The 55,523-nt window shown below is 60.1% G+C and carries 58 protein-coding genes and 1 tRNA gene (2 of these 59 only partly in view); 35 read left to right on the top strand and 24 right to left on the bottom strand.

Features of this window, described 5'->3' with window-relative positions; all coding sequences use genetic code 11:
- Positions 1-136: the 5' portion of a DUF1579 domain-containing protein gene (locus tag PH605_RS03635; protein ID WP_020813114.1), read on the bottom strand. It extends 359 nt beyond the left edge of the window; the window shows 136 of its 495 coding nt (coding positions 1-136); its start codon is at positions 134-136; the stop codon falls past the left edge of the window.
- A 26-nt stretch (positions 137-162) separates the two neighbouring features.
- Positions 163-891 carry a DUF899 domain-containing protein gene (locus tag PH605_RS03630; protein WP_065654261.1) on the bottom strand — a complete coding sequence of 243 codons (729 nt, stop codon included), beginning with the start codon at positions 889-891 and terminating at the stop codon, positions 163-165.
- Positions 892-1,041: 150 nt separating this feature from the next.
- Here PH605_RS03630 and PH605_RS03625 point away from each other — a divergent pair, with 150 nt between their 5' ends.
- The 4 genes from PH605_RS03625 to PH605_RS03610 all read left to right on the top strand — a co-directional run bounded on the left by PH605_RS03625 (position 1,042) and on the right by PH605_RS03610 (position 3,910).
- Positions 1,042-1,488, top strand: coding sequence for a MarR family winged helix-turn-helix transcriptional regulator (locus PH605_RS03625; protein ID WP_003522235.1), 447 nt, complete (start codon positions 1,042-1,044; stop codon positions 1,486-1,488).
- 102 nt (positions 1,489-1,590) lie between these two features.
- Positions 1,591-2,013, top strand: coding sequence for a YciI family protein (locus PH605_RS03620; RefSeq protein ID WP_003522234.1), 423 nt, complete (start codon positions 1,591-1,593; stop codon positions 2,011-2,013).
- Positions 1,976-2,239, top strand: a complete 264-nt coding sequence (locus PH605_RS03615) for a hypothetical protein (protein ID WP_142843905.1) — start codon at positions 1,976-1,978, stop codon at positions 2,237-2,239. Before PH605_RS03620 ends, PH605_RS03615 begins: the two co-directional genes overlap by 38 nt.
- A 159-nt stretch (positions 2,240-2,398) precedes the next feature.
- A complete protein-coding gene (locus tag PH605_RS03610; protein WP_142843906.1) occupies positions 2,399-3,910 on the top strand; it encodes an ABC-F family ATP-binding cassette domain-containing protein in 1,512 nt (503 codons plus the stop codon).
- A gap of 23 nt (positions 3,911-3,933) precedes the next feature.
- Here PH605_RS03610 and PH605_RS03605 read toward each other — a convergent pair whose 3' ends face one another.
- The 3 genes from PH605_RS03605 to PH605_RS03595 form a co-directional block, all read right to left on the bottom strand.
- Positions 3,934-4,695, bottom strand: coding sequence for an RES family NAD+ phosphorylase (locus tag PH605_RS03605; protein ID WP_161987638.1), 762 nt, complete (start codon positions 4,693-4,695; stop codon positions 3,934-3,936).
- A complete protein-coding gene (locus PH605_RS03600; RefSeq protein ID WP_142843907.1) occupies positions 4,655-5,038 on the bottom strand; it encodes an MbcA/ParS/Xre antitoxin family protein in 384 nt (127 codons plus the stop codon). The genes PH605_RS03605 and PH605_RS03600 overlap by 41 nt, the downstream gene beginning before the upstream one ends.
- A 107-nt stretch (positions 5,039-5,145) precedes the next feature.
- Positions 5,146-5,568 carry an organic hydroperoxide resistance protein gene (locus tag PH605_RS03595; protein WP_003509379.1) on the bottom strand — a complete coding sequence of 141 codons (423 nt, stop codon included), beginning with the start codon at positions 5,566-5,568 and terminating at the stop codon, positions 5,146-5,148.
- A 192-nt stretch (positions 5,569-5,760) separates the two neighbouring features.
- Between PH605_RS03595 and PH605_RS03590 the strand changes: the two genes are divergently transcribed.
- A complete protein-coding gene (locus tag PH605_RS03590) occupies positions 5,761-6,219 on the top strand; it encodes a MarR family winged helix-turn-helix transcriptional regulator (RefSeq protein WP_078051112.1) in 459 nt (152 codons plus the stop codon).
- A gap of 235 nt (positions 6,220-6,454) precedes the next feature.
- On the opposite strand, the gene PH605_RS03585 is transcribed toward PH605_RS03590, so the two are convergent.
- Positions 6,455-7,180, bottom strand: a complete 726-nt coding sequence (locus tag PH605_RS03585) for a L,D-transpeptidase (RefSeq protein WP_065654265.1) — start codon at positions 7,178-7,180, stop codon at positions 6,455-6,457.
- A gap of 155 nt (positions 7,181-7,335) precedes the next feature.
- Entirely contained in the window at positions 7,336-8,244 is a 909-nt protein-coding gene (locus PH605_RS03580) for a L,D-transpeptidase (protein ID WP_078051114.1), read from the bottom strand.
- A 167-nt stretch (positions 8,245-8,411) separates the two neighbouring features.
- Between PH605_RS03580 and PH605_RS03575 the strand changes: the two genes are divergently transcribed.
- The gene (locus PH605_RS03575) at positions 8,412-11,153 is read left to right on the top strand and encodes a heavy metal translocating P-type ATPase (protein ID WP_142843908.1); all 2,742 of its coding nucleotides are present in this window, start codon (positions 8,412-8,414) and stop codon (positions 11,151-11,153) included.
- 153 nt (positions 11,154-11,306) lie between these two features.
- The gene (locus PH605_RS03570; protein WP_161987640.1) at positions 11,307-12,089 is read left to right on the top strand and encodes a glycosyltransferase family 32 protein; all 783 of its coding nucleotides are present in this window, start codon (positions 11,307-11,309) and stop codon (positions 12,087-12,089) included.
- Between the two features lie 85 nt (positions 12,090-12,174).
- Here the strand turns inward: PH605_RS03570 and PH605_RS03565 are convergent, their stop codons facing one another.
- The 4 genes from PH605_RS03565 to PH605_RS03550 form a co-directional block, all read right to left on the bottom strand.
- Complete coding sequence (locus tag PH605_RS03565) at positions 12,175-13,140, bottom strand: alpha/beta hydrolase family protein (protein WP_142843910.1); 966 nt, start codon at positions 13,138-13,140, stop codon at positions 12,175-12,177.
- Between the two features lie 171 nt (positions 13,141-13,311).
- Positions 13,312-14,937: a cisplatin damage response ATP-dependent DNA ligase gene (locus PH605_RS03560; protein WP_142843911.1), complete on the bottom strand. Its 1,626-nt coding sequence runs from the start codon at positions 14,935-14,937 to the stop codon at positions 13,312-13,314.
- 1 nt (position 14,938) lies between these two features.
- Positions 14,939-15,955 (bottom strand): ligase-associated DNA damage response exonuclease, encoded by a 1,017-nt coding sequence (locus PH605_RS03555; protein WP_161987642.1) that lies wholly within the window; start codon positions 15,953-15,955, stop codon positions 14,939-14,941.
- Between the two features lie 258 nt (positions 15,956-16,213).
- Entirely contained in the window at positions 16,214-17,743 is a 1,530-nt protein-coding gene (locus PH605_RS03550; protein ID WP_161987644.1) for an MDR family MFS transporter, read from the bottom strand.
- Between the two features lie 141 nt (positions 17,744-17,884).
- Here PH605_RS03550 and PH605_RS03545 point away from each other — a divergent pair, with 141 nt between their 5' ends.
- Entirely contained in the window at positions 17,885-18,400 is a 516-nt protein-coding gene (locus PH605_RS03545) for a MarR family winged helix-turn-helix transcriptional regulator (RefSeq protein ID WP_142843912.1), read from the top strand.
- 82 nt (positions 18,401-18,482) lie between these two features.
- Positions 18,483-19,142 carry a glutathione S-transferase family protein gene (locus tag PH605_RS03540; RefSeq protein ID WP_020812500.1) on the top strand — a complete coding sequence of 220 codons (660 nt, stop codon included), beginning with the start codon at positions 18,483-18,485 and terminating at the stop codon, positions 19,140-19,142.
- A gap of 149 nt (positions 19,143-19,291) precedes the next feature.
- Here PH605_RS03540 and PH605_RS03535 read toward each other — a convergent pair whose 3' ends face one another.
- Positions 19,292-19,912, bottom strand: a complete 621-nt coding sequence (locus tag PH605_RS03535; protein ID WP_078051121.1) for a glutathione S-transferase family protein — start codon at positions 19,910-19,912, stop codon at positions 19,292-19,294.
- A gap of 134 nt (positions 19,913-20,046) precedes the next feature.
- Positions 20,047-21,045 (bottom strand): asparaginase, encoded by a 999-nt coding sequence (locus PH605_RS03530; protein ID WP_142843913.1) that lies wholly within the window; start codon positions 21,043-21,045, stop codon positions 20,047-20,049.
- A gap of 73 nt (positions 21,046-21,118) precedes the next feature.
- On the opposite strand from PH605_RS03530, the gene PH605_RS03525 reads away from it, so the two are divergent.
- Positions 21,119-21,871 carry a DUF3750 domain-containing protein gene (locus PH605_RS03525; RefSeq protein ID WP_161987645.1) on the top strand — a complete coding sequence of 251 codons (753 nt, stop codon included), beginning with the start codon at positions 21,119-21,121 and terminating at the stop codon, positions 21,869-21,871.
- Between the two features lie 4 nt (positions 21,872-21,875).
- Here PH605_RS03525 and PH605_RS03520 read toward each other — a convergent pair whose 3' ends face one another.
- Positions 21,876-23,219, bottom strand: a complete 1,344-nt coding sequence (locus tag PH605_RS03520; RefSeq protein WP_161987647.1) for a chloride channel protein — start codon at positions 23,217-23,219, stop codon at positions 21,876-21,878.
- 150 nt (positions 23,220-23,369) lie between these two features.
- On the opposite strand from PH605_RS03520, the gene PH605_RS03515 reads away from it, so the two are divergent.
- Positions 23,370-23,642 (top strand): YlcI/YnfO family protein, encoded by a 273-nt coding sequence (locus PH605_RS03515; RefSeq protein ID WP_142843915.1) that lies wholly within the window; start codon positions 23,370-23,372, stop codon positions 23,640-23,642.
- A complete protein-coding gene (locus tag PH605_RS03510; RefSeq protein WP_142843916.1) occupies positions 23,639-23,938 on the top strand; it encodes a type II toxin-antitoxin system RelE/ParE family toxin in 300 nt (99 codons plus the stop codon). The genes PH605_RS03515 and PH605_RS03510 overlap by 4 nt, the downstream gene beginning before the upstream one ends.
- A gap of 3 nt (positions 23,939-23,941) precedes the next feature.
- Here the strand turns inward: PH605_RS03510 and betA are convergent, their stop codons facing one another.
- The 3 genes from betA to betI form a co-directional block, all read right to left on the bottom strand.
- Complete coding sequence (betA, locus tag PH605_RS03505) at positions 23,942-25,591, bottom strand: choline dehydrogenase (RefSeq protein ID WP_078051125.1); 1,650 nt, start codon at positions 25,589-25,591, stop codon at positions 23,942-23,944.
- 231 nt (positions 25,592-25,822) lie between these two features.
- Positions 25,823-27,286 carry a betaine-aldehyde dehydrogenase gene (betB, locus tag PH605_RS03500; RefSeq protein ID WP_161987741.1) on the bottom strand — a complete coding sequence of 488 codons (1,464 nt, stop codon included), beginning with the start codon at positions 27,284-27,286 and terminating at the stop codon, positions 25,823-25,825.
- 30 nt (positions 27,287-27,316) lie between these two features.
- Positions 27,317-27,937 (bottom strand): transcriptional regulator BetI, encoded by a 621-nt coding sequence (betI, locus tag PH605_RS03495; protein WP_065654279.1) that lies wholly within the window; start codon positions 27,935-27,937, stop codon positions 27,317-27,319.
- Between the two features lie 368 nt (positions 27,938-28,305).
- On the opposite strand from betI, the gene PH605_RS03490 reads away from it, so the two are divergent.
- The 5 genes from PH605_RS03490 (at position 28,306) to PH605_RS03470 (ending at position 32,313) form a co-directional block, all read left to right on the top strand.
- Positions 28,306-28,536 carry a ribbon-helix-helix domain-containing protein gene (locus PH605_RS03490; RefSeq protein ID WP_142843918.1) on the top strand — a complete coding sequence of 77 codons (231 nt, stop codon included), beginning with the start codon at positions 28,306-28,308 and terminating at the stop codon, positions 28,534-28,536.
- Positions 28,537-28,702: 166 nt separating this feature from the next.
- Positions 28,703-30,505, top strand: a complete 1,803-nt coding sequence (locus PH605_RS03485; protein WP_065654280.1) for a GGDEF domain-containing protein — start codon at positions 28,703-28,705, stop codon at positions 30,503-30,505.
- Between the two features lie 88 nt (positions 30,506-30,593).
- Complete coding sequence (locus PH605_RS03480; RefSeq protein ID WP_161987650.1) at positions 30,594-31,607, top strand: NAD(P)H-quinone oxidoreductase; 1,014 nt, start codon at positions 30,594-30,596, stop codon at positions 31,605-31,607.
- 62 nt (positions 31,608-31,669) lie between these two features.
- Positions 31,670-31,951, top strand: a complete 282-nt coding sequence (locus tag PH605_RS03475; protein ID WP_003520460.1) for a toxin-antitoxin system TumE family protein — start codon at positions 31,670-31,672, stop codon at positions 31,949-31,951.
- Positions 31,948-32,313 carry an HVO_A0114 family putative DNA-binding protein gene (locus PH605_RS03470; protein ID WP_142843919.1) on the top strand — a complete coding sequence of 122 codons (366 nt, stop codon included), beginning with the start codon at positions 31,948-31,950 and terminating at the stop codon, positions 32,311-32,313. The genes PH605_RS03475 and PH605_RS03470 overlap by 4 nt, the downstream gene beginning before the upstream one ends.
- Positions 32,314-32,834: 521 nt before the next feature.
- Here the strand turns inward: PH605_RS03470 and PH605_RS03465 are convergent.
- The 5 genes from PH605_RS03465 to PH605_RS03445 all read right to left on the bottom strand — a co-directional run bounded on the left by PH605_RS03465 (position 32,835) and on the right by PH605_RS03445 (position 37,684).
- Positions 32,835-33,875 carry a sulfate/molybdate ABC transporter ATP-binding protein gene (locus tag PH605_RS03465; RefSeq protein ID WP_142843920.1) on the bottom strand — a complete coding sequence of 347 codons (1,041 nt, stop codon included), beginning with the start codon at positions 33,873-33,875 and terminating at the stop codon, positions 32,835-32,837.
- An 11-nt stretch (positions 33,876-33,886) separates the two neighbouring features.
- A complete protein-coding gene (cysW, locus tag PH605_RS03460) occupies positions 33,887-34,759 on the bottom strand; it encodes a sulfate ABC transporter permease subunit CysW (RefSeq protein WP_142843921.1) in 873 nt (290 codons plus the stop codon).
- On the bottom strand, positions 34,752-35,609 hold the full coding sequence (gene cysT, locus PH605_RS03455; RefSeq protein WP_003494311.1) for a sulfate ABC transporter permease subunit CysT: 858 nt from the start codon (positions 35,607-35,609) through the stop codon (positions 34,752-34,754). Before cysT ends, cysW begins: the two co-directional genes overlap by 8 nt.
- Positions 35,610-35,805: 196 nt before the next feature.
- Positions 35,806-36,831 carry a sulfate ABC transporter substrate-binding protein gene (locus PH605_RS03450; RefSeq protein WP_065654285.1) on the bottom strand — a complete coding sequence of 342 codons (1,026 nt, stop codon included), beginning with the start codon at positions 36,829-36,831 and terminating at the stop codon, positions 35,806-35,808.
- Positions 36,832-37,243: 412 nt separating this feature from the next.
- Entirely contained in the window at positions 37,244-37,684 is a 441-nt protein-coding gene (locus tag PH605_RS03445) for an RrF2 family transcriptional regulator (RefSeq protein WP_142843922.1), read from the bottom strand.
- A 204-nt stretch (positions 37,685-37,888) separates the two neighbouring features.
- Between PH605_RS03445 and PH605_RS03440 the strand changes: the two genes are divergently transcribed.
- The 3 genes from PH605_RS03440 to cysN are packed head-to-tail and all read left to right on the top strand — an operon-like array spanning position 37,889 to position 41,136.
- Positions 37,889-38,671, top strand: coding sequence for a phosphoadenylyl-sulfate reductase (locus PH605_RS03440; protein ID WP_161987652.1), 783 nt, complete (start codon positions 37,889-37,891; stop codon positions 38,669-38,671).
- A 27-nt stretch (positions 38,672-38,698) separates the two neighbouring features.
- Positions 38,699-39,652, top strand: coding sequence for a sulfate adenylyltransferase subunit CysD (cysD, locus tag PH605_RS03435; RefSeq protein ID WP_003520470.1), 954 nt, complete (start codon positions 38,699-38,701; stop codon positions 39,650-39,652).
- Complete coding sequence (cysN, locus tag PH605_RS03430) at positions 39,652-41,136, top strand: sulfate adenylyltransferase subunit CysN (protein WP_080856054.1); 1,485 nt, start codon at positions 39,652-39,654, stop codon at positions 41,134-41,136. Before cysD ends, cysN begins: the two co-directional genes overlap by 1 nt.
- Before the next feature lie 850 nt (positions 41,137-41,986).
- On the opposite strand, the gene PH605_RS03425 is transcribed toward cysN, so the two are convergent.
- A tRNA-Pro gene (locus tag PH605_RS03425) sits at positions 41,987-42,063 on the bottom strand.
- Between the two features lie 264 nt (positions 42,064-42,327).
- On the opposite strand from PH605_RS03425, the gene PH605_RS03420 reads away from it, so the two are divergent.
- Positions 42,328-42,750 (top strand): hypothetical protein, encoded by a 423-nt coding sequence (locus tag PH605_RS03420; RefSeq protein ID WP_003520473.1) that lies wholly within the window; start codon positions 42,328-42,330, stop codon positions 42,748-42,750.
- Between the two features lie 388 nt (positions 42,751-43,138).
- On the top strand, positions 43,139-44,872 hold the full coding sequence (gene mqo, locus PH605_RS03415) for a malate dehydrogenase (quinone) (RefSeq protein WP_161987655.1): 1,734 nt from the start codon (positions 43,139-43,141) through the stop codon (positions 44,870-44,872).
- Positions 44,873-45,220: 348 nt separating this feature from the next.
- Here the strand turns inward: mqo and PH605_RS03410 are convergent, their stop codons facing one another.
- A complete protein-coding gene (locus tag PH605_RS03410) occupies positions 45,221-45,598 on the bottom strand; it encodes a hypothetical protein (RefSeq protein WP_142843923.1) in 378 nt (125 codons plus the stop codon).
- Between the two features lie 478 nt (positions 45,599-46,076).
- Between PH605_RS03410 and PH605_RS03405 the strand changes: the two genes are divergently transcribed.
- The 13 genes from PH605_RS03405 to PH605_RS03345 form a co-directional block, all read left to right on the top strand.
- A complete protein-coding gene (locus PH605_RS03405) occupies positions 46,077-47,882 on the top strand; it encodes a site-specific integrase (RefSeq protein ID WP_142843924.1) in 1,806 nt (601 codons plus the stop codon).
- 208 nt (positions 47,883-48,090) lie between these two features.
- Positions 48,091-49,221: a phage portal protein gene (locus PH605_RS03400; RefSeq protein WP_237680900.1), complete on the top strand. Its 1,131-nt coding sequence runs from the start codon at positions 48,091-48,093 to the stop codon at positions 49,219-49,221.
- Positions 49,218-49,556, top strand: a complete 339-nt coding sequence (locus tag PH605_RS03395) for a gene transfer agent family protein (RefSeq protein WP_142843926.1) — start codon at positions 49,218-49,220, stop codon at positions 49,554-49,556. The genes PH605_RS03400 and PH605_RS03395 overlap by 4 nt, the downstream gene beginning before the upstream one ends.
- Positions 49,553-51,124 carry a phage major capsid protein gene (locus PH605_RS03390; RefSeq protein ID WP_142843927.1) on the top strand — a complete coding sequence of 524 codons (1,572 nt, stop codon included), beginning with the start codon at positions 49,553-49,555 and terminating at the stop codon, positions 51,122-51,124. Before PH605_RS03395 ends, PH605_RS03390 begins: the two co-directional genes overlap by 4 nt.
- Before the next feature lie 3 nt (positions 51,125-51,127).
- Complete coding sequence (locus PH605_RS03385) at positions 51,128-51,745, top strand: hypothetical protein (RefSeq protein ID WP_142843928.1); 618 nt, start codon at positions 51,128-51,130, stop codon at positions 51,743-51,745.
- Positions 51,742-52,083, top strand: coding sequence for an HNH endonuclease (locus tag PH605_RS03380; RefSeq protein ID WP_142843929.1), 342 nt, complete (start codon positions 51,742-51,744; stop codon positions 52,081-52,083). Before PH605_RS03385 ends, PH605_RS03380 begins: the two co-directional genes overlap by 4 nt.
- Positions 52,080-52,850, top strand: a complete 771-nt coding sequence (locus PH605_RS03375) for a hypothetical protein (RefSeq protein WP_142843930.1) — start codon at positions 52,080-52,082, stop codon at positions 52,848-52,850. The genes PH605_RS03380 and PH605_RS03375 overlap by 4 nt, the downstream gene beginning before the upstream one ends.
- Positions 52,847-53,149, top strand: coding sequence for a head-tail connector protein (locus PH605_RS03370; protein ID WP_142843931.1), 303 nt, complete (start codon positions 52,847-52,849; stop codon positions 53,147-53,149). The genes PH605_RS03375 and PH605_RS03370 overlap by 4 nt, the downstream gene beginning before the upstream one ends.
- Complete coding sequence (locus PH605_RS03365) at positions 53,139-53,564, top strand: HK97-gp10 family putative phage morphogenesis protein (protein ID WP_142843932.1); 426 nt, start codon at positions 53,139-53,141, stop codon at positions 53,562-53,564. The genes PH605_RS03370 and PH605_RS03365 overlap by 11 nt, the downstream gene beginning before the upstream one ends.
- Entirely contained in the window at positions 53,561-53,992 is a 432-nt protein-coding gene (locus PH605_RS03360) for a DUF3168 domain-containing protein (RefSeq protein ID WP_237680902.1), read from the top strand. Before PH605_RS03365 ends, PH605_RS03360 begins: the two co-directional genes overlap by 4 nt.
- Complete coding sequence (locus PH605_RS03355) at positions 53,989-54,306, top strand: phage head closure protein (protein ID WP_142843934.1); 318 nt, start codon at positions 53,989-53,991, stop codon at positions 54,304-54,306. The genes PH605_RS03360 and PH605_RS03355 overlap by 4 nt, the downstream gene beginning before the upstream one ends.
- Positions 54,303-54,695 carry a P27 family phage terminase small subunit gene (locus PH605_RS03350; RefSeq protein ID WP_142843935.1) on the top strand — a complete coding sequence of 131 codons (393 nt, stop codon included), beginning with the start codon at positions 54,303-54,305 and terminating at the stop codon, positions 54,693-54,695. The genes PH605_RS03355 and PH605_RS03350 overlap by 4 nt, the downstream gene beginning before the upstream one ends.
- Positions 54,695-55,523: the 5' portion of a terminase large subunit gene (locus PH605_RS03345; RefSeq protein WP_142843936.1), read on the top strand. 806 nt of this gene lie beyond the right edge of the window; the window shows 829 of its 1,635 coding nt (coding positions 1-829); the start codon lies at positions 54,695-54,697; its stop codon lies off the right edge, out of view. Before PH605_RS03350 ends, PH605_RS03345 begins: the two co-directional genes overlap by 1 nt.

Here is a 55,523-nt window from a genome sequence, read left to right as displayed (position 1 = left end):
CGGTCTCGGTGAATTGCTGCGACGGGTCGTCGGCATCGTAGCCCTCATGGCCGGAACTGGACGTCATGACCCAGTCTCCGACGATCCTCTTGAGGAACTCATGTTCCTTCTGCGGCTTGGCGATTTCCATTTCCATTGTTGTTTCCTCCTCGTCGTCCGTTTTCAGTGGCAGCAGGCTGCCGCCTTCGGCGCGTCCTCATACTGGTCGTGGCGGCGCACCCAATCCATTACCTCCTCTTCGTTACGGCCTTTTGGCACCAGATCGAGCAGCATCAGCGTGCCGAGCGTCTGTTCCGCGCCGCGGGCGTAAGTGGAGTAGGTGTGGTAGATCTTGCCGTCGTCGCCCTTGGCGAAAACGCTGATACCGTGCAGGTCCTTCAGGTCGCCATAGGGCGCCATGTCACGGTAATTATAGGTGATTTCACCTTTGGCCATGTCCTCGTCGCGGAACGAGGCCTGATAATCGTAGTTGAAATCGCTGCCTTCGGCCGAAACCCAGGGGAATTTCCAGCCCATGCGGTTCCTGTAGCTTTCGATCTTCTCAAGCGGCGCGCGCGACACCGCAACGAAACCCGCATCGCCGTGCTTGAGGTGGATCAGCGCGCCATCGACATGATCGGCAAAGAAGGAGCAACCGACGCAGCCCTCCTCCCAGTCCGGCGCCAGCATGAAGTGATAAACGATGAGCTGGCTGCAGGTGCCGAACAGTTCCTTCAGCGATTTGGGGCCGGAAGGGGCATCGAAGATATAATCCTTCGTCACTTCCTCCCACGGCAGCGCACGCCGGGCCTCGTTCAGCCTGTCACGGGCGCGGGTCAGTTCCTTTTCCTTCACCAGCAGATCGCGGCGGGCCGCAAGCCACTCCTCTTTCGAAACGACGGGATGAGACATGATCTTTCCTCCTTGGATCCGTCTTTCACCACGGCACCGCCCCGCTTTGACGGTGGGCGCCGGCTATTTCTGTGCTGAAAGTCAATAAACAGTCTGCGGGGACATCAAGTTCCGCTTGACTAATTAGGTTGATATCAACATATTTATCCCATGTCAAACGCCAGCGTGATTCCTTTTTCGACAACTCTTTTCGTGCGGGATGCCTGTCTGTGCCTGCATGCGCAGCGCGCCGCACGGGCATTGGCGCGGTTGTTCGACAATGCGCTGAAGCCGGTTGGGATCACCAATGGACAATTTTCGCTGCTGATGTCGCTCAACCGGCCGGAGCCGCCGCCGATGGGACCGGTCGCCAATCTTCTGGCCATGGACCGCACGACGCTGACGGCGGCGCTGAAGCCGCTGGAGCGGCGCGGGCTGGTCAGCATCGAACAGGACCCGAAGGACAAGCGCGGCAAGCGGCTGCGGCTGACGGCGGACGGCATGGCCGTGCTCGCCGCCGCCTTTCCCATCTGGGAACAGACCCATGCCGAAATCGAAGCCCGCATCGGCAGCGGCGACCCCGACCGGCTGCGCCGTGACCTTATCGACCTCGGCTGACAGGATTGACGGCATGGCGCCACTTTTGTCGGCGACAATGTCATCCGGCCGTCGTGCCGGGGAGCGACACTACGAAGAAAGCGCAATCAAGGAGGAATGATCATGCGTGCAATCGTTTTTGTAAAAGCCACCAAAAGCAGCGAAGACGGCGTCATGCCCACGACCGAGCTGATCGAGGCGATGGGAAAATTCAACGAGGAACTGGTCAATGCCGGCATCATGCAATCCGGCGACGGCCTGCATCCCTCCTCCAAGGGCAAGAGGGTTGTGTTCGACGGCGACAGCCGCACGGTGATCGACGGCCCCTTCCCGCACACCAACGAGCTGGTCGCCGGCTTCTGGATCTGGACTGTGAAGGACATGGACGAGGCCGTGGCCTGGGTGAAACGCTGCCCGAACCCGATGCTGGAGCGCAGCGAAATCGAAATCCGCCCGATGTTCGAAATGGAAGACTTCGGCGACGCCGTAACGCCGGAAATCGCCGCGCATGTCGAAGAACTGCGCGCGCGTGTCGCGAAGCAATAAAGGCCGCTCAGCCGAGCGCCGGATTAAAACAGGAGAGTGCGGGCTTGCCGCATTCTCCCCCACCGCCTGCCATTGCAAAAGCCGTTGCCTCGAACAACCGCCGCTGTTAATGGTGAAGCGGTTCAACCCGTTTCAAGAAAGGAGGCTTCGCATGGATATTTCCTGCTTCTGGCGCAATCGTCAGCTCTGCCACCTTTTTGCCCTGCGGACACGTTTGCAGGGCTGACCGGAACACCAACACTCTGGTTTGCCCAAAAGGCCGCGCAGAATGCAGCTTGTCTGCCGTTGCGCATGTTTTCACGACGGATCACCCCAAACCGAAACCCCGTACTGCCTGCGGCAGACCAAGGTTCGTCAACGGGTCCGTCTTGCCAGAGACGACTTCATGACCATCATCACGCTTCGAAACCTCGGAATCATTCTGGGCAAGCCGCTTTTTTCCAGTCTCAGCCTCACGGTGAATGCGGGAGACCGCATCGGCATCGTTGCCGCCAATGGCTGCGGCAAATCCACCCTTCTCCATTGCCTTTCCGGTGACATGGAGCCAACCAGCGGCGATATCACCCGGCTGCGCGGACTGACGCAGTCCATCGTCCACCAGCATCTGCCCGCCCCGTTGATGGAACGGACGATGCGGGACGCCGTGCTTTCCGCCTTGCCGGCGGATACGGTCGACAGCGAGAGCTGGCGCGCCGACATTATTTTCGACGCCATGCTGGTGCCGGAGCCGTTCCGGGAGCGCCGCCTGAAAGAATTGAGCGGCGGCTGGCAGAGGCTTGCCATGCTGGCGCGGGCGTGGATCACCGAGCCGGATGTGCTGCTGCTCGACGAGCCGACCAACCATCTCGACCTCGAAAAGATCAATGTGCTGGAAAACTGGCTCGGTGAATTGCCGCGCGATACGGCTGTCATCATCGTCAGCCATGATCGCGCCTTTCTCGACAATGTCACCAGGAGCACGCTGTTCCTGCGGCCGGAAAATTCGGCGCTGTTCCGGTTGCCCTATGGCCACGCACGGGCGGTGCTGGAAGAAGAGGATGCCGCCGATGAGCGGCGTTTCCAGCGCGACATGAAAACCGCCCAGCAATTGCGCCGTCAGGCCGCCAAGCTGAACAATATCGGCATCAATTCCGGCAGCGATCTTCTGACCGTCAAGACCAAGCAATTGCGTGAGCGGGCGGAAAAGATCGAGGAAAAGGCCCGGCCCGCCCATATCGAGCGATCCGCCGGCAAAATCCAGCTCGCCAATCGCGGCACCCATGCCAGGGTTCTGGTCACTCTGGAAGATGTGCCGGTCTCGACGCCAGACGCGACAGTGCTGTTTCGCACCGGCCGGCAATTTGTCCGTCAGGGGGACCGCATCGTCATTCTCGGCCGCAACGGCGTCGGCAAGACACGGCTGATGTCGCTTCTGCAGGCGGCCGTATCGGGCGCAGGCCAGATAGACGGCATCAAGGCCACGCCCTCGCTGGTGGCCGGATATGTCGACCAGTCGCTCGCCGAGATCGATGACGACAGCACGCCCGTTTCGCTGCTATCCCGCCGCTTCGATATTGGCGACCAGCGCATCCATGGCCTGCTTGCGGGCGCGGGCATCAACATGGAAATGCAGAAACGCCGCATCGCCGCGCTTTCCGGCGGGCAGAAGGCGCGGCTTGCCATGCTGGCGCTGCGGTTGGCGGAGCCGAATTTCTACCTGCTGGACGAGCCCACCAACCACCTGGATATTGAGGGGCAGGAAGCGCTGGAGGCGGAAATCATCAGCCGTGAGGCCAGCTGCGTGCTTGTCTCGCACGACAGGAGTTTCGTGCGGACGGTCGGAACCCGCTTCTGGCTGATCGAAAAGCGCAGGCTGGTGGAAGTCGATGATCCGGAAGGGTTTTTCGCCTCGGCCTGATGGTCTTGAAAAGCAAACGCCCGTCAGCCCAAAAGGCTGGCGAGGCGTGGATCGCTGGCGAAATCCAAAACCGCAAAACCCGTTCTGCGCATCGGAAATTCGCAGAGCGCCTGCACCCCCGTTTTCGACAGGTGGATACGCCAGCTCATCCGCTCCACCGGCGTCTTCGCGGCAAAAGCCTTCGGCGACAGAACAGCGATGTTGAGGCCGCCGGCGGGGTCGCGTACCGAGCGATAGAGGATAGCCTCGATCTTCGCCAGACGCGCCTGATCGGCCAGCGCCTGGCATGGCTCGTAATTCTGCAGATCGGTCCACAGGTGAGCATCCCGGCTCAGTTCCGGTTTCGTCAGGTTGAGCGCCGCATCGGTGGCGATACGGGCGGCGAAGGCGGAATAGTCGGCGGGATTGGCGGGCAGCGGCGTGCCCGGCGATTCGGCATAAAACAGCAGCCGGTAAAAGGCCATTTCGGCGAGCGCCGTCTCCACCTTCTGGGCGGCGTAATAAACGCCTTCGGTATAGCCCGCGCGGCGGAAGCGCGAACCATGCGGATAGGCGGCTCCATACCGGAAGGGCGTGGCGAGAAGATAATCGAAACCGGCGCATTCCGGCGGAAACGGCCGCTTGCTCGTCTCCAGAATATCTTCCAGCAGCGATTGCTCCTCCACCGTATCCACCAGTTTCATGGTGGAGACCTGATGCTGCGCTTCCACCAGCCGCCAGTATTTTCCCGATACGGCGCGTTTTTCAGACAGGAGCGCGTCGGGCGTCCAGATAGGAGAGGACATCGATCAATCCGGTAATGGTGGTCAGTTTGTCGGCAGGCACGGCGTTCAGCGCAACATTGTGATTGCGCAGCCAGTTTTTCGCCACGGCCTCATCGCCGCCGGCAATCGCATCCAGCGAGCGGAAAACCCGGATCAGCAGCACCGCCAACTCGAAGGATTTGGCGCCCGGCTCCAGCAGGAAATCGAGCCGTTTCATGCGCGACACGGTGGGGGCGGAAACGCCGAGAATATCAGCCGTGCGCGCGGCATTCAGGCCCAGCCGCTCGGCGGCGGCGATAACGGCCTTGGTGACGACCCTGCCCTGCGAGGCGGTATCCATGGCGCTCTTGGCGTGAATATTCATGGCGCATATCCTTTCCTTGGAAAGAATATAGCATTTTTCTTTCTGAAAACAAGAAGGCCGGGATGAACCCGGCCCCATTGTTCAGATAGATAATTACACGAATTCGATCAGGCCACTGAGACCGGCACTTCCGTGGAGGTGCGCATGGCGTGGCTGTACGGGCAAACGATGTGAGCGGCGGCAACCAGCTTTTCGGCGACTTCGCGCTCAACGCCCGGAATATTGGCCTTCAGCGACACTTCGATGCCGAAGCCGCCGCCGTCTTCGCGTGGGCCGATGCCGACGGTTGCCGTCACAGTCGTGTCTTCAGGAATCTTTACCTTTTCCTTGCCGGCAACGAATTTCAGCGCGCCCAGGAAGCAGGCGGAATAACCGGCTGCGAAAAGCTGTTCCGGATTGGTGCCACGGGCGCCATCGCCGCCCAGCTCCTTCGGAACGGTCAGCGTCACGTCGAGAACGCCGTCTTCCGACTTGGCGTTGCCGGCGCGGCCACCGGTGGCGGATGCTTTGGTCGTGTAGAGAATGGGCATGACATTTACTCCTTCGGGTTGGTGTTGGGCATCTTATAACGCAAAATTAAATTGTGCGCAATATAGTTTTGCGCATTGAATGAAATTTTGTTTTTTGCGATAATTTTCACGAAATTTCGCCGCGCATCCATGCGGCAGGAACCGAAAGCGGGGGCTGATTGTTCCCTTCCCGGTTGATTTTGGAGCAGGAAAATGGACGCAGAGGGCGACGAGAAGAAGATGGAAAGCCTGTTGAGGCTGGACCAGCAGATATGTTTTGCCCTTTATGGCGCGGCACACGCCTTCACGCGCGCCTATAAGCCGCTGCTCGACCCCATCGGGCTGACCTATCCGCAATATCTCGTCATGATGGCGCTATGGGAAAAAGAGACATCCACCGTCAAGGCGCTCGGCGAAATGCTGGGCCTCGATTCGGGCACGCTGTCGCCGCTGCTGAAAAGGCTAGAACATGCGGGGCTGATCACCCGCAAGCGCGGCACGGTGGATGAGCGGCAGGTGCTGGTGGCTCTGACGCCGAAGGGCGCGAACCTCAAAAAAGAGGGCGTGAAGATCATGGCGGCAATCGGCAGCGCCACCGGCTGCGGGCTGGAAGAGCTGGTGCAGATTCGTGACCGGGTGAATGCGCTGAAGGACAATCTCAGCCGTCAGTGATCTCGAAAAAACAGGGCGCAACATTTCCACGTCATGCCGGACTGGATCCGGCATCCAGCCACGGCGCGTCTGCGCCGTGAAAGAGTCTTTTGCGATCAAGGACTTGATCGCGCTGGACCCCGGATCAGGTCCGGGGTGACGGTGTGCGGATGAGACATTTTCGCCCATCGTTTCGCCACCGGGAGCAATACCAGGCGGCCCCAGAGGCCGCCTTCTTATGCAAGGGAAGTCCGGCTTACTGCCAGACCACCACACGCGCCTTCTGCGGCACGCGGTCGTAAAGATCGATGACGTCCTGGTTCATCAGGCGCACGCAGCCGGAGGAGACGGCCTTGCCGATGGAGTTCCATTCCGGCGAACCGTGCAGGCGGTAGAGCGTGTCCTTGCCGTTCTGGAAGATATAAAGGGCGCGGGCGCCGAGCGGGTTCTTCAGGCCCGGCGGCATGCCGCCGTTCTTGGAGGAATATTTGACCAGCTCCGGCTGGCGGGCGACCATTTCGTCCGGCGGGGTCCATTTCGGCCACTTCTGACGCCACTGGATGACGCCCTCGCCCGACCAGGCGAAACCTTCGCGGCCGATGCCGACGCCATAACGCATGGCGCTGCCGCCCTGCTCCACCACATAAAGGAAGCGCGAGCGCGTATCCACAACCACGGTGCCGGGACGTTCGCCGGTCGGGTCGACAACCCGCTGGCGGTAATAACGGCGGTCGATTTTCTGATAGGGGACGGCGGGAATGACGTAACCGCCATCCTCAACCGAGCCGTACATGACGGCCAGTTCCGCATCGCTGACGCCCGGCGAGAACATCTGCCGGAAATCGCTGCCGATGGCGCTCGCCTGCTGGCGAATGGCGTCTCCCGTGCCCGACGAGGCGCAGCCTGCGAGAAGCGAAGCGGAGGAGATGCCGAGAAGGGAAAGGAAGGTGCGTCTGGAAAGATCTGTGTCGGTGCTTGTCATAAGGCCGGTTTGTCCCACATTTCGAACGGCTATATCGCCGTTGTACGTCATTTGTTCCGTTTCATGCGTATTGCGAAAATAGTTAACCGACCGCTAAAAGCCAGTCACAAGGCGCTGGCGGAATGGGTCCAATATCTCTTTCTTTTAGAACGTGTTCAGATAACCACAATCTGCGCCCCCTGCGGCACACGCTCGTAGAGATCGATCACATCCTGATTGAGCATGCGCACGCAGCCGGAGGACGTCGCCTTGCCGACGGATTGCCAGTCCGGCGTGCCATGCACGCGGTAAAGCGTGTCCTTGCCATCCTTGAAGATATAAAGGGCACGCGCCCCGAGCGGGTTGTTGAGACCGGGCGTCATGCCGCCATTGGCGGCGGAGATGGAGGCGAGCTCCGGCTGGCGCTTGACCATTTCATCGGGCGGCGTCCAGCGCGGCCATTTCGCCTTCCACTGGATCTTGCCGCGGCCCGACCAGGCATAACCGTCGCGCCCCAGCCCAACGCCGTAACGGATCGCCTTGCCGCCGGATTGCACGAGATAGAGAAAATGCTGTCTGGTATCGACGATAATCGTGCCGGGGGCTTCCGCCGTCTGGTAGCTGACTTCCTGCCTGAGATAACGCGGATCGATGCGGCCATAGGGAATGGCCGGCAGCGAGCGGTCCTCATCGCGGATCGGGCCATACATGACCCGGTGCAGCGGATTGGAGACAGGCAGGCCATAGGCCATCGTCTGGCCCTGCGGCTGCTGCGCGTTAGAACCCTGCACCTGCGGGGCTTGCAGCCCCTGCCCGCGCACCGGCGGACCGTATTCCTGATGGAAGCGGGTTCTGAACAGATCCGGCGGGCGCGTCGAAAGCTGGCCCGGCTGCGGCGGCAGTTCCGGCTGGCGATTGGAGCTGACGGAGTTGAAATTGAATACCGGCGCCGTTTCCCTGACGAAAACATCCGGGTCCATCCGGGTCGTATCCGTCACGAAAAGGCAGCCGCTCATGAGAGGCAGCAGGGCAAGCCCCGCCAGAGAGGCCGCCCGGCGACCGTTTTTCAAAAGGAGTGCTATCATCTGAACCGCTTCATGGAATCCAATCTGCCGGCATGATGGACCGCGCGGCTGGCGCGAGGCTGGCGTCAGTTTTTCAAAAAAAATCGAAAAACCGCATTTTTGCTCTTGAAGCTCTAGTTGCTAGAGGTGCCAGATTGGCTGTCGACTGGAATTCAGGAGCGGAAACCATGAATATTTCGACAGGCATAAACATCAAGGGCAAAGACGGGGAGCCACTGACCTTCTCCGTTGGCGGCATGGATTGCGGCAGCTGCGCGGCGAAAATCGAAACCGCGCTTTCCCGCCTGCCGGGCGTTGCCGACGTCAAGGTTTCCGTTGCACGCGAAAGGCTGAACCTTTCGCTGGCCGAAAGCAAAACCTCGGTCGAAAAAATCGAAGACACGCTGCGCAAGCTCGGATTCAAACCCGCTTTGCTGCCACAGGAGAAAGTCTCCCGCGTAAAAGTCGAAGCGGATCATCACGGCCACGGCCATGATGACCACGATCATTCGTCCTGCGGCGGCCACCATGCCGATACCGGAGCGAGCGCCGACAGCAGCAATGCGCTGACCTTTTCGGTCGGCGGCATGGATTGCGGCAGCTGCGCGGCCAAGATCGAGACCGCGCTCTCCCGCCTGCCCGGCGTTGCCGACGTCAAGGTTTCCGTTGCGCGCGAAAGGCTGAACCTTTCGCTGGCCGAGAGCAAAACCCCGGTCGAAAAAATCGAGGACACGCTGCGCAAGCTCGGTTTCAAGCCGGCCCTGCTGCCGCAGGAAAAGACCGCGCGAGAAAAAGCCGCAGATCACAATCACGATCATGACCACGGATCATGCAGCGGCCATCACCACGACCATGACCATTCAGATCATGACCATTCAGATCATGACCATTCCGCGCACGATCACGCGTCCTGCGGCGGGCATGATCATGACCACTCCAAGCATGACCATTCTGGTCACGATCATTCGGGCCACGACCATGCGGGCCATTCGCATGGTTCCGCTCCGGCGGCTGCAGTGCAGAGCGGGGAAGTAGGACACGCCCATGGTGCGGATGAAAAAGGCGCTTGGTGGCGCACCGCAAAGGCGCGCAACACCTTCACCGGCACCGTTCTGGTCGCCATCGCCTATGCGGCGGAACTGAGCTTCCCGGCATGGGGCGGTTACGCCTTTATCATCGCCACGCTGGTCACGCTTTTCCCGATCGCGAAGAACGCCTTCAACGCCGCCCGTTTCGGCGCGGTCTTCACCATCGAAATGCTGATGACGATTGCCGCCATCGGCGCGATCATCATCGGCGAGGCGGAAGAGGCGGCCATCGTCGTGCTCCTCTTCTCCGTTGGCGAATTGCTGGAAGGTTTCGCCGCCGCCCGCGCCCGCTCGGGCATCAAGGCGCTCGGTTCGCTGCTGCCGAAAACGGCGCTGGTGGAGGAAAACGGCGCGCTGCGGCAGGTCGCGGCCGATCAGGTGCGCATCGGCCAGGTGGTCGTGGCGCGTCCCGGCGACCGCATCGCCGCCGATGGCGTTGTCATGGAAGGCCAGTCCAGCGTCGACGAATCGCCGATGACCGGCGAGAGTATTCCCGTCGCCAAGGAAAAAGGCGCACGCGTCTTTGCCGGCTCGATCAACCATGACGGCTCGCTACGCATCCGCGTCGACCGCGCGCCGGAAGACAACACCATTGCCCGCATCATCACGCTCGTCGAGGAAGCGCAGGATGCGCGTGCGCCGACCGAGCGTTTCATCCAGAGCTTCTCGCGCTATTACATGCCGCTGATCGTGGCGATCTCGGTGCTCACCATCATCGTGCCGCCGCTTGTCGGCCTCGGCGACTGGGATACGTGGATTTATCGCGGTCTCGCCCTGCTGCTGATCGGTTGCCCCTGCGCGCTGGTCATTTCGGTTCCCGCGGCCATCGCCTCCAGCCTTTCGGCCGCGGCACGCCACGGCATGCTGGTGAAGGGCGGCGCGGTCATCGAAATGCTGGCGCGCACCGAAACCGTCGCCTTCGACAAGACCGGCACGCTGACGCTCGGCGAACCTGTCGTGACCGACGTGGTGGCGCTTGACGGCAACGACGCAGAGCTGATTGCGCAGGCCGCAACCATCGAGCACGAATCGAGCCATCCGCTCGCCCGCGCCATCGTCAATCATGCCGAAAAGCTGGGCGTGAAGCCCCTGCCCGGCTCCAACATCAAGGCGATTTCCGGTCGCGGCATGCAGGGCAATGTCGGCGGGAAAGACCTGTTCATCGGCGCACCGCGTTTTGCGACGGAGGTCGGCACCCTCTCGAAGGATCTTGCCGACCGTATTTCCGCGCTGGAAAGCGAAGGCAAGACGGTGGCGGTCGTGATGACCGGCGGCGCGGCAAGCGGTCTTTTCGCCATGCGCGACGAGCCGCGCAAGGACGCGGCCGAAGGCGTGAAAGCGCTGAAGGAAATGGGCATTTCCTCGCTGATGCTGTCGGGTGACAATGCCCGCACGGCGCGCGCCATCGGCAACAAGCTGGGCCTTGAAGCGCGCGGTGAACTGCTGCCGCAGAACAAGGTCGAGGAAATCCGCAAGCTTGCCGAAAAGAAGACCGTGGTGATGGTGGGCGATGGCATCAACGATGCGCCGGCCCTTGCGGCGGCCAGCGTCGGCGTCGCCATCGGTTCCGGAACCGATGTTGCGATGGAAGCGGCGGATGCGGCGCTGATGCGCAACAATGTCGGCGACGCCGCCCGCCTGATCGGCCTGTCGCGCGCCACCATGAGCAATATCCGCCAGAACGTGACCATCGCGCTCGGCCTGAAGGCGGTCTTCCTTGTCACCACCGTCACCGGCGTTTCGGGCCTGTGGCTCGCCGTTTTCGCCGATACCGGCGCGACGGTTCTGGTGACCGCCAATGCCATGCGGCTGCTCGGCTATTTCAACCGCAACAAGGGCTGACATTCCATTCGCATGCAAGACGGCCGGGTCTCGTCAATCGAGGCCCGGCCGTCTCATTTACGGCATATTGACAAACTAATTGCGTCCAATAAATACCGCGTACCGCCGTTTCCACGTGCGTGACAATCGATTCCACGCGCAGGAGCGCTGAACTTGGCAAAGCATGGCTATAACCGCATCGCGTACCGCGCGATCAAGATCGGTGGAAACATCGCCAAGGTCATCTTTTCCATCGATTTGTTCATCCGGCCCGGCAGAAGAAAAACGCTTCCGCAATATCAGCCAGCCAGACGCAGCCCGAAATCGGAAAAGGCCATTCCCCGCATCATCTGGCAGACGAATTACTCCAACCGGGTAACGACGCCGATCTATGCGAATTTCCTGTTCAACCGTTGGCTGACGCCGGAATTCGAATATCGCTACCATGATGACGAGGCGTGCCAGACCTATATCGACCGGCATTTTCCCGGACGTTACGCCGACGCCTTCCGTCGCCTGCAGGTGGGCGCCGCCAAGGCGGATTTCTGGCGTATTCTGGTGCTTCTGCAGGAAGGCGGCATCTATCTCGATATCGATTCCAATTTTGCGGCCCGCCCCGAGGATGTGATCGGCTCGCAGGAAGAGGCCGTTTTCATCGCCATGAAAAGCGGCGAGATCACGAATTACTTCATGGCCTCCAGGCCCGGCCACCCGGCGCTCAGGCTGATGGCCGACCGTATTTCCCAGAATATCGAAGATGGAACGCTCGCCAGCGTCTATGACATGACCGGCCCGACGGTGGTGCATGCCGTCGTCAAGGAGCTCGGCCTGCCGGTCCGCAATTACCGCGAAATGTGCACCCAGGGGCAGTTCACCAATAAGCGCGCCCAATATGCCGACAAAAAAGACGGCGCATGGTGGGCGGAGCAGGCAAAGACGTCCATCGTCAAGAACTAGGGCATCTGCGGCAAACGTGCGAAGCGGTTTTACCGGACGTGCTCCTGAACCTCAGACGTTCCTAAACAGCGGCACAGTTCGCATTTCAAACAAAGGCGTTGAAAAGGCGGATGCTTTCCTCGACCGCATGCGGCACCACGCCGTTATGGGTGCCGGGCAACAGCTTCCTGTCGACCTTGAAGCCGGATGTCAGGGCGCGATCCACGAAAAGCTGGTGATCGGCATCGAAAGGCCGCTCCTCCGTGCCGCGTAGAAGCAGCGCCGGACATTTGAGGCTGGGGCCGAAACAGACGGAGGAGCGCATGATGAATTCGCGCTCGTCGGTCTCGTCGAAACAGATCTCGTCGCTATAGCGGTTGAAATAACGCCAGGAATTGACGCCGGCGGAGATGGGTGCTGCGGCGCGGAACCTGCGGCTCATGGCGGCCAGAAGCGTCAGCGTGCCGCCATTGGAATGGCCGGCGATGAAGAAGCGGTTTCTGTCGATACCGGGAAGGTTTTCCAGATAGGTGGCCGCCGCCAGCGCATCCGCCGTTTCGTCGTAGAAACCGGAATAATTGCCGCTTTGGCCGTTTTCACCGCGGAAGGACGGCAGAAGCACGACATAGCCCGCTTCCCAATAGGGCTTCATCAGCGCCCAATGGCCGTCTCCGGTGGCGTTGCCGCCATGAAGAAAAAGTACGGCGGGCTTCAGCGTTTTTGACGGCTGGTAATGGGAGAGCCAAGCGACAAGTTCGATGGAGCCATCCGGCCCGCCGGGATAGGTGACCCGTTCCGCCCCGGGCGGCGTGCCGAGCGCCGAGGATTTTTCCGGCGCAGCCATTTTTCGCAAGAGATGGGTGTGGAACCGTTTGCGCGCCTCCGCATAATCCTGCCGCTCCAGCGGCAACACCTCGGGCGCGGCAATGCCCGCTTTCGCACGGGGTGGTAAAAATGCGGCCGCCGACAGCCCCATGGCGCCGGCCAGAAGGCTTCGCCGGGTCAGGCTCGGCAAGACGGTGCCGCTCTCTTCCTGTCCGAAGGCTGAGGAAAGAAAGCGTTTGTTTGCCATATGGTCACCTGAAGGGATGGTTGTAACAGCAGTTCAACACTGCGGCGGGAGGCTGTCCAATCACGGATTCGCGAATGACAACAATGTATTCGCAGCCATCATGGCAATTTCTGGACAGCGTCTTCTCCGTTTCCGTGCCTGCCACGAAGGATGAGGGGCGGCCAAGGCACCCTACACTTCCACGCCATCGATCATCGCCACCAGCGTCGAAAGCCTGTCCGCCTCCGCCGGCAGCTTGTCAGCACGCAGCCGCGCAATGCGCGGAAAGCGCATGGCAACGCCGGATTTGTGGCGGGTGGAACGGTTGATGCCCTCGAAGGCCACCTCCAGCACGAAGCCGAAATCCGGTGTGGCGCGCACCGCCCGCACCGGGCCGAAACGCTCGACCGTGTTGTCGCGCACGAACTTGTCCAGCACCTCCAGCTCCGCATCGGTGAAGCCGAAATAGGCCTTTCCGACGGGCACGAGCTGTTCGCCATCCTCACCTTCCGCCCAGACGCCGAAGGTGAAATCGGAATAATAGCTCGACCTTTTGCCGTGGCCGCGCTGCGCATACATCATCACGGCGTCGATATTATAGGGATCGCGTTTCCATTTGAACCACGGCCCCTTGGCGCGGCCGGCCTGATAGGCGCTGTCGCGGCGCTTGATCATCACACCCTCGATCACCGGATCGGGAGGGGCGGCGCGCAGCGTGTCGAGTTCCTGCCAGCTGGAAAAGCCGATCAGCGGCGAGAGGTCGAAACGATCATGCGGCGCGTGCTCGATAATATCCGACAGGCGGCCGCGGCGCTCCATGTAGCTTTCGGCGCGAATATCGCTCTCGCCCTCGAACAGCAGGTCATAGGCGCGGATGAAGGCGGGATAGTCATCCAGCATCTTCGCTGTCACAGACTTGCGGTTCAGCCGCTGCTGAAGGTCGGAAAAGGTACGGGTGAGATTGTTGGAGCGCGCTGTGCCGCCGATCAGCAATTCGCCGTCCATCACGCCTTCGAAATCGATCGCCTCCAGAACATCGGGAAAGGCGCCGGAAATATCGTCGCCGGAGCGGGAGTAGAGTTTTCGCGTGGCGCCTGCGCGGGACAATTGCACGCGAATGCCGTCCCACTTCCATTCGGCGGCGTAATCGGCCGGGTCCAGCGCATCGAGGTCGCCATCCGCCACCGGCGTTGCCAGCATCACCGAGTGGAAGATGGCGGGCGTCGCCAGTACCGGACGATCAGACTTGCCCTCAAGCCAGGCGAAAAGCGGCGTATAGGGCGGCGTCAGCCCGTGCCAGAGGGTCTCGATTTCGGTGATGTCTTTCCCGGCGAAATCGGCCAGCGCCTGCCGTGCCAGCCGCGCCGAAACGCCGATGCGCAGGCTGCCGGTGGCGAGTTTGAGAAAAGCGAAACGCGAGGATGTATCGAGCCGGTCGAGAAGATCGCGCACTGCGCCGCGCACCTCCGTGCGGCCGAGTGAATTCATCAGTGTCACGACGTCGCCGAGGCGCGGGTCCTGGGCCTCTGCATCATCCGCGCCGCCAATATTGCCCCAGACCAGCGAAATGGTCTCGGCCAGATCGCCAACATAATCATAGGAATAGCGGAACAGAACCTCATCCATCCGCTCCAAGACCAATTCGCGCAGCAGGGCCGGTTTGACGCTTTTGAGGTCCAGCGTGCCGGCAATCGCCGCCAGCCCGTAGCCTCGGTCTGGATCGGGCGTATCGCGGAAATAATCGGTCAGCAGCTTCAGTTTGCCGTTGCGCGAAGGGGTGAGAACGAGGCGGTCGAGCAGCGTGGCGAAGGCTTTCATCTCAATCCCCCTCATCCTCGTAACCGACAAGATGCAGCGGCTTGGCGGCAATGCCCTGCAACTCGCACCAGCGCACCAGCGCCTCCTCACGGCCATGGGTGACCCAGACGGCCTGCGGGGAAATTTCCCTGATCGTCTCCAGAAGTTCCGGCCAGTCGCAATGGTCTGATATCACCAGCGGCAGCTCCACACCGCCTTGTTTGGCGCGCTGCCGCACCATCATCCAGCCGGAGGCGAAAGCGATGAGCGGTTCGTTGAAGCGCCGCGCCCAGCGTTCCTGAAAAGCCGAGGGCGGGCCGACGACGATGGCGCCCTTGAAGGCGGAAGGATCGCTTTTTTCGAGTGTTGCCGGGCGCAGATCGCCGAGATCGATGCCCTGCGAGACGTAATAATCGCAAAGCCGCGCCAGCGCGCCGTGAATATAAATGGGATCGGAATAACCGTTGTCCCGCAAAAGCCGGATGACGCGCTGCGCCTTGCCCAGCGAATAGGCGCCGACAAGGTGCGTCCGCTCGGGAAACTGTTTGATGGAGGTGAGCAGCTTGCCGATTTCCACGCGCGGCAGCGGATGGTGAAACACCGGCAGGCCGAAGGTGGCCTCGGTGATGAAGACATCGCAGGGAACGATCTCGAAGGGTGCGCAGGTGGGATCGACGCCGCGCTTGTAATCGCCCGATGCGACGATGCGCAGGCCGTTCATTTCCACCGAGATTTGCGCCGAACCCAGCACATGGCCGGCGGGATGGAAACCGGCGGTGACGCCGTTCACCTCCACCGTCTCGCCGAATGCCACCGCCTGCTCGCTGCCGCAGAAATCCTCACCGTAACGGATACGCATGATATCCAGCGTCTGGCGCGTGGCCAGCACCGCGCCATGGCCGGCGCGGGCGTGATCGGAATGGCCATGGGTGATGAGCGCCCGCGCCACCGGGCGCACGGGATCGATATAAAAATCGCCCGCCGGACAATAGAGGCCCTTGGGCGTGGAATTCAGGAGCTGTTCCGGCTTCATATTCATTGAGATAGGGCCGCCCGCGCGAATGTAAAGTGCTGCGAGCATAACGCGGAACGGGCGTTAAATTTCCAGCGGCGGTGTTTTTGTTTTGTATGCATCTCCCGTCATTCCGGCCTTGAGCCGGAATCTAGCAGCCGCGCGTCTGCGCGGCGGGAAGAGCTCTCTCAGCCCAAGGACTTGGGCTGACTGGATACCGGCGCAAGGCCGGTATGACGGAGGAGAGGTTTCAGCCAAAACCAGCGTTCACAACTGCTTACCTGCCTACTCCCCCGCCCCTTCGGCCGGCTTTGCCTGCACCGCCGCCGGCAGTCGCACCGGTTTCAGCATCAGCGCCGCCGCAAGGCCGATGGCGGCGGTTGCGGCTGCGGCGAAGAAGAGCGGCGTAAACGCATCCGAATAGAGCGAGGCGACGGCGGCCTGCGAGGCGGCGGGAAGTTCGGAGAGGATTTTAGGCGTCAGTTCCTCGATCTTGCCGACGCCGGGAATGTCGACCGCCACGCCCTTCAGGCTCGATGACACGATGGCGCCATAGACCGAAATGGCAATGGCAGCGCCACCCATGCGGGTCAGGGTCACCGCGCCGCTCGCCGCACCGATATCCGCCTTGGGCGCGGAATTCTGCACGCCGATGATCGGCGCCTGCTGGCCGAGGCCGACCGCAAAGCCTTGTGCCAACATGAGGACCGCAATAATCCAAAGCGGCGTTCCTGCATGCATCTGCGTGAAGAGCAGCATGGCGATGACGTTGATGGAGAGGCCCGCCACCGAGAAGGGCTTGTAGACGCCGGTAATCGAAATCAGCCGTCCCGCCGAAAGCGAGCTCATGACGATGCCGCCGGTGACGGCGATGAAGAACAGGCCGGCATGGGAGGGTGAAAGCCCGGTCGTGGTCTGCAGGAACAGGGCATAATAATTGACCATGCCGATACCGATGCCGCCGCTGGTCAGCGACACGATCATCAACAGCGGAAAGGTGCTGTCCTTGAAGAGACGCAGCGGCACGACCGGTTCCGGAGCGCGGCGTTCCACCTGGACCCACAGGAAAGCGGCGATGACAGCAAAAGCGATGATGCCGAGGCTGGGGGCTGCGATGAGCGAGCCGAACAATTCGCTGCTGTCGGCCCAGAAGACCACGCTGGCAATGGTGGCCGCCAAGAGCACCGCGCCGAGATAATCGATCTTCGGCTGGCGGGCCGGACGACGGTACGGCAGCATCAGCGCCAGCCCTGCAATCACGATAATGCCAAGCGGCAGGTTGATGAGGAAGATCGACCGCCAGCCGAAGAGATCACTCATCGTGCCGCCGAGGATCGGGCCGACACTGCCTGACGCCATGATGGTGAGGCTGGAATAACTCTGGTAACGGGCGCGTTCGCGCGGTTCGAACAGATCCGCATTGACGGAAAAGATCGAGACCATGATGCCGCCGCCGCCAAGCCCCTGCAACACGCGGGCGGCAATCAGGCTGTCCATCGACCATGCCAGCCCGCAGGCGAGCGAGCCGAGCGTGAAGATGACGACTGCCGCGATCATCACATATTTGCGGCCGAACAGATCGCCGAGCTTGCCGTAGACAGGCATGACGGCGCTGGTCGCCAGCAGATAGGCCGAACCGATCCAGCCAAAACGCTCCAGCGCACCGAATTCGCCGACGATGGTGGGCAATGCTGTCGATACGATCTGGTTATCGAGGGTCGCCATGAACATGGCCAGCATCAGGAACAGAAAGACGATGAGCCTGCGCCGATGATCCGACACAAGCGGCGCCACGGGGGCGGTGGACATATCCATGAAAAATCTCGTTGGCTTCCGGCGGTTTTGCTGCGACAATTTGTGTGCTATCAGCATATATATGTCAATGGCAAGCTTTTGACATCTGTGCTAATGCCGCTAAATGTGATCGGAAAACAGCATCGAAAGGGACGATGAAGCGTGGCGGCTGAGGAAAACTGGAACGAGGATCTGCCCGAGGACATCAAGCGGATCGGCAATACGATGACGCGTATGCGCATCATGATCGGCCGCCGCATCATCGGCCGCATGGCGCTTGCCAAGCTCGCTCCGGGTCTCGAACTTTCCCATATCGACGTTCTCGATATTCTGCGCCGGGCGGAAGGCGATGTGACCGTGGGTGCGATTGCCGAGGGCATGCGCATCGACCCTTCCCGCGGCAGCCGGGTGGTGGCGGATATGGTGGGGCGCGGCCTGCTGAAACGCGGCGTTTCCCAGAAGGACGGCCGCCGCAGCATTGTCGAGATCACGCCGCTCGGCACCAGTCTTTTGCAGGAAATGCGCCGGACCAAGATGAGCGTCATCGAGGACGTGATGGATGGCTGGCCGGCGGAGGATGTGGAAACATTCGCCCGCCTGTTCGAACGCTTTATCGACCGTTTCGAAAATCGTCTGTCGCCGGATACGGACTTCTTCACGGATCAGAAAAAATCATAGCTGCCCCGGCGATCTGCAACTTCACTTTAAAACGACGAAACCGTAACGTGCCGCGCATCGAACTGGTCAAGGGGTAATTTCGATGTTGACGATCTACGGTGTCTACCGTTCCCGTGCCACGCGCACGCTGTGGCTTGCGGGTGAACTGGGCATAGAATTCAAGCATGTGCCCGTGATACAGGCCCGCCGCCTTGCCGACCCGCTGGCTGCGGATGCGCCGCTCAACACGCTGTCTCCCGCATTTCTCGCCGTCAACCCGATGGGCACCATTCCCTGCATCGAGGATGACGGCATGGTGCTCTACGAATCCATGGCCATCAATCTCTACCTTGCCCGCAAATATGGCGGACCGCTCGCCCCCATCGACCTGAAGGAAGATGCGGCGATGCTGCAATGGTCCTTCTTTGCCGCTACCGAAGTCGAAACCAATTCGCTGAAGATTTCCTCCGCCATCGCCGAAGGCCTTTCGGAAAGCGATAGCGGCAAGGCCGTGATCGATGTCGCCGCCCGGCTGCTGAAGCGCCCCTTCCGGGTGCTGGAGCAGCATCTTTCCAGCCACGACTATCTGGTGGGCGACCGTTTCACCGTCGCCGATCTCAACGCGGCGGAAATCGTTCGTTACGCGCAGGGCCACAAGCCGCTGTTCGATGCCCATCCGGCGCTGAAAGCCTGGCTGGATCGCTGCCAGGCCCGCACAGCGTTCAAGACCATGTGGGATACGCGTGCGGCCGAGGCGGCCTGAGCGGGAGAGCCCTTTACCCCTCCGTCATGCCGGACCTGATCCGGCATCCAGCCAGCCCAAGTCCTTGGGCTGAAAGTACTCTTCTCGCCGCGCAGACGCGCGTCGGCTGGATTCCGGCTCAGGGCCGGAATGACGGAATACTGAGCCCCTCAACCCCTCTCTCCCGCCAGCGCCCGCTGCACCGCCGGCCGGTCGTTCATGCGGCGGAAGTGGTCGTGCACTTTCGGGAAGCGGGCAATATCCACCCCATCGCTTTCCAGCCAGCCAGACATGACGAAAAGATAGGGATCGGCAACAGAATAGGCCGTACCAAGAACCCATGGGCCGTGCAGCATGCCGTGCTCGATCAGTTCGAAGCACTCGCCCATGGTCTGCGGCACCTTGGCTTTCATATCGGCCAGCGAACTATCCTCATTCGCCCAGCGGCTGCCGCGTCGGCCATGCGCGTGGGCGACATGCACGGTGGAAGAAATGAAGGCGTTGAAGGACTGCATCAGCGCGAATTCGAACGGATCGTCGAGCGGCGCGAGCTTCTTTTCCGGCGCCATCTGCGCGATGAAGGCGAGGATGGCGGGCGTCTCCGTCAGCACGCCGCTTGCCGTGGCCAGTGCGGGCACGCGGCCCTTCGGATTTATCTTTAAAAATGCCTCGGAGCGTTGCTCGCCCTCCGCGAAATTGACGCGGTGGGCCTTGTAAGGCAGGCCGGATTCCTCAAGCACGATATGGCTGGCGCGGGAGCAGGAACCGGGGGAGAAGAACAGTGTGAACATGGATATGCGACCTCCAAAGCAATGAAGCGTCCGTTTCTTCCTCATGCGGACGCCGCCCCTCGGCGGCCATGGGATGACCGTCACACGCAGGGCACGTCATCATCGTGCCCGCAACCGGCCGCGTCAAAGGTTATTTAAAGCCCGACGACGCGGATATCGCCGACATGAATGCCGTTCCAGTTGCGCATCTGCCGGTTCGCCATGCCGCTCAAAGCCTGTTGCTCGGCGCTGCCTTCATCGAAATAGCGGGCCAGCAGTGCCGAGACCATGGCTTCCGCCGCCCGCGTCGTGCCGTCTTCGCATTTCACCGCCATGGCAATGCCCTTTTCCGGCAGGGCGGCGACAAAAACGCCCTCCGCGCCGGTCTTTGCGAAGATTTTTCCCGGCGCGATCTGCATCAGTTTCGTGCAGGCGCGGCCGGTGCCCGCCACGTAAAAGGGCTCTGCCATGCAGGCCTCGACGAGACGGCGCGAGGCTTTCGCACGGCCCGGTTCCAGCCCTCTGCCCTTCGCCATCTTTGCGAAACCGTGCGCCAGCCCTTTGAGCGGAACGGCATAGGTGGGGATGGAGCAGCCATCCACGCCGCAATTGTCCTGACCGAGAGCAGCACCCGTCAGGCTTGCCATCGTGGCGCGGATTTCCTGCTGCAGCGGGTGATCGTAACCGACATAGCCCTTGGGGTCAGTGCCGGTGTGGCAGCAGGCGCAGATGAAACCGGAATGTTTGCCGGAGCAATTATTGTGAAGCGCGGTCGGCTTTTCCAGCGTGCGGGCCTGATGGATGATGGTTTTCTGGTCGGAAGACCAGTGCGCACCGCATTCCAGCGTATCGGCATCCCTGCCCGCCTTCGCCAGCATCGAAGCGGCGAGCTCCACATGCGCGTCCTCGCCGGAATGGGAGGAGCAGGCAAGCGCCAGTTCGCGGTTGCCGAAGCCGTAGGCATCCGCAGCGCCGCTTTCCACCAGCGGCAGCGCCTGCATGGCCTTGCAGGCGGAACGCGGAAAGATGCCGCGCTCGATATCGCCAGCCGAAAACAGCACGCCGCCATCGCCATCCACCACCACGGCAAGGCCCTGATGGCGGCTTTCCACGAGGTTGCCGCGGGTGACTTCAACGGTAACGGAATTGTTCATTTTCGCAGCCTCAAAAAATTCTGATTTCATGTGGTTGATACCGCAATTGATTTTTCGATGCACGGGGCTGTTCGTGAAATTTGCAAAACGTCTGCTGCTGGCGATTGCCGTTATCTATCTGCTTCCCGCGCTGGCATCGGCCGGGCTGTGGGCCATGCGGGACCATCCGCAGGGCTGGCGCGATGCCCGCTGGTCTTCGTCCGGCGTCCTTCCCCAGGCGGACGCCGATGAACAGGCTGCGGTCTATGTGTTTTCTGCCATGACGGGCGGTTTCAAGGGCTCTGTCGCCAGTCATGCCTGGATCGTGCTGAAAAAGCCGGGCGCGAAAGCCTATGACCGCTATGACAAGGTGGGTTGGGGCACGCCGATCCGCCGCAATGGTTATGCGGCGGATGCCTTCTGGTATTCCAACACACCGCGCCAGGTGGTGGCCATTCATGGCGCAGAGGCGGAAAAGCTGATCCCGAAGATCGAGCAGGCTATTTCCGATTACCCCTATGGCCGACCGGGCGGCTATCGCATCTATCCCGGCCCCAACTCCAACACCTTCGTCGCCCATGTGCTGCGCAGCGTGCCGGAACTCGGCGTCGTGCTGCCGCCGGATGCGGTCGGCCGCGATTATCTGCCGGACGGCGCGTTTTATCACATCGCCGATGACTGGAAGGATGTAAGCTTTTCGCTCGGCGGCCTGTTCGGCATTTCGGCGGGTGCGCGCAGCGGTTTCGAGATCAATTTTCTCGGTCTTGTCGCCGGCATCGATTTCAGCCGGCCCGGCGTGAAGATACCGGGGCTCGGTTATTTCGGCGTGGCGGGCATCCGCGCGTAAGCGGTTACGTTTCGCTGGCCTGAGCGGCGCGCCGGGCGCGGATGCTCTGGGCGATGAAGACCCGCGACAGGCCATGATAAAGCGGCTCGCGGGAGAAAAGCCGCGACGTCAGATATCCGAGCATCGATGCGGCCATGATGGGCATGACGCCTTGATGATTGCCGGTCATTTCAAGGATGATGACAAAGGCCGTCATCGGCGCCTGCACCACGCCCGCAAAATAACCCGCCATGCCGACGATGGCGCCAAGGCCGACGCTGGTGCCGAGCAAAGCGGCCATGGTGCTGCCGAAACCCGCGCCCACCGACAAAGACGGTGCGAAGATGCCGCCGGGAATGCCCGACATCATGGCAAGGAACGTCGCCGCCAGTTTTTCGATGAAGAAGAATGCCGGCGCGGCCTCGCCCTCGATTGCCGCGCGCGCCTGTTCGTAACCGGTTCCGAAGGTCGCGCCACCCGTTGCGATGCCGAGGACGGCGGAGGCAAGGCCGCAGGCGGCGGCGACCGCCAGCATCCGCTTCAGCGGAATGGCCTGCGCAAAGCGCCGGATGCGGGCGGAAAGACGCAAGGCGCCGGCGCTGAACAGCGCGCCGAACGCGCCGCCGCCAATGCCGCAGACCAGAACCAGTAGCCAGTCCATGGTCGTTTTCGCCATCACCGAACTGGTGCCGAAATAGGTATAGCTGCCGACTAGCGCCAGCGAGGCGAGGCCCGACAGGATGACGGCGGTGAGGACGAGGCCATTGGCGCGGGATTCATAGGTCTTGCTCATTTCCTCGATGGCGAAGACGATGCCGGCGAGCGGTGTGTTGAAGGCCGCCGCGATGCCCGCCGCCGAGCCAGCGAGAATGAGGCCCTTCGCCTGCGCCATGCCGCCCCAGCGGGCGGCCTGCAGCATGATCGAGGCGCCAACCTGAACGGTCGGGCCTTCACGGCCGATGGAGGCGCCGGAGAGCAGGCCGGCGACAGTCAACACCACCTTGCCGACAGCGAGCTTCAGCGACAGAAGCCGCGAACGGTCCGCGTCTTCCCGCAGGTGCCGCGCGGCGATCGCCTGCGGAATGCCGCTGCCGCCGGCATTGGGGAAAACCGTGATCGCGAGCCATGCGCAGAGCGTGAAGCCGAGCGGCGTGATGATGAGCGGCAGTAGAAACGCCCATTCGCCCGATGAGGTCGCCGCAAAGAAAAGGTGCTGGGCGCGATCCGCCGCCCACGCAAACCCGACGCTGATAAGGCCAACAGCAATCGCGCCAATCCAGAAAACCGCCCTCGGCCTCCACACCCGCCACGAACCCCACACGACGCGGGAACGGCGGAGCATCTTCAGCTTTTTGTAGTCGACGGGCATGGCGGTCCAGATCGGTGATTTTGATGGTCGTCATCAGGCGGGAAGCCCGTTTATCCGCCTCTCGGGCGGGGATTGCAAGGTTTTGCATTTGACAGGCCGATCCCATCGGCGCATTCTGCGCATCGCAATTGCAACGCACGGAGACGCAATATGAAAACGGCAACGATCCCTTCACTGCGGGTGACGGCGGATTTTCGCGAGGCGGCGGAAAGCGTGCTGAAGGACGGCGAAACGCTCTCTTCCTTCGTTGAGGATTCCGTGCGCAGGCAGGTGGAAATCCGTAAATCACAGGCGGAATTTATTGCGCGCGGGCTGGCGTCGCTCGAAGAATCCAAACGGACGGGGATTTTTTATCCAGCCGAAGAGGTGCATGCGGAATTGCGGGCGATGCTCGCCGCCAAGAAAGCTGAGCGTGGCGAGTGACCTTCAATCTCCGGTACACGATTGCGGCCCGAGCGGACATAACACGGCTATATGATTTTCTATTGGAAAAGGATTTTTCGACGGCGGAAAAAGCCGTAGACCGAATCATTTCGACGATTGAGGGACTGAGCGAATTTCCTTTCGCAACGCGCAAGGCGCCTGGGGACAACGCACTCTTACGAGAACTGCTCGTTCCGTTCGGATCTTCCGGTTACATCGTCCTCATTCAAATCGAAGATGCGGAAACCGTGTCCATCCTCGCGATCCGCCACCAGCGCGAGGATGATTACCATTGACCCTCACCGGTCGCTCACGGCCGCGCGCGGGTTTACCCACGGTTCCTGATTGGAGCGCGGCAGCGGGGTCTTGCCGAGAATATGATCCGCCGCCTTTTCGCCGGTCATGATCGACGGGCCGTTGAGGTTGCCATAGGTCACATGCGGGAAGATCGAGCTGTCCGCCACTCTCAAGCCCTCAACGCCAATCACCCGGCATTCGGGATCGACGACGGCCATCGGGTCGTCCCTGTCGCCCATGCGGCAGGTGCCGCAGGGGTGATAGGCGCTTTCCAGATGCTCGCGCAAAAAGGCGTCGATCTCCTCATCCGTCTCCACATTTTCGCCGGGCTGGATTTCCGGTCCGCGAAAATCGTCAAAGGCTTTCTGGCTGAAGATATCGCGCGTCAGGCGCACGCAATGGCGGAATTTTTCCCAGTCTTCCGGGTGGCTCATATAGTTGAAGCGGATGACCGGGTCGTCATGTGGGTCTGCGGAACGCAAGGTAACATTCCCGCGCGATTTCGACAGGTTGTAACCTACATGCACCTGAAAACCATGGCTTTTCGCCGCCGCTTTGCCATCATAGGAAATGGCAACGGGCAGGAAATGATACTGGATGTCAGGCTGCTTCAGACCGGCTGCTGAGCGCAGGAAAGCACAGGCCTCGAACTGGTTGGAAGCGCCAAGCCCGCCTTTCGACAGCAGCCATTGCGCACCCGCCACGCCCTGCCAGAACCATGGCAGCCAGGAATAAAGCGAGACCGGCTTGGTGGAGACCTGCTGGAAATAAAACTCCATATGGTCCTGAAGGTTCTCGCCCACGCCCGGGCGATCCGCCTTCACCTCAATGCCCATGTCTTTCAGGTGCGCGGCGGGGCCGATGCCTGAGAGCATCAGCAGTTTCGGCGAATTGAAGGAGGATGCCGAGACGATGACCTCGCGATTGGCCGGAATGGTTTCCACCACGCCCTTGCGCTCGATCTCGACGCCAACCGCGCGGCCATTCTCGATGACGATCTTGCGGGCGAAGCCGTTGACCAGCGTGACATTGCCGCGCTTCAGCGCCGGTTTCAGATAGGCATTGGCAGCGGACCAGCGGCGGCCATTATGGATGGTCTGCTCCATCAGGCCGAACCCCTCCTGCTTGGAGCCGTTATAGTCGTCGGTCAGCTCGAAACCGGCCTCAGCGCCCGCCTGAATGAAGGCGTGGAACAGCGGATTGTTGACCGGGCCGCGCTGCACATGCAGCGGCCCGTCCGTGCCGCGCCAGCCTTCTTCGCCGCCATGGCTGTGTTCCATGCGCTTGAAGTAAGGCAGCACATCCGCATAGGCCCAGCCATGCGCGCCAAGCTCTTCCCAGCGGTTGAAATCCTCGGCATGGCCGCGCACGTAAACGAGGCCGTTGATGGAGGACGAACCGCCGATAACCTTGCCGCGCGGGGCCGTGATGCGGCGATTGTCGAGGTTCGGCTCGGGCTCGGAGAGATAGCCCCAATTATAGCGCTTCATGCTCATCGGCCATGCGAGTGCGGCCGGCATCTGGATGAAGGGGCCGAAATCCGAACCGCCAGCCTCGATGACGATCACCGAATAGCGGCCGTCTTCCGACAGGCGATAGGCGATGGCGGAGCCTGCGGAACCCGAACCGACGATGACGTAATCTGCTTGCATGATCTGCTCTCTCCGATGAGCGTTGGTTCCGATGACCGTATGAGGCTGGGGTTTCACCCCCCTCTGCCCTGCCGGGCATCTCCCCCTCAAGGGGGGAGATCGGCAAGCGGCGCTACCGCCGCTTCATTCGCTGACGTTGAGATGCGCGCGACCTCGCCGCATATCGATCTCCCCCCTTGAGGGGGAGATGTCCGGCAGGACAGAGGGGGGTAAGCCCCACGCACCGCCCCATCAATAAGGCGCTTCCACCTTCCCCGTGCTCACATAAACCGTCTTCAACTCACTATAATGCTCCAGCGCGGCGGCCGAATTCTCTCGCCCGAAGCCAGATTGCTTGGAGCCGCCGAAGGGGATTTCCACCGGGCAGAGATTATACGTATTGATCCACAGCGTGCCCGCCTCCAGCTGGTCGACCACGCGATGGGCGCGGGCGAGATCGGCGGTGAAGACGCCGCCGGCGAGGCCGAATTCGGTGGCGTTGGCGCGGGTAAGAACCTCGTCTTCATCGTCGAAATCCAGCACGCACATGACGGGCCCGAAGATTTCCTCGCGGGCGATGGTCATGTCGTCGGTCACATCGGCGAAGACGGTCGGCTGCACATAAGCGCCCTCGCCCGAGACGTTGTTGGGAATGCCGCCGCCGGTGATGAGCGTCGCGCCCTCCGCCTTGCCCTTTTCGATATAGGAAAGGACCTTCTCCTGCTGGGCCTTGGAGACCAGCGGGCCGAGATGGGTGGCGTAGTCCAGCGGATCGCCGAGGATCATCGCCTCTGTGCGGCGCTTCAGATTGTCGAGGAAACGCTCCTTCGCCTTTTTCTGCACGAAAACGCGGGTGCCGTTGGAGCAGACCTGGCCGGAGGAATAGAAGTTGCCGAGCATGGCCCCGCCGACAGCGCTTTCGATATCGGCGTCGTCGAAGACGATCAGCGGCGACTTGCCGCCGAGTTCCATCGTCACATGCTTCAGATGCCCGGCAGCGGCGGCGGCTACCTTGCGGCCGGTCGGGACTGAGCCGGTAAGCGAGACCTTGGCCACATCCGGGTGGTTGACGAGCAGCGGGCCGGTATCGCGATCGCCCTGAATGACGTTGAACAGGCCCTTTGGCAGGCCGGCTTCGATGAGGATTTCGGCGATCTTCAAGGCGCCGAGCGGGGTGTTTTCCGAAGGCTTGAAGACCATGGCATTGCCGGCGACCAGCGCGGGCGCGGCCTTCCAGCAGGCGATCTGCTGCGGATAGTTCCACGCGCCGATGCCGACGCAGACGCCGAGCGGCACGCGCTTGGTATAGGCAAAATCGCCGCCGAGGGGGATGTAATCGCCGTTCAGCGCGGAAGGGGCGATGCCGCCGAAAAATTCGAAGGCATCCGCGCCGGAGGTCGGGTCGGCGACGATGGTTTCCTGAATGGGCTTGCCGGTATCCAGCGTCTCCAGCGTGGACAACGCATCGTTGCGCTCGCGCATGATATCGGCGGCGCGTTTGAGGATGCGGCCGCGCGCCATCGGGCTCATCGCCGCCCATTCCTTCTGCGCACGTTTGGCCGAGACGATGGCGCGCTCGACGATGGCAGGCGTTGCCGCATGCAGCCGCGCGATCACCTCGCCGGTGGCCGGGAAGATGCTCTCGAACGGCGTGCCGGTCGTGTCTTCGACATAGTCCCCGTCAATGAAATGCGAGGCTTTCGGCTGCGCCTTCAGCGGTGTCGCGATGGTCATGTCGAAGTCTCCTTAAAGAACGCGGATGGACGGCTTTGGGCGCTGTCCATCGGGAAATGATTTGAGCTGCATGTCGAAATAATCCTCGACAAGCGCCGGTGCGGAGGCAAGGCCGAGCGGCGCCGAGCGCAGGCTGTGGCGAATATAAAGCCCGTCGATCAAGGCGGCCGCGCCTTCCGCGATGCGCGCGGCATCGTCTGGCGGGCAAAGCCGGTTGAGGCTTGCCATGAGGTTGGAGCGCAGACGGCGCGAATAGAGCACGAGCAGGCGGCGGGTTTCTTCCGAGCGCTGCGCCTCGACATAAAAGGCAAGCCACGCCGCCACCGTTTCGGGCGTGAACTGGTCGCTCTGGAAGGAGACATGCACGATGGCGCTCAACCTTTCACGCGGGCCGGAAGCGCGGGTCAAAGCCGCCACCGCATCACGCCTGAGATCGCGCAGCAGGCTGCGAATGGTTTCCAGCAGAAGCTGCTGCTTGCTGCCGAAATAATGGTGCGCGAGCGCCGCCGACACGCCCGCTTCCCGGGCGATATCCGACATCGTCACATTCAGCGAACCATGGTGGCCTATGGTGCGAAGCGCCGCATCCACCAGCGCCTTCCGGCGCAGAGGCTCCATTCCGATCTTGGGCATAGGCGTCTCCTTGATGGCGGCAAAATATTCTTGATTGATCGATCAATCAATAAAAAACGCGCCATTTTATGTCGCTGATTTGCGATGGATCATATTTTCCGCCGGCGGACAGTGATAGTTTCGCAGGCATCGGCCAGCGCGGCGAGCCCCATGCAGCCGCCCGGTTCACGGGGGAAAAACTAAACCGTGATATACTGCGAATTGGGAATGGAATGCGTTTCGTGCTAATATCGCTGATGATACAAATTTCGCTGGAAGCGGCGCCAGACGAAAGACGATAAAAACGCCCGCCTAGACCACGACGGCGCCCGATCCGTAAACCGGACATCGAAGGACCGATCGCAGCGTTTAAAGAAGGGAGTGATATCATGCCAATGGTAACAGTATCGATTTCCCCGGAACAGGCAGCAAGGATGCGTGAGGCCGTGAATTGCGGAGCCTATGCTTCCGGCAGTGAGGTCGTTCGTGAGGCCCTGCGCCTGTGGGCGGCCTCCACCGCGCACGGATCGGCTTCAAGACCAGCGGCGGATGCGGACCGGGAGCGGCTCAACGTTGCGGACCTTTACGCCGCACACACCGGACATGCGCGAAGGGCCTGAACCGCCGCGCAACAACCTTTAATATCCAAGGGGTTGTTATAAAAGGTTCACGAAAGCTTCACAGTGGTGAAAGCTTTTGTTGACCTGTGATCTGCAATTGTTTGCCCAAAAATAATGGGCGCCCAAGGATTTAAAACCGGGCGTAAGAACATGAGCGGAGAAACATATGCAGGCCGTCACGCTGGAGAACGATGTCATAAGGCGTTTTGCCTCCGGGCACATGTTTCCCATGGCGAAACTGGTGCTCGAAACGGCGTTTCAGCCGATTGTCGAGGCGACGACAGGCACGATTTTCGGTTATGAATCGCTGATGCGCGGCCATGACCGGCTCGGTTTTTCCAATCCGCTGGCGCTTCTCGACCAGGCTGCCGCCGATGGCGAGTTGAAGGCCTTCGAGCAGATGCTGGCGAGCCGGGCGCTGGCGAAATTTTCCACCCTGCCCGATTTCTCCTCCGCCACCCTGTTCCTCAATCTGGATGTGCGGCTGATCCCGCATGGCGACGCCATTCTCGACAAGCTCGTTGGCCATCTGGCGCGGGCGGGCATTCCCGCCTCCTCCATCTGCTTCGAGCTTTCCGAACGTTTCGACAATACCAGCGTGCCGGAATTCACGGCGCTGATTGCCCGCATGCGCAAGGAAGGCTTCAAGCTGGCCATCGACGATTTCGGCGCCGGCCATGGCGAGATGAAGCTGCTGTGCGATTTTCCGCTGGATTACCTGAAGATCGACCGGCATTTCATCACCGGAGTCGACCAATTGCCGCGCAAGCAGCACCTTGTGCGCAACATCGTCAACATCGCCCATGTTCTCGGCGTCCGGGTCATTGCGGAAGGCATCGAAACCGAAGCGGAGTTTCTGACCTGCCGCGAATTCGGCGTTGATCTGGTGCAGGGCTGGCTGATCGCGAGGCCCACGGTCTTCACCAGCGAGCTGCCGGAGAGCTTTCCCCACATCAACCGCATGGGCGTGGCGCGGCGCAGCAGCCAGACGCTGGATGAGATTCTCATTCGCCGCGAAATCGAGCGTCTTCCGACCGTCTTCGAGCATGACAGCGTCGACAGCGTCTTCGAACTGTTCCGCAGAAATCCGCAGCAGGCGTTTTTCCCGGTTCTCAACGCCAATGGCGAACCGCGCGGCGTCATCAACGAATATCACCTCAAGGAATATATCTACCGACCCTTCGGCCGCGACCTGCTCAAGAACAAGATCTACGAGCGCACCATTTCCCATTTCGTCGATCCCGCGCCGATTGTCGGTCTCGATGCGGATGCCGATCAATTGATGAACATGTTCGCCAGCATGGGCGGCAGCGCCTGCATCATCCTCACCGAAAACATGCGTTACGCCGGCATTGTTTCCGCCGCTTCGCTCATCAAGGTCATCAATGAAAAACAGCTGAAGATGGCGCAGGACCAGAACCCGCTGACGGCGCTGCCCGGCAACCGCGCGATTGGCGGTTTCATTGCCGACCGTTGCAGCGATGGCGACGAGGCGCGCTTCTTCTGCTATTGCGACTTCGATAATTTCAAACCCTTCAACGACAAATACGGCTTCAACGCTGGCGACCACGCCATCACGCTGTTTTCGGCCCTGATGCGCCGTTACTTTTTTGCCGGCGATTGTTTCCTCGGCCATATCGGCGGCGACGATTTTTTCATCGGCGTGCGTGACTGGACGGTGGAGGAGCTGACGGAAATCCTCGAGCGGCTGCTCAGCGATTTTCACGACGACGTCGCCGAACTCTATTCGGACGAGGACCGCGCCGCCGGCTGCATGAAGGGCCAGGACCGCCACGGCAATGAGCGGGACTTCGCGCTGCTGCGCTGCTCCATCGGCGTTCTGACCTTGCCGAAAGGGCTGATCATCGCCAATCCCGAGCGGATCGGCAGCGAGATCGCTGGCGTGAAGGCGGCTGCGAAGGAAAACGAAGGCGGTCTCGTCGTCCGGGTCTTCGGCGAGACAAATTGACACTCGTGACAAACGGCCTCCTTCCCTAAGCGGCGCATCTGACCTACATCTTCAGGCGACGTCGACACGTGAGGAGTTGCCCCTGGCCATGCCCGACACCAAGACCCTGCCCGAAACAATGTGCTTCATCGACCTCCCTTCCCATGGCGGCCCGGAGGTGATGCGGCTTTCGCAAGCGCCTTTGCCGAAGCCTGCAAAAGGCGAGGTTCTGGTGAAGGTCGAGGCGGCGGGCGTCAACCGGCCGGATGTGGCACAGCGGCAGGGCACCTATCCGCCGCCGACGGATGCAAGCCCGATCCTCGGCCTTGAAATCGCCGGCGAGGTGGTTGCGCTGGGTGAAGAAGTTACCGAATTCAAGCTGGGCGACAAGGTCTGCGCGCTCGCCAATGGCGGCGGTTATGCGCAATATTGCACCGTGCCGGCCGGGCAGGCCCTGCCCTTCCCGAAGGGTTACGACGCCGTCAAAGCCGCGGCTTTGCCGGAAACCTTCTTCACCGTCTGGGCCAATCTCTTCCAGATGGCGGGCCTCACCGAAGGGGAAAGCGTCCTTATCCATGGCGGCACCAGCGGCATCGGCACGACGGCCATCCAGCTTGCCAAAGCCTTCGGCGCCGAAGTCTATGCCACGGCGGGTTCTGCGGAAAAATGCGAAGCCTGCGTGAAGCTCGGCGCCAAACGGGCGATCAACTACCGTGAGGAAGATTTCGCCGCCGTCATCAAGGCCGAAACCGATGGCAAGGGCGTCGATGTCGTTCTCGACATGATTGGTGCTGCCTATTTCGAAAAGAACCTTTCGGCACTCGCCAAGGACGGCTGCCTGTCCATCATCGCCTTTCTGGGCGGCGCCGTGGCCGAAAAGGTCAATCTCACCCCCATCATGGTCAAACGCCTCACCGTCACGGGCTCCACCATGCGCCCCCGCACGGCCGACGAAAAACGCGCCATCCGCGACGACCTCGTCGCAGAGGTCTGGCCGCTCATTGAAAGCGGTCAGCTGGCACCTGTCATCAACCGGGTCTTCACGCTGGATGAGGTCGTGGAAGCGCACCGGCTGATGGAAAGCAGCAGCCATATCGGCAAGATCGTGATGCGGGTGTCGTGAGGTTTTGAGCAAGATCGTTGTTTTCATTGACAACACAGCAAAGCGTTGTCAAGAATAACAACATGAAGGCCATTCTGCTCGAAAAGACGCGCAAAGTGATCGACGAGACGGCCTTCTTTGAGGTTGTCCTGTGGCATCTGCCTGAGCCTGTTCCCGGAAGTCTTCACCCGTTCAAATATCGGCTGGCGCTGGTGATCAAAGGGGAATGTGTTCTGCGTTATGACAATGAACGCGGCAAAGGCGATCATCGTCACATGGACGGGCGTGAAGACACCATCGCCTTCACCACGCTCGAAGCCCTGTTCGATGCTTTTCAGGCGGATATGGAAAGGATTTTGTCATGACCGCACTCACCGTCCGTCTCAGCACGATCAAGGATATCAAGAGCCGCTTTGTTGCCGCCGGTAATCTGGCCATGTCTGGAAAGCCGGTGGAGGCGAAACCATCTGTCGAATTTTCCAGCTATGAGGACCTGCACCACACTCTCGCGCCGCTTCGCCTTGCCATCGTCAAGGCTCTGGCGGGACAGGGACCGCTTTCTATCCGGGAGGTTGCCCGCCGGGTCGGACGGGACGTACAGGCCGTTCATCGCGACGTGACGTCGCTCCTCCATGCGGGCATTATCGACCGGAACGAGGCTGGCATCGAGTTTCCCTATGACAGCATCCACTTCGAATTCGACGTAAAGGCCGCAGATGCGGCATAGGGGCCGGGCGTCCCCTGGAAGTAATCCCTCTTGCATTACTGACGAATCGTACTACCTTCTAGTTATGTTCAACGTATCGGAAGGAGGTGATCCAATGTCTAGTGAGATTTCGGTCTCTGGTGCAGGCAATGGAAAGGGTGTGTTTTCGACGGGGCAGCCCTCGTTGTAAAACCTCTTCTGCCTTCGGAACGTTGAGAAACAGTCCCGGGTCTGTAAACAGGACCAAACTCATGGAAGGGTCGCTTTGGCGGCCCTTTTCCGTTTTTGCTTATTGCTTCGACGATTGGGGAAATCTGCGCCTCAAGTGTCGGTGCGGCAAGCTCGATGCTCGAGGTACTCGTGACACGCCTCTTCCGTCATGCCGGGCTTGACCCGGCATCCAGCCGGCGCGCGTCTGCGCGACGAAAGGACTCCGTTCAGCCCAAAGACTTGGGCTGGCTGGATACCGGCTCAAGGCCGGTATGACGGAGAACTGGGGAGAGCGCCGGATCAGCGACCGTCAATTGCGGTCACCTCTCCCCTTATTTCTTCCCGAATACCTTCCACCGCGTCGGCCGGAAGCGCAGTTCCGCGCCCACGGCCACGGCGGCGTTGAGCGGCACCTCGATTTCGAGGTGATAGGGCTCATGGCCGTTATTGGCGATGTCGATTTCGGCGATGCGGGTGCCGGCGAGGCGGCGACAGGTGGTGACCTTGCCGTAAAGCGCGTCCTTCTCCCCGGTCAGCACCACATCTTCCGGGCGGAAGAAAAGCTCGCCCTCGCCAGAACCGCTTTCATCGAGGCCAATGCTTTCGCCCTGGAACAGCACGTGGCCGTCGCGGATCGTCACCGGCAGGCTGGAAGATTCGCCGATGAAGGAGAAGACGAAGGGGGAGTTGGGCGTGTCGTAGACGTCATCCGCCGTGCCCACCTGTTCGATCTTGCCCTGGCTCATGACGACGACGCGGTCGGCCAGTTCCAGCGCCTCTTCCTGATCGTGGGTGACGAAAACGGTGGTGTGGCCGGTGCGGTCGTGGAATTCGCGCAGCCAGCGGCGCAGTTCCTTGCGCACCTTGGCGTCGAGCGCGCCGAAGGGTTCATCGAGAAGCAGGACCTTCGGCTCGATGGCGACGGCGCGGGCGAGCGCCACGCGCTGGCGTTGACCGCCGGAAAGCTGGGTCGGATAGCGCTTTTCAAGACCGGAGAGATGCACCATGTCGAGAAGTTCGGATACGCGTTTGCGGATCTCGGCTTTCGGCGGGCGGTTGGCGGAGGGGCGCACCTTGAGGCCGAAAGCGATATTGTCGGCCACCGTCATATGGCGGAACAGCGCATAGTGCTGGAACACGAAACCGACATTGCGCTCCTGCACCGTGCGGTGGGACGCGTCCTCATCACCGAAGAAGATTTGCCCCTGCGTTGGCTGCTCGAGGCCGGCGATGAGACGCAGCAGCGTCGTCTTGCCGGAGCCGGAAGGACCGAGCAGCGCGATCAGCTCGCCGGAACGAATGTCGAGCGACACGTCGTTCAGCGCCGGAAACCGATCGAACTGCTTGGTGATGCCGGAAACTTTCACTTCCATGAAGATGCCTTTCAGTGCTTGCCGGCTGCGTTGCCCGCGCCAAAGCGTATTTCGAGAATGGTTTTGAGAATGAGCGTCACCAGCGCCAGACCGGCGAGCAGCGTCGCCACCGCAAAGGCCGCGCCCATATTGTACTCATTATAGAGTATCTCGACATGCAGCGGCATGGTGTTGGTTTCGCCGCGAATATGGCCCGAGACCACCGAGACGGCGCCGAACTCGCCCATGGCGCGGGCGTTGCAGAGCAGCACCCCGTAAAGCAGGCCCCATTTGATATTCGGCAGCGTGACATACCAGAAGGTCTGCCAGCCGGAAGCACCGAGCGAAATCGCCGCCTCCTCGTCGCCATTGCCCTGATCCTGCATCAGCGGGATCAGTTCGCGCGCGACGAAGGGAAAGGTGACGAAGATGGTGGCGAGCACGATGCCCGGCACGGCGAAGAGGATCTCGATGCCGTAGCTCTTCAGCCATGGCCCCAGCACGCTGTGGGATGAGAACAGGATGACATAGACGAGGCCCGATATGACTGGCGAGATCGAGAACGGCAGGTCGATCAGCGTGATCAGAAATGCCTTGCCCTTGAACTCGAACTTCGCAATCGCCCAGGCGGCCATCACCCCGAAGATGAGGTTCAGCGGCACGGAAATGGCGGCGACGAGCAGCGTCAGGCGAATGGCGGAGAGTGCATCCGGCTCGACAATCGCCTCCCAGAAGCTTTCCGTGCCCTTGCGGAAGGCTTCGAAGAAGACCGAGACCAGCGGCAGAACCAGAAAGGCGGCGAGGAACACGAAGGCAATCGCGATCAATGCCAGCCGGGCGGTAAAGCTCTCGCTGGCGGGGTCGCGGAACGGCCGGGGGGACGTGCGGGAAGCGGTCTCAGACATAACCGTACCTCTTGCGGCTCCAGGCCTGAATGAGATTGATGAGGAACAGCATGGCGAACGAGATGATCAGCATGATGGTGGCGATGCCGGTCGCGGCCGCATAATTGAATTCTTCCAGCCGGATGACGATGAGAAGCGGCGCGATTTCCGAGACATACGGAATATTGCCGGCGATGAAGATGACCGAGCCATATTCGCCCACACCACGCGCGAAGGCGAGCGCAAAACCCGTGAGGATGGCGGGTGTGAGGCTCGGCAGCAGAACGCGGGTGATGGTCTGGAAACGGTTGGCGCCAAGCGTTGCCGCGACTTCTTCCACCTGCCGGTCGATTTCTTCCATGACCGGCTGCACGGTGCGCACAACAAAGGGCAGGCCGATGAAGATCAGCGCGATGACGATGCCGGTCGGCGTGAAGGCGATCTTGATGCCGAAGGGTTCGAACAGCGAACCGACCCAGCCGCGATTGGCGTAAAGCGTGGTCAGCGCGATACCGGCGACCGCCGTTGGCAGGGCGAAAGGCAGATCGACGATGGCATCGACGAAGCGGCGGCCGGGAAAACGGTAACGCGTCAGCACCCAGGCGACGATGACACCGAAGACCGCGTTGACCAGCGCGGCAAGAAATGCCGTTCCGAAACTGACACGCAGCGCATTCAGCGTGCGGCTATCCGTGGCTATCGCAATGAAATCAGAAAAACCCAGTTTCGCCGTGGACCAGACAAGGCCGCCAAGCGGAATAAGAATGATGAGAAACAGATAGGTCACTGTGTAACCAAGCGTCAGGCCGAAGCCCGGTATGACGCTCGACTGCCGCCATTTCCACCTGTTTCCGGAAGTATTATTGCTCATCAAGGCTCCGGATAATCTTTAGTTTGGCGCATTTCCGGACAGGAAACCGGGGTCCACTTTTCCTGGAAATGCTCTCTGGGAGCCGGTGTTCCCCGGCGTTTATTATAAAGTATCGACCGGCACTGTGTCCGGTCGATCGATTTTTCGTTTCGCTTGTCCCAGCGGACGGACGATCGCTTTTCAGCCTATCATCCGCTTACTTTGCGGGCTTGTAAATCTGGTCGAAGATGCCGCCGTCACCAAAATGTTCAGGCTGCGCCTTGGCCCAACCGCCGAACTGCGGGTCGTCGATGGTGACGAGCTTGATGTCGGGCAGCTGCTTGAGCAGATCCTTGGAGACCACGGCGGGGTTCGACGGGCGGTAGAAGTGCTTCGCCGCGATATTCTGGCCCTCGTCGGAATAGAGATATTGCAGATAGGCTTCCGCCGCCTTGCGGGTGCCCTTGGCATCGACATTGGCGTCCACCACGGCGACCGGCGGTTCGGCAAGGATCGAGATCGGCGGCACGACGATATCGAAGGCGTCAGCGCCGAATTCCTGACCGGCGAGATAGGCCTCGTTTTCCCAGGCGAGCAGCACATCGCCGATCTGGCGCTGGGCGAAGGTGACCGTGGAGCCGCGCGCGCCGGTGTCGAGAACCGGGGCGCGCTTGTAGAGCTCACCGACATAGGCCTTGATCTTGTCCTTGTCGCCCTTGAACTCTTCATTCGCCCAGGCCCAGGCCGCCAGATAGTTCCAGCGCGCGCCGCCCGATGTTTTCGGGTTCGGCGTCACGATCTGCACGTCGCCCTTCACCAGATCGCCCCAGTTATGGATGCCCTTGGGGTTACCCTTGCGGACCAGGAAGACGATGGTGGAGGTGTAAGGCGAGGAATTATGCGGCAGGCGGGTGCGCCAGTCCTTGTTGATCTTGCCGGAGTTCTGGACGATGGCGTCGATATCGCTCTGCAGCGCCAGCGTCACGACGTCCGCCTCCAGACCGTCGATGACCGAACGCGCCTGCTTGCCGGAGCCGCCATGCGACTGCTGGATGGTGACGTCCTCGCCGGTGTCGGCCTTCCACTTCTTGGCGAAAGCTTCGTTGAAGTCCTTGTAGAGTTCACGGGTCGGATCGTAGGACACGTTTAGCAGCTTGGTCTGCGCGGCGGCCGAGCCAGCTGCGCCAAGTGCCAGTGAGAGGCTAAGCGCAACAACGCTCAAACCGGACAGAAGCTTGGACATCGGTATTCCCTCCTGATTGCGATGGCTTAACTCTACCGGTTGAGTAGAGTTGGTCAATGAGGCCGAATACGATCGAAAAAGTGTTTCCCGAGAGCGTTTTCCCGGGCAACAAATACAGCGCAGCATAAGCGAAAGGCGCAACAAGCGTCGTGTAAAACTTTGCTGAATGCAAAACCGTTTCACATTTTTGACGATTTTTTGCGCTGGCGGCGAAAAATATTATGGGGTTTTAGACGATTTTTTCGTCTGAGCGGTCCGAGGGGATGGGGGGATACATCGTCGCCCAAGTCCGTCGGTTCGGCAGGCTCAAGCTCCCGGTTGTCGCGACGTGCGCTCTCCCGCCCTCATTCCTGTGCTTGTCACAGGAATGAGGGTTGGAGGGGCTGTACTGCACACCTATTGCGCCGAGTGGCTAGGCCGTCAAAAGCTCGGGCACTTCGACACCCGCCACGGCATCGGCGATGGTGGTGTTGAAAAGGATGTTGCGGGTGGCATCGGCCACGCGGGCAAAGACGTGGCGGATCTCGCACTGCTTCTCGCCGTCGCAATCCTCGCAGCGGCGATAGGCGGTCTGCGACAGGCAGGGCAAGGGGGCAAGCGGCCCGTCGATGAGGCGCAGCACCTCGCCGAAGGTGATATCCGCGGCCGTGCGCGCCAAGAGATAACCGCCCTGCTTGCCGCGCCGGCTTTCGACAAGGCGTTCCTTCTTCATTTCGAGAAGGATCTGTTCCAGAAACTTTTTCGGAATGGCCTGTTCGCGGGCGATGTCGGAAATCTGCACAGGACAGGCCCCGTCGGCCTTGGCCAGCGAAAGGAGCGCCCTCAGCGCATATTTTGCCTTCTGCGAAATCATCGTAAAACCAGTAGACCGCAAGCCCGGAAACCCGGCAATTCCGGCTTAGCGCAGAAGTTGTCACAATTCAAATCCAAGCTGCGAAGAAGGTGAACGGGTATCTTTTGCTCATACCCTGCGCGCGTGAGGCATTTTTGCTCTCAAGTGCAGCGCACAAAGACTGTCATTTCTGTTCCAAAGGCCGGATTTCAACAATAATCGGCCATGGAAATCCCGGACGTGACAATGACGATCAATTCAGCAAATGCCTCTGCCGATGCCGCTTCCCTCGATGCCACGCTTGCCGGGCTCGATCTGGCGGGTCGGCTTTCGTTTATCGCCGGCCTCGGCGGGCGGGCGGTCTTCACCACCAGCCTCGGCATCGAGGATCAGGTCATTACGGCCGCCATCGGCACGCATCGCCTGCCGATCGACGTCGTGACGCTCGAAACCGGCCGGCTGTTCAAGGAAACCGTCGATCTCATCGATGAGACCGAAGAGCGTTTCGGTATCGAAATCCGCCGCTTCCGTCCTGAGCAGGACGATATCGACGCCTATGCCGAAAAATACGGTCTGAACGGTTTTTACGAAAGCGTCGAAGCCCGTCACGCCTGCTGTCATGTCAGAAAGCTGATCCCGCTCGGCAAGGCGCTGGAAGGCGCCGCCTTCTGGATCACCGGCCTCAGACGCGGCCAGTCGGGCAATCGCGCCACGACGCCTTTCGCCGAGTTCGATGCGGAGCGCAATCTCATCAAGATCAATCCCCTGGCTGACTGGGACATCGACCTCATCCGGGCGCATGTCGCCCAGGAGAACATTCCCGTCAATCCGTTGCATCAGCGCGGTTACCCCTCCATTGGCTGCGAGCCGTGTACGCGCGCCATCAAGCCCGGCGAGCCTGAGCGCGCCGGACGATGGTGGTGGGAAAACGACGAGAAGCGCGAATGCGGTCTTCACGTCGCCGGTGCGGAGCAGACATCCGCCGTTTCCGCCATCCCGCAACGATAATCATTCAGTACATTCCCGGAGTTCACAATGTCCAACGCAGTCCACGAGACGGACAGCAAGAATACTGTCGCATCCAAGCCGCCGCTCGATCCCCATCTGAAGGCGCTTGAAAACGAAGCTATTCATATTTTCCGCGAAGTCGCCGCCGAATTCGACAAGCCCGTGATGCTCTATTCCATCGGCAAGGATTCATCCGTGCTGCTGCATCTCGCGCGCAAGGCGTTTTTCCCCGGACGCATTCCCTTCCCGCTGCTGCACGTCAATACCGGCTGGAAATTCAAGGAAATGATCGAATTCCGCGACAATATCGTCAAGGAATACGATCTCGACCTGATTTCCTACACCAACCCGCGCGGTGCGAGCGAAAACGTAACGCCCTTCACCCACGGTTCGGCGCTTTACACCGACATCATGAAGACCGAAGCGCTGCGCCAGGCGCTGGATGCCGGCCAGTTCGACGCGGCCTTCGGCGGCGCGCGCCGCGATGAGGAGGCGAGCCGCGCCAAGGAGCGCATCTATTCCTTCCGCACGCCCGATCACAAATGGGACCCGCGCAACCAGCGCCCGGAACTGTGGAACATCTATAACGGCATGGTCCGCAAGGGCGAAAGCGTGCGCGCCTTCCCGCTCTCCAACTGGACCGAAGTGGATATCTGGCGTTACATCGAGGCGGAAAACATTCCGCTAGTGCCGCTCTATTACGCCGCCGAGCGCCCATATGTCGAACGCGACGGTATGATGATCCTTGCCGAAGACGAGCGGCTGGAACTGCTGCCCGGCGAAGAGATCAAGCATGGCTCGATCCGCTTCCGCACGCTCGGCTGCTTCCCGCTGACCGGCGCCATCCGTTCCGAGGCGGCGACGCTTCAGGAGGTCATCGCAGAGCTTGAGATCGCCACCGTTTCCGAACGGCAGGGCCGCGCGATTGACCGCGACCAATCCGGCTCGATGGAGAAAAAGAAGCGCGAGGGGTATTTCTGATGAGCACTGCCGCCGCCAACACCCCCTCCTCTTCCGCAACCATTCTGCCCTTCGCCGAGCATTCGAAGGCGGCGCGCGATACGCGCCCCTTACGTCTCATCACCTGCGGCAGCGTGGATGACGGCAAGTCGACCCTGATCGGCCGTCTTCTCTGGGACACCAAGGCCGTCAAGGAAGACCAGGCCGCGACGCTCCACCGCGACAGCGGCAAGCAGAACGATCTCGGCCTGCCCGATTTCGCGCTGCTGCTCGACGGCCTTCAGGCGGAGCGCGAACAGGGCATCACCATCGATGTCGCCTATCGTTATTTCGCCACCGACCGGCGCGCCTTCATCGTGGCCGACACCCCCGGCCACGAGCAATATACCCGCAACATGGCGACCGGCGCTTCGACGGCCGATCTCGCCGTGCTGCTCGTCGATGCGCGCACCGGCATTCTGGAACAGACACGCCGCCACGCCACCATTGCGGCGCTGATGGGCATCCGGCAATTTGTGCTGGCCGTCAACAAGATCGACCTGACGCATTACGACAAGGCCGGTTTCGAGCTAATCGCCCATGAATTCCGCGATTTCGCGTCCAATCTCGGCATCAAGCAGATCACCGCCATTCCGATGTCGGCGCTGAAGGGTGAAAACGTCGTTCTCTCCGGCAAGGCCTCCATGCCCTGGTATGAAGGCCCGACGCTGGTGGAGACGCTGGAGCTTGCCACGGTGCGCTCCGCGCAATCCGGCGGCTTCCGCCTGCCCGTACAGCGCGTCTCGCGCCCCGGTGAAAGCTTCCGTGGCTATCAGGGCACGGTTGCCGGCGGTTCGGTAAAGCCGGGCGACAGCGTCGTCGTCCTGCCTTCCGGCATGGTCGCGAACGTCAAGCAGATCGTCACCTTCGATCTGGTGCGCAACGCCGCCGTGGCGGGCGATGCGGTCACGCTCGTCCTCGACCGTCAGGTGGATGTGTCGCGCGGCGACATGATCGTCTCCATCGAGGCGCAGCCGCAGACCGGCCTTGCCTTCGATGCCCAGATCGTGGCGTTGCAGCCGGGCGGCATCGAGGCAGGCAAGCGCTACTGGCTGAAAAGCGGCAGCCGCCGCCAGCGCGTCAGCGTGCAGCCCGTCAGCCAGCTGAACCTGAAGGAAGGCGAATGGCAGGCGCATGAAACCTCGCTGCCGATGAACGCCATCGGCAAGGTGCGGCTTTCCTTCGACGAGACGGCGATCTTCGATCCCTATGAACAGAACCGCTCAACCGGGTCCTTCATTCTGATCGACCCCGACACCAACAACACGGTTGCGGGCGGCATGATCGCCGGCAAGCGCAGCGTCGGTGCGACGGAAGAAAAGGGCGACCGGGTCATTCTCTCGCTGCCCGCCGATCTCGCCGAAAAGCTGCTGGCCAGCGAACTCCTCGCCAAGCACCGCGACGAGATCGACATCCGCCGCACGGACGGCGCAACGGCCGCGCGGCTGATCGGCGATCTGGGCTGACACGCACCCCCTCAAACAGACAAAAGGCGACCGTCAAAGCGGTCGCCTTTTTCGTTTCAGAGCCTCTTCCGTGTCAGAGACTGCGGATGGCTTAAAACACAAACATATAAAGCAGAATGATCACGAAGATCGGAACGCCCATAGCCCACAATGCGATACCCTTCAGCATGCTATCCTCCATTGTTGTATGGTTAGATAACGGCTGAGGCGGCTTTCCGATCCATGCCGCTCTCCTGATTTTTACGGGTTGTTTCTCGGCGGCATAAAAAGCTGTTTGTTCATTCGACGTTCATGCACGAAAGACGAATTTGCATGCGGTCGCTCCGCCAAGCGGCCCAACAGAGGCTCGTTGTTTGAAAAAGCAGCGGGCCTCTTTTTGATCGCGATAAGTTGATCGCGAGGATGCCCTTGAAATTCAGGGCCCATGACGGTGATGGATAACTTCTTGGATTGTGAAGAAGAATTGAGGCTTCTAAGACGATTCCTGTCGCGCGTCCCCTGAAACAGGCCGCGACATTGAGGCCTGGCGCTTGGCGGAGCGACGGGCCTCTTTTGTTGGGGTGCCCGGTGGCGACAACAAAAGCCCGGCGAAGCGATCCATCTGCTGTTTGACGGCGACGATTCGCATCCGTGAGCGGATGCGGAAAGAAACACTCTCTCCCAAAACGCATACCGGTTGAAGAACGGCGATTTGAACGCAGTTATTCGCCCCAGCACCCTGATTTTCAGGCGCGAGCGGCGAATGCAGTCCAGCCGGCACAGGTTTTCACAGGTCCGGTTTCGGTGCGAGATTTCGATCTTGGAATTTTCGGGATGAGTTGCAAGCCGCTGTATCTATTGGGCTTCAAGCTGGTCGGAGTGAGAGGATTCGAACCTCCGACCCCCACGTCCCGAACGTGGTGCGCTACCAGACTGCGCTACACTCCGTGACCAGCGGCGCTTCTATAGACCAGCCTCCGGCATTCGACAAGCGGCTTATTGCATTTTTTGTGACAAGTTTTTCCCATCTGTTGAAACAACCCTGCCAGGGGCCTGTGGCACCGGCTGGACGGCCTCAAAACGTTACAAAAAAGCAATTGTGGCAGGAAATTTTCATCGAGCCGCACACCTCCCCTGCCCGCCGTCTCCAAATCTGCTAGGGGAACGGAATGACCGGCGGGAAGCCGGACACGGCACAAAGGACATTTCACCATGCTATCTCGCAGCGTAACGCTTGCAGCGTTTGCCATTGCGCTCTCGGCCTGCACCACTTCCACGGGCGGTTCCACCCCCTCTTTCACCCAGAAGAGCCCCGTTGAGACCCGCTGGGTCGGCCAGTCCGCAGGCATTTTCTTCGCAAAATTCGGCCCGCCGCTCAGCGATACGGAAACCGGCAGCTCCACCGTCTATAACTGGCGCGGCGGCTACAGAAAGGCCACCATTCCGGCCAGGTTCGAAGAAGGCAAGGATGGCAAGAAAGGTCGCCAGATCTCGCCCGCCCGCACCGCCTCGCTCTCCTGCACGGTGCAGCTCGTCGTTTCCAGCGATTACAAGATTACCGCGGTGCGCACGGTTTCCGACCGCCCCGGTATCAACGGCCCGAGCTATTGCGCGGAATTCCTCGCCGCAGACTGATCTTCGGCCACAGGCCAGACGCAGCAAGGCCCGCCCGAACCGGCGGGCCTTTTCACTTTTTCGGAATTATTGTCATTTTTGTGAAAAAAATTTTGCCTATAGCCGCACCCCGCGACCCGGAACGCGCCGAAAACAGCGTTATATCCGCCTTTCCGCGATATCCCGCTCACAGAACCCTTTCAACCGTTTGAAAGCGTCGGCTAATCTTCGCCGTCATAAAAATGACGATCGGCAAAACCGCAAAATTGGCCGTTGCGACCATATGTCCCTGCAAAATCCGTGCAAAACTGCTTGAACTGGAGTGAAAGAGTCCGGGTTGTGCCGGTTTGCGCTTTGCTGTAACGGGGCGAACGGGAGGAATGTTTTTAACACAAAACAAGAATCAGGTATGGCCGTGACTCCCATCGATCAAGACAAATCCCAGCTCACTGATCTTTCCCAGGAAACATCCCTTTCCAACGCATTTCCCATGAACCGCCGACAGGTTCTGGGCGGCGCGCTTGCCGGCATTGCCGCAGCGGCGCTGCCAGTTACACCTCTTCTCGCCAACACGGCTGCCAAGAAGGTCGATGTGCTTTTGATCGGCGGCGGCATCATGAGCGCGACGCTCGGTGTTTGGCTGCGTGAACTCGAGCCCACCTGGTCGATGCAGATGCTGGAGCGGCTGGATGGCGTGGCGCTTGAAAGCTCGAACGGCTGGAACAATGCCGGCACCGGCCATTCGGCGCTTGCCGAACTCAACTACACGCCGGAAGACGACAACGGCAACATCAAGATCACCCAGGCCGTCAACATCAACGAATCCTTTCAGATTTCCCGGCAATTCTGGGCATGGCAGGTGCGCAACGGCGTTTTGAAGAACCCACGTTCCTTCATCAACCACACGCCGCATATGAGCTTCGTCTGGGGTGACGAGAACGTCGCCTATCTGGAAAAGCGCTATCAGGCGCTCAAAGCCAGCCCGCTTTTCGCCGGCATGGAATATTCCACCGATCCCGAGCAGATCAAGAAGTGGGTGCCGCTGATGATGGAAGGCCGCGATCCTTCCCAGAAGATCGGCGCGACCTGGTCGCCGCTCGGCACCGACATGGAATTCGGCGAAATCACCCGGCAATTCGTCTCCCATCTGCAGGGCGACCAGAATTTCGACCTTCAGGTCAATAGCGAAGTCTCTGACATCCAGCGTAATGCCGATGGCAGCTGGCGCGTGACCTATACCAACACCAAGACCGATGCCGAACAGGTGGTGGATGCGAAATTCGTGTTCATCGGCGCAGGCGGCGGCGCGCTGCATCTGTTGCAGATGTCCGGCATTCCGGAAGCTGACGATTATGCCGGCTTCCCCGTGGGCGGCTCGTTCCTCATCAACGAGAACCCCGACGTGACGATGCAGCATCTGGCCAAGGCTTACGGCAAGGCCTCGGTCGGCTCGCCGCCCATGTCGGTGCCGCATCTCGATACCCGCGTGCTGGGCGGCAAGCGCGTCATCCTGTTCGGACCTTTCGCCACCTTCTCCACCAAGTTCCTGAAGGAAGGTTCCTATTTCGATCTCGTCTCCTCCGTCACCACCAGCAATGCCTGGCCGATGGTGCGTGTGGGCATCGATGAATATCCGCTGGTGGAATATCTCGCCGGCCAGCTGATGATGTCGGATGACGACCGTTTTGCCGCGCTGAAGGAATATTTCCCGAATGCCAAGCAGGGCGAATGGCGCCTGTGGCAGGCCGGCCAGCGCGTGCAGATCATCAAGCGCGACGAAGAAAAGGGCGGCGTGCTACGGCTCGGCACCGAAGTCGTCGCCGCCAAGGACGGCAGCATCGCCGGCCTGCTCGGCGCCTCGCCGGGTGCTTCCACCGCCGCCCCGATCATGCTCAGCGTTCTGGAAAAGGTCTTCAAGGACAAGGTGGCAACACCGGAATGGCAGGCCAAGATCCGCCAGATCGTGCCGAGCTACGGTACGAAGCTCAATGACGACCCGGAAAAGGTGCAGCAGGAATGGGCCTATACCGCCGAGCACCTGCAGCTGCCCACCCCTCCGCAGATCGACCTTGAGGCACTGAAGGGCGCCGGTGCGGCGCCTGCGGGCGCGCCGATGAAGAAGGTGCCGGATATCGCGCTTTAAGGCTTGGCTGCGATTTTGGATTGGACGCCGCGTGTCTCTGGATGCGCGGCGTTTTTTGTTGATGCACGCCTTTCCCGCACTCACCCTTGGGCTTGCCCCGAGAATGACGGAGGACAGGTTTTCGCGCTCAACGGTATCCTGGGTTATAGCGTGGCGTGGTAAGCCGACCATCATCGGATGACGGTCAGGTCACCTTCGGATACCGTTGGAGCGTTACGAGGGGACGCCTGTGGCTTCTGCTGTTTTTCGCTGAGCCCCCGAACTTCTCCTGAAGTTTCCTTGCATGGTCTCAAGCACGGAGTGAAGATGGGCGGCGCGGAAGACGAGCTTAGCGCCGCGCAATCGCAATCAGGACTTCATGTTCAGCAACTCAGGAAAATTATAGTAACGCAATCGCTTGTCGCGGCAGCGGTAGTCATTCTTTGACGCGTCCACGCTCACATTCTGGTACAAGGCTATGCCAATATACGACCAATTGGGATTGGAACGTTCTGCTGTCCGCGTGCAAAAAGCGTAAATCTGCTTTGCGGGATCGAGCAACACTACGCTCGAAATCTCGGCTTTCGTGAAATCCCCGGGTTTAATGGTTCCGCGCAGGACGCCCACATAGTCCCGTTTAATCGATCTGGTAGGAGGACGCTGCGAATCCAAAACAGATTGTGGTGCCGGTGTCTGGCAGCCAGCCAGCGTCATCACTGCTGCACAGAGTAGTAAAGTCGTCTTCATTCAATTAAATCCCCAAAAGGCAAGGCATAAGACGCACACCATATCCTACGAATATTGCGATAATATTCGCAACGCACAGGTATCCACAGCCGATAGTATCAAGGTCACTCTTCGGTAGTCCGGGCAATAACCATTTATCAATGAGGTTGCGGCGCGCGCTTCCAGCTTCCTCACCTCCGATGATGACGCCGCTAGCTGCTTGGCAGAAAGTGGGCGACTATCACTCACGCAACATAGGTGGTCGAAAGAGTTCAAATCTTGCCGCAAACGGGGTACATAGTGAGGTACTCACTGAGGTACGCATCTACGTCTAAGTCTTTTATTTAACTGCGGTAAGAAAATTTGGCTGGGGCGCCAGGAACAACTTCCAGCTTTTATATTGCCCCTGATTTCCTTTAGATTATTGTATTTATTGACATATTTTCTTAAAAGTTGTAACACACGACTGTAACACAGGGACTATCCGGGTGGAGCAGTTATGGCACGGTTAAGTTATCTTCTCAGACGCGGCGCAAGCTACTACGCACGTATCCGCGTGCCTAATGATCTTGTCGAGATCGTGGGTAAGAAGGAGCTTGTGAAAGCTCTCGGCACCAAAGACGAGCAGACCGCCAAGCGCGCATTGTGGCCGGTTGTGGAAGAATGGAATCGTCAGTTTGACGACCTCCGCGCACGCCGCGATATCACCGCCGATGATAAAGCCGTCGCGACTTGGCAGCACTATGAAGCGACTTTGAAACGCGACGACCAGCGCCGTAACGCTCTGCCGACCAGCAGCGACATAGAAGCGGAAAAAGCAAAAATCATGGAGCGCGCCAAAGCTGGCGAAATCGCGGACACCGACCCGCTGACGATATTCGATGCGACCCTTGATCTTGAAGTCCTGAAGAACGCCCGGCAGTTCGAGGAACAGACACGGCGGACGAAGTTGGACGCCCTTCAAAAACACCTTGCCGAAGGCGAAACCGCCCTTGTCGCGGCGCACGTTGACGCCTACGCCGAAGACAATCGGTTGCTTATGGATGCCAGAGACCCGGACTGGAAGGATACGGCACAACGGATGATCCGTGCCGAGATCGAGGGGTTGAAACGCACGCTTGAGCGCGACAAAGGTGACTATAGCGGCGCGCCTGCCGACCCCATAGTGAAGCCAGCAACGAACACGGCACGGGAAGCGGCGGCCCCCGGTGAATCCATCATGGAGCTTTTTGAGCTATATGCTGCCGAAAACCCTAAACAGATCACAACCGACACTCTGAATCAGGCCCGGCGCGATATCGGCAATTTTCTTGAACATGTCGGCAGCACCTGCCCTGCCCATCGAATTGACAAGAAGGCCGTCCGGGAATGGAAGGCGCTCTTGATGAAGTATCCGGTCAAGGCCACCGAGACCAAAGCCTTCGCGGGTATGAAGCTGTCACAGATCGTGAAGCACAACGAAACCGTCAAGAAGCCGGTCCTGACACCGCGCACAGTTAACCGATACCTTGCCAGCCTAGGCGCGTTCTGCAACTGGCTTGTGAATAACGGCTACCTTGATGTTAACCCGGTTGATGGCATGTCGCTGGCGAAGGACAAGAAAAAGAAAGTCTTCCCCTTCACGACCGAGCAGATGAATACCCTGTTCGCCTCTCCCCTGTTCACTGGTTGCCAGAGCGATGAAGCACCGCGCTTTTGGAGCAAACCCGGTAACGTCCTTATTCGCGATCATCGTTATTGGGTTCCGCTCGTCATGCTGTATTCAGGTGCACGCCCGGCAGAAATCGCGCAGCTTCTGGTTTCTGACGTGCGCCAAGATCACGGCCATTGGATCATGGAGATCACCGAAACCGATGACGGCGAAGAAACGGGCAAGAGCGTGAAAAACGTCGGCTCCCGTCGCGTCGTGCCGATCCACAGTGAGCTTGTCCGCCTTGGCTTCATAAAATACCACGCCAGCATGAAGAACGCTGGACAAACCCGCCTCTTTCCGAAGGCGGAACGTAACGAGCGCGGCCAGATGATTGCTGATTTCAGCCGTGAATTCGGGCGATATCTGACAAGGATCGGTCTCAAGATCGGGAGGGGTATTTCGCTCTACAGCTTCCGACATGGCGCTTTTGATGCGATGCGCAGGGCCGGATATCTTGACGAGCAGTTCGGTTACATCTTCGGCCACCAGACAGGCAACAAAGTGACACGGGGTTATGGCGTCCTTCCGCAAGGCATCTTGGAGCAGCGCGTGGAACTCGTTGAAGCGATTTCATACGCCGATCTTGACCTCTCTGCGATTTCGCCAAAGTAAACATCAATAAATTTGATATTTATCGCCATTGTCATCAATTTTATTGACTGAAAGGATTCACATCCGAATCCTATCGTGAGATAATATTCCTAAGTTAAATAGGAATGTTATCCACATGGGTTTTTGGAGCGAAGTCAAAAACAAGATTGGAATAGGGGAGCGTAAAGCTTATCTCCTGTCCGATCCTGCCGTTTCAGAAATCTTTGGCGTGCGCACTACTACCAGCGGCGTGAGCGTCGGCGGTTTGTCAGCGCTCAACACTCCGGCTGTTCTTCAAGCCGTGCGCCTGATTTCTGAATCAATTGGCTCCCTGCCGGTAAAACTCTACCGGGAACAGGCGGAAGCCAAGGAAATCGCCAACAAGCACACCGCCCATAAGATCGTCCATAAGCGGGCGAACGAATGGACGGGCGCAGGCGCAATTCGCACGCAGCTTACATCCGACGCCCTGATTTATGGCAACGGCTTTGCCCGTGTCGTGCGATATTCCGATGGACGCCCGTTTGAGCTTATCCGTCTTCTGCCCGGCACCGTGTCCGTCATGGAAGACAGCCTTGGCGCAGCCCCGCCGTTCTATCGCGTTTCCGAGAACGGCGGCTCCCGCGACTATTCGCACACCGAAATCCTTAATATTCCTTCTTTCCTCAATCGCTCCCCGATCTCGTTTGGCCGTGAAGCCATCGGCCTTGCATCCGTTCTGGAAAAGCATGGTGCAACGTTCTTCACCTCCGGCGCACGTCCTAACGCTATCATTTCCAATGAGAAGGCGCAGGGCGGGGAAGCCGGCGCAACCACCATTTCCAACATGCGCAAGAGCTTCCGGGAGTGGATGCGCGGTGCTTCCGCCGATCCGCTTATTCTTGACGGCGGCTGGAAGTATGAAGCTCCGGCGCTCACCTCGACAGATAGCCAGTATGTCGAAAACCGTCTGGAACAGATCAACGAAATCTCCCGCGTCTTCGGCGTTCCACCGCACCTGCTTTTCCAGCTTGAGCGGGCGACGTGGTCCAATGCCGAACAGATGGGCGCAAGCTTTCTACAGCTTTGCCTCCGGCCATGGCTCGACAAGTGGCAGGAAGCCCTTGCAACCGTCCTTCTGACCGAGATCGAACAGAACGACCATTGGTTCGAATTTGTTGTCGATGACCTCATGCGCGCTGACATGGCATCGCGCACAGCGAATATTACGGCGCTCGTCACCAATCGTGTCATGTCGCCCAACGAAGCCCGCGCCATCCTCAATATGCCGCCGCTTCCCGGTGGCGACGAGTTGATCAATCCCCATACCACCTCCGGCGCAACGCCTGTTGCGGCCCCTGAAAAGGAACCCGCCAAATGACGGAACACCGCGCCTTCTTTGGCGACGGCGAGAAAGCCTTTGCCTTCCCGACCCGCGACCTGATCATCGAACTTGAAACGAAAACCGGCCATGGTGTCGGTGCACTGTTTCGCCGTTTCCGCGACACCAGCTACAGCTTTACAGATGTTTCCGAGATCATCCGGCTCGGCTTGATCGGCGGCGGCACTGCCCCCGACGAAGCTAACCGGCTCGTGTCTGTCTATGTCATCGGCAGGCCGCTGGCCGAAGTTTTTGCCGTTGCAGACGGCGTTATCACCAGCCTCTTCTTCGGCGTTGAAGCCGTCAATGAAGCAATCTCGCAGGTGGCAGAATGACAGCCGCCGCCAGCACCATCGAAACGGGCAACCTCGAAATCAAGGCCGAAGTCTCGATTGACGACACCGGCACCGTGACCGGAATCGCTTGGCCGTTCGGCCAGCCTGACAGCTACGGCGATCTTATTGAGCCATCCGCCTTCAGTTTCGCCCCCCGTGTCCCGATGATCGTGGAGCACGAGCAGAAAAGCGTCGTGGGCGTCTGGGAGTCCTATTCTGTCACCGACAAGGGACTTGAGGTCAAGGGCCGTCTTTTTGTCGAAGGCATCGAACCTGCCCGGCAGGCCCGGCTTGCCCTTCAGCGTGGCACCATGTCCGGCCTGTCCATCGGATATCGCCTTCATGAAGCAAAGGCACGTCCGGCAGGTGGCCGCGTTCTGACGGCCCTCACCATCAATGAAATCTCCCTTTGCAAGCGCCCGGTCCACCCGGAGGCTCGCATTACCGAGACAAAGTCTCACCCCCTCAACGTTGAAGAAGAAAGCACCAAAATGGAAAATGCAGAGCAGACCAAGCCGGTGGCAAATGCCGACCCGGTTGTAAGCGCCGAAGAAATCAAGGCGCTCAAGGACGATATCGCTACGATGCAGGCCAAGCTTAACCGCCGCCCTGCCGCCGACAACAACAATCACCCCAAGGCTTCGAACGATAACGGCAACGAAGTCAAAGCCTTCTCGGATTTCGTTCGCACGGGCGATGCTTCCGAAGTGAAGGCACTCGCCTATGGCGGTTCCTCCACGGGCGGCATTCTCGCACCGGAAGCCGTCGCCACCACCATTCTCGAAAAGGTGGCTGAATACTCTCCGGTTCGCGGCCTTGCCCAGACCATCGCCATGTCCGGCCCGCTGCTTCAGCTTCCGCGCCTTGTCGATGAAGTCACCCCGGCACCTCGCGCCGAAACCGCCAGCGCTGCCGAAGATGAGCCTTCGTTCGAACAGATCGATCTGAAGCCGTTCGAAATGGCCGTGACTGTCCCGGTCACTCGTATTCTGCTGGAAGACGCGCAGATTGACCTTGCCGCTTTCCTGTCCAATCACATTGCGCGCCGTTTCGGCCAGATCGAAGCATCGTGGTTTGTCAACGGCAACGGCACGACGCAGGCAGAAGGCGTTCTCAACTCGGATGACGTGGAAGAAATCGACGTTGCCACCGCCGCAGGCTTCAATGCCGAAGCCCTGATCGACCTCTATTACCACATCAAGACGAGCTATTCGGTCAACGGCTCGTGGCTGATGAACCGCAAGACCATGAGCGTTGTTCGCAAGCTCAAGGATAGCGACGGAACCTATATCTGGCAGCCCGGTATCACCGCAGGTCAGCCTTCGCTGCTTTTGGGCCGTCCGGTTTATGAAGCCGTGGACGCGCCGGACATCGCAGCCGGTAAAACCCCGATTATCTTCGGTGATTTCGCCAGCGGCTACGCCATCGCTGATCGTGTCGGCTTCGACATCATCCGCGACGACATTACCGGCGCTGGTAACGGCGTGGTCAAGCTGCATGCACGCCGCCGTGTCGGTGGCCGCGTGATCATGGGCGAAGCTCTCGCCAAGCTCAAGATCACGGCCTAAGCCATGAGAACGCAGCGCGCATCTTTCGAACAGGTGGAAATCAGTCATGGCGGTAACGCCGTGACCCTTCGCCCTTCATTGCGCGCTGCTACCATCCTTGAAGAACGTTTCGGCCTTACGGCGCTTCATGCTGCCTTGGAAGACCTGAACTTCACAATCATTTCCGAAATCATTCTGGTATCCGAAATAAGCAGCGGCAACCAGAATGCAGCGGCCTTCCTGACTGCCGTGCAGCGAAGGCCGCTTTTCCCTTTCTTTCTTGCTGTTCGCGCCCCGTTGGCAGAACTTGTGTCCATGCTGACGCCAGCGCCTGAAAAGCGTGTGCAGTCATTGCACACGACCGGCAAGCAGGTGACATGGGCCGAAGTGTTCGCAGCCCTTTATGACCGTGCCACTGGCTGGCTTGGCTGGACGCCTAAAGAGGCTTGGAACGCTACACCTACCGAAATCGACCGAGCCTACCGAGCGCACCTTGAGAAGCTGAAAGCCATTCACGGCGGCGGTTCCGACGAGAAAGAACCAGACCCGGAACAGGCAGAGCGCAACATTGCCGCTGGCCTTGATCCTGAATTTGACCGTGCCGGACTTCAGGCACTCAAATCTTCCGGGAGGCGCAAATGAGCAAGCCCCCACGTATTTGCGCATGTGGCACCATTGTTCCCCACGGGCAGCTTTGCCAGTGCCAGGAGAAGGCCAAGCGCGAACGCAACGCCCGTCATGATGCCCGCCGCCCTTCAGCAGCCCTTCGCGGTTATAACCATGAGTGGCGCAAAGCCCGTGGTGAATATCTGTATGCACACCCCTCTTGCCGGATGTGCGGGAACCTCGCTACCGTGGTTGACCACATCATTCCGCACCGTGGCGACAAGCGCCTCTTCTGGTTTCGCGGTAACTGGCAATCCCTTTGCACACCTTGCCATAGCTCCACCAAACAGCGGCAGGAGCGCGGCCTGCGATGACCCCCGAAACCATCCTTGAACATGAAGGCATCCAGCAACCTATTATCGAATGGGCGCTCGATTACGGCATCACCCCGGCCATCATCATCGCACGCCTTGAGCGTGGCATGTCCATCGCAGACGCAATCACCACCCCTATGAAGACGGGCTTTCGTGGCCAGCGCTTGCCAGTCTTCAAGAATAATCAGATCGCCACCAAACCTAAGCCCATTGGAAAAACGCACACCGCTAACGGTGAAACCAAAACGACAACCGAATGGGCCGCTTATATCGGCGTGTCAAAAACGACGCTCACCAAATGGCTCAGCGAACGGACAATGGAGGAAGCTATTGCCTACGGCGAGAAGACCAAAAGCTCCCGCCCTAACGCGCTCCACACCCATAACGGCGAGAGCAAGACGCTCACAGAGTGGGCTGCTGACATCGGTATCCAAACCAGCGCGCTCTACAATCGCCTCAGGACTATGACGCTCGAAGAAGCACTAGCAGCGTCATTTCCGAAGGGCCGCGTTGCAAAGCTCCATACCATCAATGGTGAGAGCAAGACCTTTGCGGAATGGTGTGCTGTTCACGGCAAAGTCAAATCCACCGTTGCCAATCTCATGAAGCGCCGTGGCCTCACGCTCGAAGAAGCCCTCATCGGAGGCGACCCCACCAATACCCCTCCGGGGGTGTCTGACAATTTCCATGCTGGTTTAGGGACCGGCGCGGGGAGCACTTCACAAGAGACGCCCAATATAACTTTTTCAAAGGAAGCAGCGGAATGACGGGCATCACCCACGATCTCGCAAAGCAGCACATGCGCATCGATCACCATGAGGAAGACGCGCTGATCATGCTCTACATTGAGGCGGCAGAACAGTATGTCGCAAACTACATCGGCAGATCGCTTGATGAGCTTGACCCTTTCCCCTCTGATCTGAAAGTCGCAATCCTCCGGTTGGTGGCCTTCTATTATGAGGTCCGTAACGTCGCGACGTTCGGGATTTCCAGCCAGATCGCGCCCCAGACCATCACCCAGACGCTCGATAACTACCGGGAAAGTTGGTTCCACGATGGCGAATGACGGGCTGGACGATCTCATGAAAGCATTTGACCGGGTGAAGAAAGCCCCGCGTGATGCCGTGCTTAAAGCGCTGACGACCTCCGCAGAGTCGATTGCATCCACGCAGCGCGCCCTTGCGCCGGAAGATACAGGTGCGCTCAAGGACTCCATCACCGTCACACTGCCCGGCCAGTCCACCCCGCCATATAGCCAGCCCGGCGGCAACCGCGCCGCTGGTCCTTCCGAAGTCATCATCACAGTGGGCGACAGCGATACCCGCTACCCGCATCTGGTCGAATACGGAACCAGCAAAACCGACGCACAGCCCTTCTTTTGGCCGGGCTTCCGGCTCCAGCGCAAACACGCTCAGCAACGTATCGACCGGGCAGGCCGAAAGGCGCTCCGGGACGCATGGAATGGAAAGACCAGCGAATGAGTATCGAACCTGTTCTCACCCTTCAAACCGCCATCCGCAACCGGCTGATCAATAAGTCGGAAGTCACCGCGCTTGTGCCGCCGACGCATATCCGGGCAGGTAGCACACGACCCGATAAGACCCCGGCTATTATCGTGAGCGACGGCAACACCGCCCTGCATGGCAATGATTATCGCGCCCAGACTGCTGCGTGGGTCTTTTTGGACCTGCATGTTTGGACGCTGGATGCCGGGCAGGACGCAGCGAAAGAGATCGCCGCCGCCGTAAATGATGCCCTGTCCAAATACAATCTGTCTGCCGAAATGGGGAGCGCAGGAGCCTATTGCGATCACTTCAAGGTCACGACCATCCGGCACCCACGCGACCCCGATCCTCAATACGGCCATTCCATCTTGTCGGTCGAAGCTCTGATAAGGTGGCTCAAATGATCAACGCGGGGAAAATGGATCGGCGTATTACCATCGAACGCCAGACCGAAACTGTGAAACCGTCCGGTGACGTGGTGAAGGCGTGGGCAACCGTCGGCGTTGTTTGGGCTGAAATCATCCAGCAGTCAGCCACGGAGTTCTTCACGGGGTTTGGCGAAGCGGAAACCGGCAGCATCATTTTCCGTATCCGCTATCATCCGGGAATCACCACGGCAGATCGCATCACCTACAACGGCAACGCCTTCGGCTTGAAGGAAATCAAGGAACTCGGTCGCTACGAAGCCCTTGAGCTTCGCGGTGAGGTGCTGAAATGAGCGTCCATAATCGCGGCGTGAAACCCGCCATTTCCCGCGATAGCAAAGCACTTTCGAAAGCACCGGCACCGCCGAAGCACTTCACAGCCTATGCCCGCGCAGAGTGGAAACGTATCATGCCCGGCCTCATCGAGCGTGGTGTCATCACCCGCGACAATCTGGGCGGGGTGGAAAACTATTGTATTGCTGAAGGCGCGGTGAAGCAGATCGCATCTGCGATGGCCGCGCTGCCTGTTCCTGACCTGAAGCTCGGCGGCTTGCAAATCCGATACGCCCAGACGGCCCGGCAGCTAGCGGCAGAATACGGCCTTACGCCTACGTCACGCGCACGCATCGGCAGCGCCGCAGCCGATGACGATGACGACGACAACCCGCTCATGGTGCGCTGATGAGCAAGAGCGCCTTTCCGGCATGGGTTTTTGATAACAGTCTGATTGACGATCCGCTCGGCCACGGCGACCGTGCCGTGAGGTTCCTTCGCGCCTTGCGTCATCCTGCCAGCACCGCGCCGAAGCGGGCATTCCAGCTTTACACGCCCTTCGAACGGATGACGAAGCGCATCTATGGCCCGCGTAATCCCGATGGCACGCGCGTAGTGAAGAAGGTCTTTCTGATGCTTGGCCGTGGTAATCGCAAGACTAGCCATGCTGCCGCATGGTCGCTTTTGCATCTGCTTGGCCCTGAGGCGGTCCCGGCTGGACAGGTTATCTTTGCTGCTTGTGACCGCGAACAGGCCGGTATCGGCTTCCGCGAGGCCGCGAACATCGTGCGCATGGATCGCCGCCTTGTCGCCGCGACGAAGATCAACGACGCCTTCAATTCCGCGAAGCGTATTTTGAACCGGCAGAACGGCGCGACCCTGAAGGCGATTTCCAGCGACGGCAAGGCGCAGCACGGCACCACGCCGAACTTCATCCTCATTGACGAAATCCACCAGTGGAAAGGCCGCGATCTCTGGGAAGCACTAGACTCCGGCACGACGAAGGTGGCCGACCCGCTCACCATCATCTGCACCACGGCGGGCCGTGGACAGGATAATCTCGGCTTCGAACAGTATGATTATGCCTACAAGGTCGCGACCGGCGAGATTGACGACCCGACCGTGTTGCCGATCCTGTTCCAGCTTGAACCCGGCGACGATTGGCGCGACGAGGCGACGTGGCTGAAAGCGAACCCCGGCCTGCCTTACGGCTTCCCGAACATTGTCGGCTTGCGGA

This window comes from Agrobacterium sp. CFBP 3001 (genome assembly GCF_027871605.1).
GTDB classification, from domain to species: Bacteria; Pseudomonadota; Alphaproteobacteria; order Rhizobiales; family Rhizobiaceae; genus Agrobacterium; species Agrobacterium leguminum.
This window is presented reverse-complemented; position numbering and strand designations above follow the sequence as displayed.

Coding starts and splice junctions, on each gene's coding strand:
- PH605_RS03475 (WP_003520460.1), top strand. CDS start 31,670: ATGAAGGCCATTCTGCTCGAAAAGACGCGCAAAGTGATCGACGAGACG.
- PH605_RS03440 (WP_161987652.1), top strand. CDS start 37,889: ATGGAAATCCCGGACGTGACAATGACGATCAATTCAGCAAATGCCTCT.
- PH605_RS03395 (WP_142843926.1), top strand. CDS start 49,218: ATGACGGAACACCGCGCCTTCTTTGGCGACGGCGAGAAAGCCTTTGCC.
- PH605_RS03375 (WP_142843930.1), top strand. CDS start 52,080: ATGACCCCCGAAACCATCCTTGAACATGAAGGCATCCAGCAACCTATT.
- PH605_RS03470 (WP_142843919.1), top strand. CDS start 31,948: ATGACCGCACTCACCGTCCGTCTCAGCACGATCAAGGATATCAAGAGC.
- PH605_RS03630 (WP_065654261.1), bottom strand. CDS start 891: ATGTCTCATCCCGTCGTTTCGAAAGAGGAGTGGCTTGCGGCCCGCCGC.
- PH605_RS03465 (WP_142843920.1), bottom strand. CDS start 33,875: ATGGAAGTGAAAGTTTCCGGCATCACCAAGCAGTTCGATCGGTTTCCG.
- PH605_RS03410 (WP_142843923.1), bottom strand. CDS start 45,598: ATGAAGACGACTTTACTACTCTGTGCAGCAGTGATGACGCTGGCTGGC.
- PH605_RS03530 (WP_142843913.1), bottom strand. CDS start 21,045: ATGAACAATTCCGTTACCGTTGAAGTCACCCGCGGCAACCTCGTGGAA.
- PH605_RS03620 (WP_003522234.1), top strand. CDS start 1,591: ATGCGTGCAATCGTTTTTGTAAAAGCCACCAAAAGCAGCGAAGACGGC.
- PH605_RS03390 (WP_142843927.1), top strand. CDS start 49,553: ATGACAGCCGCCGCCAGCACCATCGAAACGGGCAACCTCGAAATCAAG.
- cysW (WP_142843921.1), bottom strand. CDS start 34,759: ATGTCTGAGACCGCTTCCCGCACGTCCCCCCGGCCGTTCCGCGACCCC.
- PH605_RS03485 (WP_065654280.1), top strand. CDS start 28,703: ATGCAGGCCGTCACGCTGGAGAACGATGTCATAAGGCGTTTTGCCTCC.
- PH605_RS03360 (WP_237680902.1), top strand. CDS start 53,561: ATGAGTATCGAACCTGTTCTCACCCTTCAAACCGCCATCCGCAACCGG.
- betI (WP_065654279.1), bottom strand. CDS start 27,937: ATGCCCAAGATCGGAATGGAGCCTCTGCGCCGGAAGGCGCTGGTGGAT.
- PH605_RS03480 (WP_161987650.1), top strand. CDS start 30,594: ATGCCCGACACCAAGACCCTGCCCGAAACAATGTGCTTCATCGACCTC.
- cysN (WP_080856054.1), top strand. CDS start 39,652: ATGAGCACTGCCGCCGCCAACACCCCCTCCTCTTCCGCAACCATTCTG.
- PH605_RS03560 (WP_142843911.1), bottom strand. CDS start 14,937: ATGAAAGCCTTCGCCACGCTGCTCGACCGCCTCGTTCTCACCCCTTCG.
- PH605_RS03575 (WP_142843908.1), top strand. CDS start 8,412: ATGAATATTTCGACAGGCATAAACATCAAGGGCAAAGACGGGGAGCCA.
- PH605_RS03615 (WP_142843905.1), top strand. CDS start 1,976: ATGTCGAAGAACTGCGCGCGCGTGTCGCGAAGCAATAAAGGCCGCTCA.
- PH605_RS03585 (WP_065654265.1), bottom strand. CDS start 7,180: ATGACAAGCACCGACACAGATCTTTCCAGACGCACCTTCCTTTCCCTT.
- PH605_RS03625 (WP_003522235.1), top strand. CDS start 1,042: ATGTCAAACGCCAGCGTGATTCCTTTTTCGACAACTCTTTTCGTGCGG.
- PH605_RS03565 (WP_142843910.1), bottom strand. CDS start 13,140: ATGGCAAACAAACGCTTTCTTTCCTCAGCCTTCGGACAGGAAGAGAGC.
- PH605_RS03405 (WP_142843924.1), top strand. CDS start 46,077: ATGGCACGGTTAAGTTATCTTCTCAGACGCGGCGCAAGCTACTACGCA.
- PH605_RS03550 (WP_161987644.1), bottom strand. CDS start 17,743: ATGGATATGTCCACCGCCCCCGTGGCGCCGCTTGTGTCGGATCATCGG.
- cysT (WP_003494311.1), bottom strand. CDS start 35,609: ATGAGCAATAATACTTCCGGAAACAGGTGGAAATGGCGGCAGTCGAGC.
- betA (WP_078051125.1), bottom strand. CDS start 25,591: ATGCAAGCAGATTACGTCATCGTCGGTTCGGGTTCCGCAGGCTCCGCC.
- PH605_RS03555 (WP_161987642.1), bottom strand. CDS start 15,955: ATGAATATGAAGCCGGAACAGCTCCTGAATTCCACGCCCAAGGGCCTC.
- mqo (WP_161987655.1), top strand. CDS start 43,139: ATGGCCGTGACTCCCATCGATCAAGACAAATCCCAGCTCACTGATCTT.
- PH605_RS03515 (WP_142843915.1), top strand. CDS start 23,370: ATGAAAACGGCAACGATCCCTTCACTGCGGGTGACGGCGGATTTTCGC.
- PH605_RS03380 (WP_142843929.1), top strand. CDS start 51,742: ATGAGCAAGCCCCCACGTATTTGCGCATGTGGCACCATTGTTCCCCAC.
- PH605_RS03445 (WP_142843922.1), bottom strand. CDS start 37,684: ATGATTTCGCAGAAGGCAAAATATGCGCTGAGGGCGCTCCTTTCGCTG.
- PH605_RS03535 (WP_078051121.1), bottom strand. CDS start 19,912: ATGTTCACACTGTTCTTCTCCCCCGGTTCCTGCTCCCGCGCCAGCCAT.
- PH605_RS03385 (WP_142843928.1), top strand. CDS start 51,128: ATGAGAACGCAGCGCGCATCTTTCGAACAGGTGGAAATCAGTCATGGC.
- PH605_RS03355 (WP_142843934.1), top strand. CDS start 53,989: ATGATCAACGCGGGGAAAATGGATCGGCGTATTACCATCGAACGCCAG.
- PH605_RS03450 (WP_065654285.1), bottom strand. CDS start 36,831: ATGTCCAAGCTTCTGTCCGGTTTGAGCGTTGTTGCGCTTAGCCTCTCA.
- PH605_RS03520 (WP_161987647.1), bottom strand. CDS start 23,219: ATGCCCGTCGACTACAAAAAGCTGAAGATGCTCCGCCGTTCCCGCGTC.
- PH605_RS03350 (WP_142843935.1), top strand. CDS start 54,303: ATGAGCGTCCATAATCGCGGCGTGAAACCCGCCATTTCCCGCGATAGC.
- PH605_RS03610 (WP_142843906.1), top strand. CDS start 2,399: ATGACCATCATCACGCTTCGAAACCTCGGAATCATTCTGGGCAAGCCG.
- PH605_RS03540 (WP_020812500.1), top strand. CDS start 18,483: ATGTTGACGATCTACGGTGTCTACCGTTCCCGTGCCACGCGCACGCTG.
- PH605_RS03600 (WP_142843907.1), bottom strand. CDS start 5,038: ATGAATATTCACGCCAAGAGCGCCATGGATACCGCCTCGCAGGGCAGG.
- PH605_RS03590 (WP_078051112.1), top strand. CDS start 5,761: ATGGACGCAGAGGGCGACGAGAAGAAGATGGAAAGCCTGTTGAGGCTG.
- PH605_RS03365 (WP_142843932.1), top strand. CDS start 53,139: ATGGCGAATGACGGGCTGGACGATCTCATGAAAGCATTTGACCGGGTG.
- cysD (WP_003520470.1), top strand. CDS start 38,699: ATGTCCAACGCAGTCCACGAGACGGACAGCAAGAATACTGTCGCATCC.
- PH605_RS03420 (WP_003520473.1), top strand. CDS start 42,328: ATGCTATCTCGCAGCGTAACGCTTGCAGCGTTTGCCATTGCGCTCTCG.
- PH605_RS03490 (WP_142843918.1), top strand. CDS start 28,306: ATGCCAATGGTAACAGTATCGATTTCCCCGGAACAGGCAGCAAGGATG.
- PH605_RS03370 (WP_142843931.1), top strand. CDS start 52,847: ATGACGGGCATCACCCACGATCTCGCAAAGCAGCACATGCGCATCGAT.
- PH605_RS03595 (WP_003509379.1), bottom strand. CDS start 5,568: ATGCCCATTCTCTACACGACCAAAGCATCCGCCACCGGTGGCCGCGCC.
- PH605_RS03605 (WP_161987638.1), bottom strand. CDS start 4,695: ATGTCCTCTCCTATCTGGACGCCCGACGCGCTCCTGTCTGAAAAACGC.
- PH605_RS03580 (WP_078051114.1), bottom strand. CDS start 8,244: ATGATAGCACTCCTTTTGAAAAACGGTCGCCGGGCGGCCTCTCTGGCG.